At 73.1% G+C, this 56,816-nt stretch carries 51 protein-coding genes and 5 tRNA genes (1 of these 56 cut by a window edge); 24 read left to right on the forward strand and 32 right to left on the reverse strand.

Annotated features, from left to right (window positions below):
* Positions 1–338 precede the first annotated feature (338 nt).
* The gene (locus tag AMK25_RS20755) at positions 339–761 is read right to left on the reverse strand and encodes a hypothetical protein (RefSeq protein ID WP_073830078.1); all 423 of its coding nucleotides are present in this window, start codon (positions 759–761) and stop codon (positions 339–341) included.
* Between the two features lie 274 nt (positions 762–1,035).
* Here AMK25_RS20755 and AMK25_RS20765 point away from each other — a divergent pair, with 274 nt between their 5' ends.
* Positions 1,036–1,410: a hypothetical protein gene (locus tag AMK25_RS20765; protein WP_043325541.1), complete on the forward strand. Its 375-nt coding sequence runs from the start codon at positions 1,036–1,038 to the stop codon at positions 1,408–1,410.
* A 61-nt stretch (positions 1,411–1,471) separates the two neighbouring features.
* Here the strand turns inward: AMK25_RS20765 and AMK25_RS20770 are convergent, their stop codons facing one another.
* From AMK25_RS20770 to AMK25_RS20785, 4 genes are all read right to left on the reverse strand, one after another.
* The gene (locus AMK25_RS20770) at positions 1,472–2,461 is read right to left on the reverse strand and encodes a sporulation protein (protein WP_073830079.1); all 990 of its coding nucleotides are present in this window, start codon (positions 2,459–2,461) and stop codon (positions 1,472–1,474) included.
* Between the two features lie 100 nt (positions 2,462–2,561).
* A complete protein-coding gene (locus tag AMK25_RS20775; RefSeq protein WP_073830080.1) occupies positions 2,562–3,281 on the reverse strand; it encodes a hypothetical protein in 720 nt (239 codons plus the stop codon).
* A 57-nt stretch (positions 3,282–3,338) separates the two neighbouring features.
* Positions 3,339–4,115, reverse strand: a complete 777-nt coding sequence (locus AMK25_RS20780) for a DeoR/GlpR family DNA-binding transcription regulator (protein ID WP_073830081.1) — start codon at positions 4,113–4,115, stop codon at positions 3,339–3,341.
* Between the two features lie 34 nt (positions 4,116–4,149).
* The gene (locus AMK25_RS20785) at positions 4,150–6,162 is read right to left on the reverse strand and encodes a beta-galactosidase (protein ID WP_073830082.1); all 2,013 of its coding nucleotides are present in this window, start codon (positions 6,160–6,162) and stop codon (positions 4,150–4,152) included.
* A 243-nt stretch (positions 6,163–6,405) separates the two neighbouring features.
* Here AMK25_RS20785 and AMK25_RS20790 point away from each other — a divergent pair, with 243 nt between their 5' ends.
* From AMK25_RS20790 to AMK25_RS20805, 4 genes are read left to right on the forward strand one after another with little or no spacing between them, the layout of a single operon-like run.
* Positions 6,406–7,773 carry an ABC transporter substrate-binding protein gene (locus AMK25_RS20790; protein ID WP_241826433.1) on the forward strand — a complete coding sequence of 456 codons (1,368 nt, stop codon included), beginning with the start codon at positions 6,406–6,408 and terminating at the stop codon, positions 7,771–7,773.
* A gap of 22 nt (positions 7,774–7,795) precedes the next feature.
* A complete protein-coding gene (locus AMK25_RS20795) occupies positions 7,796–8,752 on the forward strand; it encodes a carbohydrate ABC transporter permease (protein ID WP_073830084.1) in 957 nt (318 codons plus the stop codon).
* A complete protein-coding gene (locus AMK25_RS20800) occupies positions 8,749–9,630 on the forward strand; it encodes a carbohydrate ABC transporter permease (RefSeq protein WP_073830085.1) in 882 nt (293 codons plus the stop codon). The genes AMK25_RS20795 and AMK25_RS20800 overlap by 4 nt, the downstream gene beginning before the upstream one ends.
* Positions 9,627–11,837 (forward strand): alpha-galactosidase, encoded by a 2,211-nt coding sequence (locus tag AMK25_RS20805; protein ID WP_073830086.1) that lies wholly within the window; start codon positions 9,627–9,629, stop codon positions 11,835–11,837. The genes AMK25_RS20800 and AMK25_RS20805 overlap by 4 nt, the downstream gene beginning before the upstream one ends.
* Here AMK25_RS20805 and AMK25_RS20810 read toward each other — a convergent pair.
* Positions 11,834–12,769 carry an SDR family oxidoreductase gene (locus AMK25_RS20810; protein WP_241826434.1) on the reverse strand — a complete coding sequence of 312 codons (936 nt, stop codon included), beginning with the start codon at positions 12,767–12,769 and terminating at the stop codon, positions 11,834–11,836. The genes AMK25_RS20805 and AMK25_RS20810 overlap by 4 nt on opposite strands.
* A 230-nt stretch (positions 12,770–12,999) precedes the next feature.
* Positions 13,000–14,388: a cellulase family glycosylhydrolase gene (locus AMK25_RS20815; protein WP_073830088.1), complete on the reverse strand. Its 1,389-nt coding sequence runs from the start codon at positions 14,386–14,388 to the stop codon at positions 13,000–13,002.
* A gap of 305 nt (positions 14,389–14,693) precedes the next feature.
* Here AMK25_RS20815 and AMK25_RS20820 point away from each other — a divergent pair, with 305 nt between their 5' ends.
* The 3 genes from AMK25_RS20820 (at position 14,694) to AMK25_RS20830 (ending at position 17,311) form a co-directional block, all read left to right on the forward strand.
* Complete coding sequence (locus AMK25_RS20820; protein WP_073830089.1) at positions 14,694–15,656, forward strand: TIGR03557 family F420-dependent LLM class oxidoreductase; 963 nt, start codon at positions 14,694–14,696, stop codon at positions 15,654–15,656.
* On the forward strand, positions 15,653–16,489 hold the full coding sequence (locus AMK25_RS20825; protein WP_083664784.1) for an alpha/beta fold hydrolase: 837 nt from the start codon (positions 15,653–15,655) through the stop codon (positions 16,487–16,489). The genes AMK25_RS20820 and AMK25_RS20825 overlap by 4 nt, the downstream gene beginning before the upstream one ends.
* Before the next feature lie 165 nt (positions 16,490–16,654).
* Positions 16,655–17,311 (forward strand): GAP family protein, encoded by a 657-nt coding sequence (locus AMK25_RS20830; protein WP_073830090.1) that lies wholly within the window; start codon positions 16,655–16,657, stop codon positions 17,309–17,311.
* On the opposite strand, the gene AMK25_RS20835 is transcribed toward AMK25_RS20830, so the two are convergent.
* The 6 genes from AMK25_RS20835 to AMK25_RS20860 form a co-directional block, all read right to left on the reverse strand.
* Complete coding sequence (locus AMK25_RS20835) at positions 17,298–18,095, reverse strand: endonuclease/exonuclease/phosphatase family protein (protein ID WP_073830091.1); 798 nt, start codon at positions 18,093–18,095, stop codon at positions 17,298–17,300. The two genes, AMK25_RS20830 and AMK25_RS20835, sit on opposite strands and share 14 nt — an antisense overlap.
* Positions 18,096–18,099: 4 nt before the next feature.
* Positions 18,100–19,590: a phosphatase PAP2 family protein gene (locus AMK25_RS20840; RefSeq protein ID WP_073830092.1), complete on the reverse strand. Its 1,491-nt coding sequence runs from the start codon at positions 19,588–19,590 to the stop codon at positions 18,100–18,102.
* Between the two features lie 77 nt (positions 19,591–19,667).
* Positions 19,668–20,669, reverse strand: coding sequence for a YihY/virulence factor BrkB family protein (locus AMK25_RS20845; RefSeq protein WP_073830093.1), 1,002 nt, complete (start codon positions 20,667–20,669; stop codon positions 19,668–19,670).
* Positions 20,662–21,669, reverse strand: a complete 1,008-nt coding sequence (locus AMK25_RS20850; protein WP_073830094.1) for a diacylglycerol/lipid kinase family protein — start codon at positions 21,667–21,669, stop codon at positions 20,662–20,664. Before AMK25_RS20850 ends, AMK25_RS20845 begins: the two co-directional genes overlap by 8 nt.
* A gap of 91 nt (positions 21,670–21,760) precedes the next feature.
* The gene (locus AMK25_RS33000; protein ID WP_073830095.1) at positions 21,761–22,336 is read right to left on the reverse strand and encodes a Clp protease N-terminal domain-containing protein; all 576 of its coding nucleotides are present in this window, start codon (positions 22,334–22,336) and stop codon (positions 21,761–21,763) included.
* Positions 22,336–22,572: an HTH domain-containing protein gene (locus AMK25_RS20860; protein WP_043325563.1), complete on the reverse strand. Its 237-nt coding sequence runs from the start codon at positions 22,570–22,572 to the stop codon at positions 22,336–22,338. Before AMK25_RS20860 ends, AMK25_RS33000 begins: the two co-directional genes overlap by 1 nt.
* Before the next feature lie 97 nt (positions 22,573–22,669).
* On the opposite strand from AMK25_RS20860, the gene AMK25_RS20865 reads away from it, so the two are divergent.
* The 4 genes from AMK25_RS20865 to AMK25_RS20880 all read left to right on the forward strand — a co-directional run bounded on the left by AMK25_RS20865 (position 22,670) and on the right by AMK25_RS20880 (position 27,775).
* On the forward strand, positions 22,670–23,470 hold the full coding sequence (locus AMK25_RS20865; protein ID WP_073830096.1) for a PP2C family protein-serine/threonine phosphatase: 801 nt from the start codon (positions 22,670–22,672) through the stop codon (positions 23,468–23,470).
* 83 nt (positions 23,471–23,553) lie between these two features.
* Positions 23,554–24,384 carry a universal stress protein gene (locus AMK25_RS20870; protein ID WP_073830097.1) on the forward strand — a complete coding sequence of 277 codons (831 nt, stop codon included), beginning with the start codon at positions 23,554–23,556 and terminating at the stop codon, positions 24,382–24,384.
* A 128-nt stretch (positions 24,385–24,512) separates the two neighbouring features.
* A complete protein-coding gene (locus tag AMK25_RS20875; RefSeq protein WP_073830098.1) occupies positions 24,513–26,915 on the forward strand; it encodes a phosphoketolase family protein in 2,403 nt (800 codons plus the stop codon).
* Positions 26,912–27,775 (forward strand): universal stress protein, encoded by an 864-nt coding sequence (locus tag AMK25_RS20880; RefSeq protein WP_073830099.1) that lies wholly within the window; start codon positions 26,912–26,914, stop codon positions 27,773–27,775. Before AMK25_RS20875 ends, AMK25_RS20880 begins: the two co-directional genes overlap by 4 nt.
* 6 nt (positions 27,776–27,781) lie before the next feature.
* Here AMK25_RS20880 and AMK25_RS20885 read toward each other — a convergent pair whose 3' ends face one another.
* Positions 27,782–30,130 carry a heavy metal translocating P-type ATPase gene (locus AMK25_RS20885; protein ID WP_073830100.1) on the reverse strand — a complete coding sequence of 783 codons (2,349 nt, stop codon included), beginning with the start codon at positions 30,128–30,130 and terminating at the stop codon, positions 27,782–27,784.
* A gap of 155 nt (positions 30,131–30,285) precedes the next feature.
* Between AMK25_RS20885 and AMK25_RS20890 the strand changes: the two genes are divergently transcribed.
* Both AMK25_RS20890 and AMK25_RS20895 read left to right on the forward strand, forming a co-directional pair.
* Positions 30,286–31,296: an Acg family FMN-binding oxidoreductase gene (locus AMK25_RS20890; protein ID WP_073830473.1), complete on the forward strand. Its 1,011-nt coding sequence runs from the start codon at positions 30,286–30,288 to the stop codon at positions 31,294–31,296.
* A 93-nt stretch (positions 31,297–31,389) separates the two neighbouring features.
* A complete protein-coding gene (locus tag AMK25_RS20895; protein WP_198937636.1) occupies positions 31,390–33,057 on the forward strand; it encodes a sensor histidine kinase in 1,668 nt (555 codons plus the stop codon).
* Between the two features lie 7 nt (positions 33,058–33,064).
* Here the strand turns inward: AMK25_RS20895 and AMK25_RS20900 are convergent, their stop codons facing one another.
* Complete coding sequence (locus AMK25_RS20900; protein ID WP_013284884.1) at positions 33,065–33,703, reverse strand: response regulator; 639 nt, start codon at positions 33,701–33,703, stop codon at positions 33,065–33,067.
* A gap of 186 nt (positions 33,704–33,889) precedes the next feature.
* Between AMK25_RS20900 and AMK25_RS20905 the strand changes: the two genes are divergently transcribed.
* A complete protein-coding gene (locus tag AMK25_RS20905; RefSeq protein ID WP_073830102.1) occupies positions 33,890–34,864 on the forward strand; it encodes an Acg family FMN-binding oxidoreductase in 975 nt (324 codons plus the stop codon).
* A gap of 66 nt (positions 34,865–34,930) precedes the next feature.
* On the opposite strand, the gene AMK25_RS20910 is transcribed toward AMK25_RS20905, so the two are convergent.
* Positions 34,931–35,932 (reverse strand): NAD-dependent epimerase/dehydratase family protein, encoded by a 1,002-nt coding sequence (locus tag AMK25_RS20910; RefSeq protein WP_073830103.1) that lies wholly within the window; start codon positions 35,930–35,932, stop codon positions 34,931–34,933.
* A 1,187-nt stretch (positions 35,933–37,119) separates the two neighbouring features.
* Between AMK25_RS20910 and AMK25_RS20915 the strand changes: the two genes are divergently transcribed.
* Positions 37,120–37,701, forward strand: coding sequence for a hypothetical protein (locus AMK25_RS20915; protein WP_073830104.1), 582 nt, complete (start codon positions 37,120–37,122; stop codon positions 37,699–37,701).
* 62 nt (positions 37,702–37,763) lie between these two features.
* Here AMK25_RS20915 and AMK25_RS20920 read toward each other — a convergent pair whose 3' ends face one another.
* The 3 genes from AMK25_RS20920 to AMK25_RS20930 form a co-directional block, all read right to left on the reverse strand.
* A complete protein-coding gene (locus tag AMK25_RS20920) occupies positions 37,764–39,413 on the reverse strand; it encodes a PKD domain-containing protein (protein ID WP_158070676.1) in 1,650 nt (549 codons plus the stop codon).
* Between the two features lie 153 nt (positions 39,414–39,566).
* Positions 39,567–39,638, reverse strand: a tRNA-Val gene (locus AMK25_RS20925).
* An 11-nt stretch (positions 39,639–39,649) separates the two neighbouring features.
* Positions 39,650–39,722, reverse strand: a tRNA-Gly gene (locus AMK25_RS20930).
* Positions 39,723–39,882: 160 nt separating this feature from the next.
* On the opposite strand from AMK25_RS20930, the gene AMK25_RS20935 reads away from it, so the two are divergent.
* Positions 39,883–40,128, forward strand: coding sequence for a DUF6458 family protein (locus AMK25_RS20935; protein ID WP_043325578.1), 246 nt, complete (start codon positions 39,883–39,885; stop codon positions 40,126–40,128).
* Positions 40,129–40,203: 75 nt separating this feature from the next.
* On the opposite strand, the gene AMK25_RS20940 is transcribed toward AMK25_RS20935, so the two are convergent.
* From AMK25_RS20940 to AMK25_RS20965, 6 genes are all read right to left on the reverse strand, one after another.
* Positions 40,204–40,872 (reverse strand): hypothetical protein, encoded by a 669-nt coding sequence (locus AMK25_RS20940; RefSeq protein ID WP_073830106.1) that lies wholly within the window; start codon positions 40,870–40,872, stop codon positions 40,204–40,206.
* Between the two features lie 96 nt (positions 40,873–40,968).
* Positions 40,969–42,366 (reverse strand): helix-turn-helix transcriptional regulator, encoded by a 1,398-nt coding sequence (locus tag AMK25_RS32780; protein ID WP_073830107.1) that lies wholly within the window; start codon positions 42,364–42,366, stop codon positions 40,969–40,971.
* Positions 42,367–42,492: 126 nt separating this feature from the next.
* A complete protein-coding gene (locus AMK25_RS20950) occupies positions 42,493–43,311 on the reverse strand; it encodes an isocitrate lyase/PEP mutase family protein (RefSeq protein ID WP_073830108.1) in 819 nt (272 codons plus the stop codon).
* Positions 43,312–43,424: 113 nt separating this feature from the next.
* A tRNA-Val gene (locus tag AMK25_RS20955) sits at positions 43,425–43,499 on the reverse strand.
* A 12-nt stretch (positions 43,500–43,511) separates the two neighbouring features.
* A tRNA-Cys gene (locus AMK25_RS20960) sits at positions 43,512–43,582 on the reverse strand.
* Between the two features lie 34 nt (positions 43,583–43,616).
* Positions 43,617–43,689 (reverse strand) — tRNA-Gly (locus AMK25_RS20965).
* Positions 43,690–43,964: 275 nt separating this feature from the next.
* Here AMK25_RS20965 and AMK25_RS20970 point away from each other — a divergent pair.
* Positions 43,965–44,567 (forward strand): TetR/AcrR family transcriptional regulator, encoded by a 603-nt coding sequence (locus AMK25_RS20970; RefSeq protein WP_073830474.1) that lies wholly within the window; start codon positions 43,965–43,967, stop codon positions 44,565–44,567.
* 15 nt (positions 44,568–44,582) lie between these two features.
* On the opposite strand, the gene AMK25_RS20975 is transcribed toward AMK25_RS20970, so the two are convergent.
* Positions 44,583–45,413: a hypothetical protein gene (locus tag AMK25_RS20975; RefSeq protein ID WP_073830109.1), complete on the reverse strand. Its 831-nt coding sequence runs from the start codon at positions 45,411–45,413 to the stop codon at positions 44,583–44,585.
* A 190-nt stretch (positions 45,414–45,603) separates the two neighbouring features.
* On the opposite strand from AMK25_RS20975, the gene AMK25_RS20980 reads away from it, so the two are divergent.
* Positions 45,604–46,272, forward strand: a complete 669-nt coding sequence (locus AMK25_RS20980; RefSeq protein ID WP_073830110.1) for a class I SAM-dependent methyltransferase — start codon at positions 45,604–45,606, stop codon at positions 46,270–46,272.
* A gap of 9 nt (positions 46,273–46,281) precedes the next feature.
* Entirely contained in the window at positions 46,282–47,445 is a 1,164-nt protein-coding gene (locus AMK25_RS20985) for a cytochrome P450 (protein WP_073830111.1), read from the forward strand.
* A 61-nt stretch (positions 47,446–47,506) separates the two neighbouring features.
* On the opposite strand, the gene bioD is transcribed toward AMK25_RS20985, so the two are convergent.
* Together bioD and AMK25_RS20995 are read right to left on the reverse strand one after the other, a co-directional pair.
* Entirely contained in the window at positions 47,507–48,229 is a 723-nt protein-coding gene (bioD, locus tag AMK25_RS20990; protein WP_073830112.1) for a dethiobiotin synthase, read from the reverse strand.
* Positions 48,226–49,371: an 8-amino-7-oxononanoate synthase gene (locus AMK25_RS20995; RefSeq protein WP_073830113.1), complete on the reverse strand. Its 1,146-nt coding sequence runs from the start codon at positions 49,369–49,371 to the stop codon at positions 48,226–48,228. The genes bioD and AMK25_RS20995 overlap by 4 nt, the downstream gene beginning before the upstream one ends.
* Positions 49,372–49,527: 156 nt before the next feature.
* Here AMK25_RS20995 and bioB point away from each other — a divergent pair, with 156 nt between their 5' ends.
* From bioB to AMK25_RS21010, 3 genes are read left to right on the forward strand one after another with little or no spacing between them, the layout of a single operon-like run.
* Positions 49,528–50,523, forward strand: coding sequence for a biotin synthase BioB (gene bioB, locus AMK25_RS21000; protein WP_073830114.1), 996 nt, complete (start codon positions 49,528–49,530; stop codon positions 50,521–50,523).
* Between the two features lie 7 nt (positions 50,524–50,530).
* Positions 50,531–50,746: a biotin synthase auxiliary protein BsaP gene (gene bsaP / locus AMK25_RS21005; protein ID WP_069089407.1), complete on the forward strand. Its 216-nt coding sequence runs from the start codon at positions 50,531–50,533 to the stop codon at positions 50,744–50,746.
* A 3-nt stretch (positions 50,747–50,749) separates the two neighbouring features.
* Positions 50,750–51,256, forward strand: coding sequence for a GNAT family N-acetyltransferase (locus tag AMK25_RS21010; protein WP_073830115.1), 507 nt, complete (start codon positions 50,750–50,752; stop codon positions 51,254–51,256).
* 57 nt (positions 51,257–51,313) lie between these two features.
* On the opposite strand, the gene AMK25_RS21015 is transcribed toward AMK25_RS21010, so the two are convergent.
* Both AMK25_RS21015 and AMK25_RS21020 read right to left on the reverse strand, forming a co-directional pair.
* The gene (locus AMK25_RS21015) at positions 51,314–52,102 is read right to left on the reverse strand and encodes an SDR family NAD(P)-dependent oxidoreductase (RefSeq protein ID WP_073830116.1); all 789 of its coding nucleotides are present in this window, start codon (positions 52,100–52,102) and stop codon (positions 51,314–51,316) included.
* Between the two features lie 202 nt (positions 52,103–52,304).
* Positions 52,305–53,744: an MFS transporter gene (locus AMK25_RS21020; protein WP_073830117.1), complete on the reverse strand. Its 1,440-nt coding sequence runs from the start codon at positions 53,742–53,744 to the stop codon at positions 52,305–52,307.
* A 197-nt stretch (positions 53,745–53,941) separates the two neighbouring features.
* On the opposite strand from AMK25_RS21020, the gene AMK25_RS21025 reads away from it, so the two are divergent.
* Complete coding sequence (locus tag AMK25_RS21025; protein ID WP_073830475.1) at positions 53,942–54,568, forward strand: TetR/AcrR family transcriptional regulator; 627 nt, start codon at positions 53,942–53,944, stop codon at positions 54,566–54,568.
* A 16-nt stretch (positions 54,569–54,584) separates the two neighbouring features.
* On the opposite strand, the gene AMK25_RS21030 is transcribed toward AMK25_RS21025, so the two are convergent.
* Both AMK25_RS21030 and AMK25_RS21035 read right to left on the reverse strand, forming a co-directional pair.
* A complete protein-coding gene (locus AMK25_RS21030; RefSeq protein WP_241826435.1) occupies positions 54,585–55,115 on the reverse strand; it encodes a DUF488 domain-containing protein in 531 nt (176 codons plus the stop codon).
* A 117-nt stretch (positions 55,116–55,232) separates the two neighbouring features.
* Positions 55,233–56,816 carry the 3' portion of a non-reducing end alpha-L-arabinofuranosidase family hydrolase gene (locus tag AMK25_RS21035; protein WP_073830118.1) on the reverse strand. Its footprint extends 870 nt past the window's final position, so 1,584 of the gene's 2,454 nt are visible here — the last part of the coding sequence; its start codon lies beyond the right edge, outside the window; it ends in the stop codon at positions 55,233–55,235.

Genomic DNA, 56,816 nt, shown 5'->3' on the forward strand with positions numbered 1-56,816 from the left:
GTAGGGCCGGATCGGGTTGGGCGAACATGCCAGTTCGCCGAAGTGGCGGGCACGTGCACCAGATCGGGAAAGTTGCTCCATCACACCCGCCCCGACCACACCACCTCCCCGAAGTGGCGGGACGCCGCCAGCGCCAGATGGGGGAAGCACACGGCCAGGTAGGGCCGGCTCGGGTGGGGCGAACATGCCAGTTCGCCGGAGTGGCGGCACGGGCGCCAGATCGGGGAGACGGCTACATCGGGACCGCCCCGACCGCGCCACCTCCCCGAAGTGGCGGTGGCAGAGGGCGCACGGCGGGGGCGGCCGGAGGCCGCCCCCGCCGTGCCGTGCCGCCTCGGTCAGCCTGGGTTGGGGCGGTTGTTGGTGAAGTTGCCCACCTGGGCACCCGTTGCCGAGTTGTCACTTGTGGAACCTCCGGCCGGGGTGCTCAAGCCACCCGTACCGGCGTCCCCCGTGGTCGTCGGCGCCACCTTGCCCGGGTGCTTCTCCGGCTGCCGGGCCACCCGGCGCACACTGGCCGGGCCGGCCGTGCCGCCGGTCGTGGTCACCGCGCCCTGACCCCGGGTCGGTCCGCCGTCGCGCAGCACCGTCGGGTCGACGGGCACGTCCGCCGGGTCGTCCGGGTCGAGTTCCTGGCGCATCCGCTCCACGTCGGTCTGCGGCACCGTGACCTCGTCCAGCGCGCCCTCGCCGTACACGCCGCCGGCGACCCGCTGCTCGGCCCGCCGGGCGGCGTCCTGCCGCATGTCGTCCTCACGCACGTCAACCACCTCGCAGCTCTCTCGGGGTATCGGTGTTGCGTGCCCGACGGCGGGTGGCTGAAACCGGAGCCGGCGGCGGGGGCCGGGTGCGTGCCGGATGTCCGGTTCGGGAGCGGGGCGGCCATCAGATGACGACCTGCGGTTAGCTTGTCTCCGGGCTCGGGTAGACCCAGGGTGCCCCCGCCACAGAGCGCGAACCGTGCCGTGGCCGACCTGCGGTAGCGGGGCGAGGGTGTGCAGGTTAACGACTCATCAAATCCTTGAGGAGGACCAGATGAGCACGCAGGCTGCATCCACCAGGCCGATGAACCGGCCGATGTCCGACGTCCAGAACCGGTCGAGCATGCAGGACACGTCGACCCGGCACATGCCGTCGATGCACGACGGTCACCGGGAGAACATGCCGTCCCCGGGTACGGAGACGAAGCAGGCGTTCCTGACCACCGAGTTCTGGGTGTACGCCGCAGCGGTCGCGCTCGTCGTGATCGCCGCGTTCTGGAAGGGCACCACCGCCAACGGCCTGAACATCAACAACCCGAACCAGGCCTGGTGGTACCTGACCGCGCTGACCGGCGCGTACCTGGTCAGCCGTGGCCTGTCGAAGGCGGGCAGCGCGCGCCGTTCCGGCAAGGAGCGCCGCGGACGTTGATCGCACGCCGCGTGAACGGCGACGCCCCCGGGATCCGTCCCGGGGGCGTCGTCGCGTGTGCTCACTCCCCGCCGAAGTCCCCGAAGTCGTCGCCGCCGCCGTCGAACGCGTCCTCGAGCATCTCCCCGGCGATCATGCCGCCGGCGACGCCGAGCGCGGCGCCCGCGATCACGCCGCCCATGCCCGGGCCGCGCCGCCCGTGGCCGGCGTAGCCATGACCCGGGTAGCCGTGGCCGCCACCGTGCGGCATGCCGAAGCCCTGGGCACGCATGCTGCCGTACCGGCCGGTGGTCTCCCGCAGCCAGCCGTCGACGACCTGCACCCAGTCGGTACGGGCGGCGTCGGTGTGCGGGATCGAGTACCGCCCGAAGACGTCGTGCCCGGGGCTGAGGAAGCCGCCGCGCTTGTCGCACTCCAGGATCACCTCGACGCCCTGCTGGCTGGTCACGAACGTCAGCTCGACCTCGGTGACCGTCTGCGCGTACTGCGGCGCGGCGAAGAACTCGATCTCCTGGTAGAACGGCAGCGTCTGCGGCACGCCGTAGATGTGGCCCCGCTCCAGGTCGGCGTGCTTGAACCGGAAACCGAGCGCCTGGAACGCCTCCAGGATGCGCTCGTGGACCGGCAGCGGGTGCACCGACACCTGGTCCAGGTCGGACTTGTCGACCGCGCGGGCCACCGCCAGTTCGGTACGCAGGCCCATGGTCATGCCGTGCAGCCGCTGGCCGTAGACGTCGGTGATCGGGGTCTCCCACGGCACCGGCATCTGGAACGGGATCGACAGCTGCTGCTTCGGCGCCAGCTCGAACGCGCCGCTGACGGGCAGCCGGTGGAACTCCATGGCGCCCGCGTACTCGTGGTCGCCGCTCTCGATCTCGACGCGGGTGACCAGGCCGAGGTTGATCTGCTCGATCCGTGCCGGGCTGTCGCCGCCGACCAGGTTGACGTGACCGTCCAGGGTCAGTCCGGGCCGGGTGTTCGGGTTGGTGAGCACCGTGTCGACGCTCGGGCCACCCACGCCGAACGCGCTCAACATCTTCTTGAAGACCATCGGTCACTCCCGCTGAACGGCACTCCGACATGGACCGTCGGACGCTTCGTCAGGGCACCCTAAATGCCGCGACTGAGAAGTGGCTGTGAGGCACGCCGGATCACAGGCCCTCCTCCTGGTGCTCGGTCTCCAGAGTCGGCGGGCTGTCGGCGTCGGGGGTGATACGGATCCGGCTGGTCTTGATCCGGTCGTCGAGTTTCGCGTAGCAGAACTGCGGCAAGGGTTTGCCGACCGGCACCAGCGCGGTCTCCGGGAACTCGTCGCACCGCAGGTCGCTCCAGCGGTTGTCGCTCGTGTACTGGCGGTGGAACAGCGCGAGCAGCCCGTCCCGGGTGACCACCGTCCGCTCGGCGGTCGCCGTCCACTGGAAGAGCTGGGAGCCCGACGGCCTGGCGACGACCGTGTAGACCACGTCGAGTTCGGCGTACGTGACTGTGCAGTCGAACGTCGCCGCCTGTTCGCCGGTGAATCCCTTGTTGTCGCAGCGGCTCGTCATCGGCTTCAGCACTCCGGCGGAGGCGAGCACGTTCTGCTCCAGCGTGTGCCGGATGCCCGGATCGGGCCGGCCGTAGAGGAGGTTGGGCTTGGGCCATGTCGGTTTCGGCGACTCGGGCACCGCCGGTGACGGCACCGGGCGGCCGAGGCCCTCCCAGTCGTCCTGGTTGACCACCTCGGTGATGAGCTGACCGACGCCGCAGAGACCGCCGCAGACGAGCAGCGCGACGACCAGGCCCAGCAGGATCTTCCGCCCGCCGGGTCTCGCCTGCTGCGGGCCTCCCGGCTGGGCCGTGGCCTCGGCGTACTGACGATCACCGTCCATATTGTCTCCCCCGTCGATCGTGACGAGGGCAGAGGGTAGCCGACGGCGGACCGGCTGTCAGTCCGCCCGAACCACCACCAGTTCGCCGACCTGCTCGCCGAGTTGGCGTCGGGCCTCCGGCAGCAGACCGGTGTCGGTGATGAGCACGTCGGCCTCCTCCAGCGGGGCGATGGTGGCGATTCCGATCGTCTCCCACTTGGTGTGGTCGGCGAGCACCACCAGCCGCCGGGCGGCGCCGATCAGCCGCCGGTTCACCGCCGCCTCCAGCAGGTTCGGGGTGGTGAACCCGGTACGCGGACTCATCCCGTGCACGCCGAGGAAGAGCAGGTCGACGTTGAGCGCAGCGATCGCCGCCTCGGCGACCGGGCCGGTCAGCGCGTCCGAGGGGGTACGGATGCCGCCGGTCAGCACGACGGTCTGGTCGGTGCGCGGGTTCTGGTAGAGCGCGTCGGCCACCGGGATCGAGTTGGTGACCACCGTGAGCCCGCGTACCTCGGCCAGCCGGGCGGCCAGCGCGGCGGTGGTGGTGCCGGCGGAGAGCGCGACCGCCATCCCCGGCTCGACCAGGCCGGCGGCACGCTCCACGATGGCTCGTTTCTCGGCCTGCTGCCGGACCGACTTGGCGGCGAAGCCGGGCTCCTCGGTGGAGCCGGGCCCGGCGAGCGTCGCGCCGCCGTGCACCTTGTCGATCAGGCCGCGGTCGGCCAGCACCTCCAGGTCGCGGCGGATCGTCATGTCGGACACCCCGAAGCGGCTGACCAGGTGACTGACCCGGACGCCGCCACGCTGGCGGATCAACTCCAGGATGGCGCTCTGCCGTTGCTGGGCGAGCATGGGGACCTCCTCGGCGCGCACGGCTGGGTACCGGTCAGGCGGTCGCGGGTGGCGGCGCGGGCTCCTCGCGGACCACCGCCACCTCCCCCGCCGGCACCTCCAGCTCGCCGTCGCAGCGGTCGCCGCCGAGCAGCTCGACGCCGGTGACCGGCAGCCGGGCCGGCTCGGTGCTGTGGTTGATCACGAACAGCCAGCTCCGGTCCGCCGCCGAGCGGCGGCGGACCACCTCCACTCCGGCCGGCGCGTCCACCGGCGGCCGGACGCCGGTCTCGGCGAGCAGCCGGGCCACCAGCCGGTCGGTGGCGTCGTCGTCGAGCCGGGTGCCGACGTACCAGGCGGCGCCCGCGCCGACGGCGTTGCGGGTCAGCGCCGGCACGCCGGGCAGGGGCCCGTCGGCGTACGCGGCGAGCACCTCCGCGCCCTCGGCGTGCAGCCACTCGGTCCACACGTCGGCGCGGGCGCCGTCGTCGAGGCGTACCGTCTCGCCGGCCCGCAGCGGGAAGAACTCCTCGACGCGTACGCCGAGCAGGTCGCGGTACGCGCCGGGGTAGCCGCCGAGCCGGATGTGGTCGTGCTCGTCGACGATGCCGCTGAAGTAGGTGACCAGGGCGGTGCCGCCGGCCTCCACGAACCGGCGCAGCGCGTCGGCGTCGGCGTCGCGGGTGAGGTAGAGCGTGGGCACCACGACGAGCCGGTAGCGGGACAGGTCGGCCGAGGGGTGCACCACGTCGGCGGTGACCCCGGCCCGCCAGAGCGCGCCGTGCAGCGCGGACAACCGGTCGGTGTAGGTGACGTCGACGCTGGGGTGGGAGTCGAGTTCGGCGCCCCACCAGGCCTCGTAGTCGAACAGGATCGCCACGTCGGCGTCGACGCGGCTGCCGCGTACCTCGGCCAGCGCGCGCAGGTCGGCGCCGAGCCGGCAGACCTCGCGGAACACCTTGGTGTCCGGCCCGGCGTGCGGGACCAGCGCGGAGTGGAACTTCTCCGCGCCAGCCCGGGAGGCCCGCCACTGGAAGAACAGCACCCCGTCGGCGCCGCGCGCGACGTGGGCGAGGCTGTTGCGGCGCATCTGGCCCGGCGTCTTCGCCACGTTGCGGGGCTGCCAGTTGACGGCGCTGGTGGAGTGCTCCATCAGCAGCCACGGCGCGCCACCGGCGACGCCCCGGGTGTGGTCGGCCGCCAACGCGAGGTTGACCTGCGGCTGCGGGTCGGCGGCGGTGAGGTAGTGGTCGTTGGCGACCACGTCCACGTCGGCGGCCCAGGAGTGGTAGTCCAGGTACTTGATGCCGGTGCCGATCATGAAGTTCGTGGTGACCGGTTGCGGGACGAGCCGGTTCAGCAGTTCCCGCTCGGCGCGCAGCTGGGCGCGCTGCTCGTCGGAGGAGAACCGCAGGAAGTCCAGTTGCTGCGTGGGGTTGGCGAACGTCGGCGCGGTACGTGGCGGGTTGATCTCGGCCCAGTCGTGGTAGCGCTGGCTCCAGAACGCGGTGCCCCAGGCCGCGTTGAGCGAGTCCAGGTCGCCGTAGCGCTCGCGCAGCCAGCCGCGGAACGCCTCGGCGCTGACGTCGCAGTAGCAGTGCACGTTGTGGCAGCCGAGTTCGTTGGAGACGTGCCAGAGCACGACGGCGGGGTGCCGCGCGTACCGCCGGGCGACCGCCTCGACCAGGGCGAGAGAGTGGTCGCGGAACACCGGCGAGCTGGGGCAGTACGCCTGCCGGCCGCCGGGCCAGAGCACCGTGCCGTCGGCGCGGCGGGGCAGCGTCTCCGGGTGCCGGTGCGCCAGCCACGGTGGCGGGCTGGCGGTGGCGGTGGCCAGGTCGACGCTGATGCCACCGTCGTGCAGCAGGTCGATCGCCCGGTCCAGCCAGTCGAAGACGTACCGGCCGGGGGTGGGTTCCAGCAGCGCCCAGGAGAAGATGCCGACCGAGACCAGGTTGACCCCGGCCCGTCGCATGAGTTCGACGTCCTCGGCCCACGTCTGCTCGGGCCACTGCTCCGGGTTGTAGTCGGCGCCGTACCAGATGCCCTCGCCGTGCCAGTTCCGCATGACAGCAGAGGTTGCCCCCGAACAGCATCCAAGTCAACACTTTCCAACATCGACTGATGTTCTAACGTTTACCGGCTCTTTGCCCTGCCTTACCGGCAACAGCGCCGTTCTTTTGCCCTCTTGACAGCGCCGCGCCAAGGGGTAGCTTCAAGCGCCACCGGCTGTTTGTGTTCGGACGTGTGGATTCTCGGTGGATCTGCCGCGGCCGACATGAACACCGCTCACCGCCAACGATCACGGTCCATGAGCGCAGCGCACCTCTTCCACGCAGGAGGCACCATGTCCCGTCCCCGCTCGCAAGCCGAATACCTCGCCCGGCTCGTACCCCCGTCCGTCGCCGGCCTGAACCGGCGCTCGCTGCTCGCCGGCGCGGCCGGCGCGGGAGCGCTGCTCGGCACCGGGCTGCTCGCCGGCTGCGGCGACTCCGACTCCGGATCGGGCGGTGACGCCAAGAGCGTCTCGCTCGGCTCCAACCAGTCCGACCCGAAGCCCAAGGACGTCGTCGCGAAGGTGATGGACGGCTTCAAGACGTCCTCCGGGGTGACCGTCAACATCAACACGGTCGACCACAACACGTTCCAGGAGAACATCAACAACTACCTGCAGGGCAAGCCGGACGACGTGTTCACCTGGTTCGCCGGGTACCGGATGCGCTTCTTCGCCGCCAAGGGCCTGGCCGGCGACCTCAGCGACGTGTGGGGCAAGCTCGACGGCTACTCCGAGGCGTTCAAGAAGGCGTCCACGGGCGACGACGGCAAGCAGTACTTCGTGCCCGCCTCGTACTACCCGTGGGCCGTCTTCTACCGCAAGTCGGTGTGGCAGCAGCGCGGCTACCAGGTGCCCAAGACGCTGGACGACCTGAACACGCTCGGCGCGCAGATGAAGAAGGACGGGCTGAACCCGATCGCCTTCGCCGACAAGGACGGCTGGCCGGCGATGGGCACGTTCGACATCCTCAACCTGCGGATCAACGGCTACCAGTTCCACATCGACCTGATGGCCGGCAAGGAGGCGTGGACCTCCGACAAGGTGAAGAAGGTCTTCGACACCTGGGCCGGGCTGCTCCCCCTGCACCAGCCGGACTCGCTCGGCCGCACCTGGCAGGAGGCCGCCCAGTCGCTGCAGCAGAAGAAGAGCGGCATGTACCTGCTCGGCCTGTTCGTCGGCCAGCAGTTCAGCGGCGCCGACCTGGAGGACCTGGACTTCTTCACGTTCCCCGAGGTCGACTCCACCATCGGCGCGAAGGCCCTGGACGCCCCGATCGACGGCTACATGATGGCCCGCAAGCCGAAGTCCAAGGACGCGGCGGAGAAGCTGCTGACGTACCTGGGCTCCAAGGAGGCGGCGGACATCACTGTCAAGAACGACCCGAGCACGCTCGTCGCCAACAGCGGCGCGGACACCGGCGCCTACACCGCGCTGCAGAAGAAGGCGGCCGAACTGGTCGGCTCCGCCACCGAGATCGCCCAGTTCCTCGATCGCGACACCCGGCCGGACTTCGCCTCCACCGTGATGATCCCGGCGTTGCAGCAGTTCATCAAGGACCCGAAGGACATCAGCGGGCTGCTCACCAGCATCGAGAACCAGAAGAAGTCGATCTTCACAAGCTGACGGCGGAAGGGGGAAGGACATCATGTCCGACCTGCCCCTGATCCAAGCGGATCGCGCCGTGCCGCCGCCGGCCGCGACCACCACGAACGGTGGTCGCGGTCGCCGGCTACGGCTCCTGTCCCGCACCGACCGCGTGGTCATCACGCTCATGGTGCTGGTACCCCTGCTGCTCGTCGCCGGCCTGGTCTGGCTGCCCGCGGTGGCGACGGTGCTGCTCTCCGGCACGAACTGGGACGGCATCGGCCCGATCTCCGAGATCGAGTGGGTCGGCGTCAAGAACTACGACGACGTGGTGAACATCTACCCGCCGTTCGTCCCCGCCGTGCAGAACAACCTGCTCTGGCTGGCCGCGCTGTTCGTGGTGGCCACCCCGTTCGGCATGTTCCTCGCCGTGCTGCTCGACAAGGAGATTCGCGGCAGCCGCTTCTACCAGACCGCGCTCTATCTGCCGGTGGTGCTGTCGCTGGCGCTCATCGGCTTCGTCTGGCAGCTCATCTACAGCCGCGACCAGGGGCTGCTCAACGGCGTGTTCGGCGGCGAGACCGACTGGTACGGGGACCCGAACGTCAACATCTGGGCCGTACTGGTGGCGGCCGGCTGGCGGCACGTTGGCTACATCATGCTGCTCTACCTGGCCGGCCTCAAGGGCGTCGACCCGTCGTTGCGGGAGGCCGCCGCGGTCGACGGCTCCTCGGAGACCAGCACGTTCTTCCGGGTCGTCTTCCCGGTGATGCGGCCGATCAACATCATCGTGCTGGTGGTGACGGTGATCGAGTCGCTGCGCGCGTTCGACCTGGTCTGGGTCATCAACAAGGGCCGCAACGGGCTGGAGCTGATCTCCGCGCTGGTCACCCAGAACGTGGTCGGCGAGGCCAGCCGGATCGGCTTCGGCTCCGCGCTGGCGACGATCATGCTGGCCGTCTCGCTCGTCTTCATCACCATCTACCTCTGGACCGTGATGCGGGAGGGCAAGCGATGACCGCCGCAGTCTCCACCGGCCGCCGCCCCGTGCGGCCCGCCCGGGTCGCCCTGCACCTCTTCCTGGGTACGGTCGCAGTGGGCTGGCTGTTCCCGATCCTGTGGGCGGTGCTCACCTCGTTCCGCTCCTACGAGTACACGGCAGCCAACGGCTACGTGTCCCTCGGCGGCTGGACCGTCGACAACTACGTCACCGCGTGGCGTACCGCCGAGTTCGGCAAGCACTTCCTCAACTCGGCCTACATCACAGTCCCGGCGGTTCTGCTCACGCTCTTCCTCGCCTCGTGCGTGGCGTTCGTGATCGCCCGGTTCAGCTGGAAGTTCAACATCGCGCTGCTCGGCCTGTTCACCGCGGCGAACCTGCTGCCGCAGCAGGCGCTGCTCATCCCGCTGTTCCGGATGTTCACCGAGATCCCGCTGCCGGCCTGGATGAGCGACTCGGAGCTGCTCTACGACAGCTACTGGGGACTGATCCTGGTCAACGTCGCGTTCCAGTGCGGCTTCTGCGTGTTCGTGCTGAGCAACTACATGAAGGCGCTGCCGCACGAGCTGTACGAGGCCGCGATGGTCGACGGGGCGAACGTGTGGCGGCAGTACTGGCAGGTGACGATGCCGCTGTGCCGCCCGGCGCTCGCCGCGCTGGCGACGCTGGAGGTCACCTGGATCTACAACGAGTTCTTCTGGGCCACAGTGCTCATGCGTACCGGCGACAAGTTCCCGGTCACCAGCTCGCTGAACAACCTGCGCGGCGAGTTCTTCACCGACAACAACCTGGTCTCGGCCGGTTCGGTGCTGGTCGCGATCCCCACCCTGGTGATCTTCTTCCTGCTCCAGAAGCAGTTCGTCCGGGGTCTGACGCTGGGAGCCTCCAAGGGATGACGATCGTCCACCTGCGCCGCGCGCGGACCAGCCTGGTGCTCGACGCCCGCGGCCCGGGGCTGCCCCGGGTCGTGCACTGGGGCGCCGACCTCGGCCCGCTGCCCGACGGGGACCTGCCAGCGCTCGTCGACGTCACGGTGCCGCCGGTGGTGCCGAGCAGCTTCGACGCGCCAACTGTGCTGTCGTTGCTGCCCGAGGCCAGTGCCGGGTGGAGCGGGCGGCCCGGCCTCGCCGGTCACCGCGACGGCCGGGACTGGTCCACGGCGTTCCGCCTGACCGACCTCGACGTGCACGACGACCTCGCGGCGCCGCCGCCCGACCTGTTAGGAGGGGACCCTTTACATGCACCAGGCGTTAACAAGGGGCCCTTCCTTACATATGGGCGGGTGGTGGTGCGGGCGGCGGACCCGGACGCCGGGCTGAGCCTGACCGTCGAGCTGACGCTGGACGCGGCGGGCGTCCTCACGCTGCGGCACCGGCTGCGCAACGACGGCGACGGCCGGTACGAGCTGCGCGAGCTGACGCCGGTGCTGCCGGTGCCGGCGGTCGCCACCGAGCTGCTCGACCTGACCGGCCGCTGGTGCCGGGAACGCGCCCCGCAGCGGCACCCGTGGCCGATGGGCGCGTGGGTCCGTGAGGGGCGGCACGGCCGCACCGGACACGACGCGACGCTGCTGCTGGTCGCGGGCACTGCCGGGTTCGGGTTCCGGCACGGCGAGGTGTGGGCGGTGCACACCGCGTGGAGCGGCGACCACGTCACGGCCGCCGAGCGCCGCCCGACCGGCGAGTCCACGCTCGGCGGCGGTGAGCTGCTGGCGCCCGGCGAGGTCGTGCTCGGACCCGGCGAGGAGTACGCCACTCCCCTGCTCTACGCGGTGCACTCGGCCGACGGGCTGGACGGGCTCAGCGACGCCCTGCACACGCACCTGCGGGCCCGCCCGTCGCACCCGCGCACACCGCGGCCGGTGACGCTGAACGTGTGGGAGGCGGTCTACTTCGACCACGACCTGGACCGGCTGCGGGCGCTCGCCGACCGGGCCGCCGAGGTCGGGGTGGAACGCTTCGTGCTCGACGACGGCTGGTTCCGGGGCCGGCGGCACGACCAGGCCGGGCTCGGTGACTGGTGGGTCGACGGCGACGTCTGGCCGGACGGGTTGCAGCCGCTGATCGACCACGTACGCGGGCACGGCATGCAGTTCGGGCTCTGGGTGGAGCCGGAGATGGTCAACCCCGACTCCGACCTGTTCCGTGCCCACCCCGACTGGGTGCTCCAGGCGCCGGACCGGCTGCCACCACCGTGGCGGCACCAGCAGGTGCTCGACCTGGCCAACCCGGACGCGTACGCGTACCTGCTCGGCCGGCTCGACGCGGTGCTGAGCGAGCACGACGGGCTCGCGTACCTGAAGTGGGACCACAACCGCGACCTCACCGAGGCCGGGCACGCCGGACGGCCCGGGGTGCACGCGCAGACCCTGGCGGTCTACCGGCTGCTGGACGAGCTGCGCGCCCGGCACCCGGGCGTCGAGATCGAGAGCTGCTCGTCCGGCGGCGCCCGGGTCGACCTGGAGATCCTGCGCCGCACCGACCGGGTGTGGGCCAGCGACTGCAACGACGCGCTGGAACGGCTGTCCATCCAGCGCTGGACCGGCCTGCTGCTGCCGCCGGAGCTGATCGGCACGCACATCGGGCCGGAACGCTCGCACACCACGCGCCGCGTGCACGACCTGAGCTTCCGCGCGGTCACCGCGCTGTTCGGCCACCACGGCATCGAGTGGGACATCAGCGCGATCGACGCCACCGAGCGGGCCGAACTCACCGCCTGGGTGGCACTGCACAAGAGGCTGCGCCCGCTGCTGCACGGCGGTCGGGTGGTCCGGGTCGACTACCCGGACCCGGCCGTGCAGGCCCACGGCGTGGTCGCCCACGACCGCTCCCATGCGGTGTACGCGGTCAGCCGGGTCGCCACGTCGGCGGCGCAGGTGCCGGGCGCGGTGCGGCTGCCCGGGCTGGACCCGGCCCGGCGCTACCGGGTCCGTCCGCCCGCCGGGGCAGCGGAGCCGGCGATGCTGGAGCTGTCCCCGCCGGGCTGGCTGGCCTGGCCGGGCGACGGCGTCACGGTGAGCGGTTCGGTGCTGGCCTCGGTCGGCCTGCAACTACCGGCCCTGCACCCCGAACAGGCCCTGCTGCTGGAGGTCGTCGCGGCCTAGCGGAACAGGTGGGCGTGCTCGGTCGCCCAGTCGTCGAAGCTGCGCGGCCGGCGGCCGATGAGGTCCGCGACGCTGGGGCGCTGGGCGTCGGTCCACGCGGTCAGCTCGTCGAGCCGTATGTGGTACTCCCGCAGGGCGTACAACGTCACGTCGATGCCGCTGTCGGTCCAGCCGTGCCGTCGCCAGATTGCCCGGCTGTCCTCGGGGGACACCTCGACGCCGGTGATCTCACACCCGATGGCCCGGCCGATGCCCGCCAGGCGGGACCGGGTGCTGATCGGCGGCCCGACCGCCTCCAGCACGGCGCCCACGTGGTCGTCGGTCCGCATCGCGACAGCGGCGACGGCGGCGAGGTCGTCCTCGTGGATGAAGGGGTAGTAACCGCTCTGGAGGAACGCCTCCCGTACGGTGCGCTCGCCACGGATCGTCTCCGGCCAGTCCGACCCGGTGGCCGGATAGGTGCCCTCGATCGCCGCGCCCATCACCGCGGACGGGCGGATGTGCGTCCAGCGCAGGCCCGATCGCTCGACCGCGTGCTCGATGGCCAGCCAGAACCAGGTCTCGGGTGGGTAGTCCGGCTCGTACTCGGTGCCGTGCGAGGACAGCACCACCACCTTGGCGGCCCCGGCGTCGCGGGCCAGCCGCACGACATCCGGCGTCGTGTCGGCCACGGCTCCGGCGAGAAAGACCGTCCCGACACCGGCGAAGGCCGCGGCATGGTCCAGCGGCCGGGTGACGGAGCCCTCGACGAGATCGGTGCCGTCGGGCCAGCCGTCGGTCTGACCGGGCTCGGCCAACACCCGTACCCGGTCACCGGCATCCAGAAGGCGCCGGGCCAGGCACCGCCCGACGATGCCGGTGGGGCTGCTGCCGGCGTCCTTGCGGGGAGCGACGGCGGTGAGCAGATGCAGCGTCGCGCGATCGACGTGCACGACGGGGATGATTCGGCGCAAGCCAAGACCCTCCTGGGCTACAGGTGGGGATCTTGCGCCGCCCTCGACGTGAAGGATGGTTGCGGATCCGGTGGACTCAACCTAACCCTCGGTGGAGGGTCGGTCAATCATCGATCCGCCACCGCCCCGCCCGCGCCCCGTGATCAAGGAGTTTGTGTCCCGTTCGGACACTGGCGGTGACACAAACTCCTTGATCACCGACTAGGGGGTCAGGCGGGAGTGCAGGTGACTGCGGGGGTGGGGTTGGTGCCGGTCCAGGTGCCGATGAAGCCGAAGCTGGTGCTGGCTCCGGCGCCGAGGCGGCCGTTGTAGTCGACGTTGCGGGCGGTGTACGCCGACCCGCTGTTGCTGACGCTCGCGTTCCACGCCTGGGTTACGGACTGGCCGTTGGCGTACGTCCAGCGCACCGTCCATCCGGTGATCGCCGCGGCTCCGGCGGTCACCTTGACCTCGCCCTGGAAGCCGCCCTGCCACGAGTTGCCGACGGTGTAGGTGGCGGTGCAGCCACCGGACGGCGGGGGCGTGGTGGGCGGCGGCGGGGTCGGGCTGACGGTCGGGCTGGTCGTCGGGCTGACGGTGGGGCTGACCGTCGGGCTGGCGGTCGGGGTGGTGCTGGCGTACACCGACGCCTCACGGGAGGTGGCGGCGATGCCGTTGGCGCCGTTGAAGATCCGCTGCCCCCAACTGGTGAGCTGGGCCGGGTTGAACGAGGTGGTCATGTCCAGGTACTCCACGCCGCCGCCGTTGCCGCTCCACGACCAGCCGAGGTAGCCGATGCCGTTGGCCTGGCTGTACGCCATGATGGCGTCCTCGTCCGGGTTGCCGTCGGAGTGGTTGAACCCGAACTCGCCGACCACGATGGGCAGCCCTGCGGTACGGAACCGGCCCAGATACTCGCTGATCTCGGCGGCGGTGTCGAACACGCCGTACATGTGGATGGAGAAGACGGTGTTGCGCTGCGGGTCGGCGGCGAACACGGTGCCGGCGTTGTCGCGCATGGTGAACGACCAGTCCTGGCCCCAGTTCGGCGCGTCCACCATGATCGTGTGGGTCAGGCCGGCGGCGCGCAGCCGCTTGATCGCGTTCGAGGTGTCGGTGGTCCAGGCGCTGTAGCCCTGGTTGCCGAACGGCTCGTTGCCGATGTTGACGATGACGTACCTCTCCTGGCCCTTGAGCACGTCGGCGATGCTCAGCCAGTAGTCGGTGGCCTTGGCCAGCGTGGCGGCGGCCCCCTCCTCGCCGTACCCGGTGGTGTCGTGCACCTCCAGCACGCAGATCATCCGGTTGGCCTTGCACAGGGAGATCACGTTGGCCACGTCGGCGGCGCTGTTCTTCGTCCAGCGGTCGCCGCTGGCCAGCACCACCCGGACGGTGTTCGCGCCGAGCGCCTTGATGTTGGCGAACGAGCTGGTCTGCTGCGGGTACCAGGTGTGCGCGTGGTTGACCCCGCGCATGACGAACTCGGAGCCGTTGGCGTCGTAGAGCCGCCCGTTGGAGACGGAGAACCCGGTGGCGGCTTGGGCCGGCTGCGCGAGGGCGAAGACGGCGGCGAGGGCCGTCAGCAGGGCGGCGCCCGCGACGGAGAGCAGTTTCTTCATGGCTGTCCTCAGGGGAAGATCTCCCCCCGTGCCCGAGCGGGGGTGCGGTGACGGTGACGACGATGGTGGCGGCTGAGCCCGGCAGCCGCCGCCGGTTCCCGGCGGACGCCGCATCAGCGTATGGCGATGGATCCCGGAAGGCAACCGGTTAAGCGAAACAACCCGGGAGGCTGTGGCACTCGACGGGCGACACTAACTGAACCGGTTAAGGGATCGAGGCGCGGCGAGCCGGAGAAGCGGACAGCAGGGTTGACCCGCGCCGGGCGGGGTATCCGGGGACGATCCGCCCGGGAAGGAGATGTGCCATGGTCAACGTCGGTTACACCCTGATGTGCGAGCAGGCCGGCCCGAAGGAACTGGTCGACCACGCCGTACGCGCCGAGGCCGCCGGCTTCGACCACCTGGTCATGTCCGACCACTACTACCCCTGGCTGGACTCCCAGGGCCACTCCCCGTACGCCTGGTCGGTGCTCGGCGCGGTCGCCCACGCCACCAGCCGGGCCGAGCTGATGTCGTTCGTGACCTGCCCGATCCGGCGCTACCACCCGGCGGTGGTGGCGCAGAAGGCCAGCACCATCGGCGTGCTCTCGGACGGACGTTTCACGCTGGGCCTCGGCGCCGGGGAGAACCTCAACGAGCACGTGGTGGGCGGATGGCCGCACGTGCAGCAGCGGCACGAGATGTTCGAGGAGGCGCTGCAGATCATCCGGCCGCTGCTCAACGGCGAGACGCTGACGTTCTCCGGCAACCACTTCGACGTGCCGGACGCGTACGTCTGGGACCGCCCGGACCGGCCGGTGCCGATGGCGGTGGCCGCCTCCGGACGGCAGTCGGCCACGCTGGCCGCCGAGTACGCCGACGCGATGATCGCCACCGACCCGCTGCCGCACCTGATCGACATGTACGAGGAGGCCGGTGGCGCGGGCCGCCCCCGCTACGGGCAGGTGGCCATCTGCTACGGCCCGGACGAGGACGAGTGCCGCAAGATCGTGCACGACCAGTTCCGCTGGTTCGGCCTGGGCTGGAAGGTCAACGCCGACCTGCCCGGCCCGGAGTCGTTCGCCGCGGCGACCCAGTTCGTGCGCGAGGAGGACGTGGCCGAGGGCGTCCCCTGCGGCCCGGACACCGACCGGCACGTCGAGGCGTTCAAGAAGTTCGTCGACGCGGGCTTCACCCACGTCGCGCTGATCCAGGTGGGCGGCGACAACCAGCCGATGTTCCTCGACTGGGCCCAGGAGGAGCTGTTGCCCCGGCTGCGGGAGCTGTGACAGTCCCGTCGTCCCCGCCGGGGCGCTTCAGCCGGGCCGAGCTGCGGCTCGCGCTTGCCGCGCCCCGGCCGGCCGCCGGGCTGACCAGCGACTTCCGGCCGGTCGGCGGGCTGCGCGCGCACACCCGCCGGGCCGCCGGCCCGGACCCCGACGCGCCACCTGTGGTGCTGGTGCACGGCCTGGCCGTGTCGCACCGCTACCTCACGCCGCTGGCCGTCGCGCTGGCGCCGCACGGGCCGGTGTACGTGCCGGACCTGCCCGGCTTCGGGCTGACCGAACGCCCCGGCACCGCGTACGACGTGGACCGGCACGTGGCGTTCCTGGTCGACTGGCTGGCCGCGTACCGGTTGGGTCCGGTCTGCCTGCTCGGCCACTCCTTCGGCGCGGAGGTGGCCGCGGCGCTCGCCGCCCGCCACCCCGGCCTGGTTCGGGCCCTGGTGCTGGCCGGGCCGACCTGCGACCCGGCCGCCCGGTCCCGGCGCGGCCTGATCGGCCGCTGGCTGGTGGACACGCTGCGCGAGGCGGCGTGGCAGGCGCCGATCCTGCTGCGCGACGTGACCAACGCACGGCCGTGGCGGGTGTTCGCGACGCTGTCCCACTCGGTCCGCAACGCGGTCGAGGAGGACCTGGTCCGGGTCACCGCGCCGACGCTGGTGCTGACCGGCGCCCGCGACCCGGTCGCCCCGGCCGCCTGGCGCGACCAGGTCGCCCGGCTGGTGCCGGGCGCCCGCTCGGCCGCGGTGCCCGGCGCGGCGCACAACGTGGTCACCACCGCGCCCGCCCAGGTCGCCGCCGCCGTCCACGGCCTGCTCACCATCACCACGAGGAGTTGACGCCATGCGTATCGGAAACACCGAGATCCGCCCCGCCGGGGGCGGGCTCGGCTGCCTGCTGATGATCCTCTTCTCGATCGTCGCCTCGGTGGTGCTCACCGTGCTGCTCAACCTGGTCCTGTAGAACCCGGCCCGGCGTCCGCGAGGGCGGCACCAGAATGGGGCATGCCCCTGCTGACCGCGCTGCCGCTGGCGCTGGAGATGGTCGCCGGGTCGAAGCTCGTCAGCGCCGTCGTCCTCGCCGGCGGCCACCACCCGCGCCGCAGCTCGGCGGCCTTCCTCGGCGGCGTGGCGGTCGGCGTCCTCGGGCCGCTGACGCTCTGGTACGCGGCGTTCCGGGTGGTACGGCACACCGCCGTGCACGGCATCGGGGTGGGCGGCAGCCGCCGGCTCATCGACTGGATCGTGCTGGGCCTGCTGGCCGTCCTCATGGTCGTCACGTTCCGCAGGCGGCGGCGCGACCGGCCGCCCGGGTGGCTGCGCCGGTTGCAGGACCCCCGGCCCACGTACGCCTTCGGTCTGGGGCTGGTGCTCGCCGTCGCCGTGCCGAGCGACGAGCTGGTCATGGCGTCGGTCGCGGGCAGCATGGCCGGACACGGCCGCCCGTGGTGGCATCTGCTGCCGTTCGTGGCGCTCACCGTGCTGCTGCTGGCGTTGCCGCTGCTCACGCTGCTGGTCTTCGGCGACCGCGCCGAACGGCTGCTGCCGGCCTTCCGCGCCTGGACCGACAGGCACTCCTGGCTGGTCAGCGAGGCGGTCATCCTGATCTTCGCGGCGTTCGTGGTGGCCGACCTGGCGTCGACGTCGTTCAGCCGGCCGTGAGGTCCACCTCGGCCAGCACCGGATAGTGGTCGGACGCCGAGTCGGCGTCACCGTCGCGGACCACCCGCACCGCGCGTACCCGATCGGCCAGCGCCGGGGTGGCGAGCAGGTAGTCCAGCCGCATCCCGGCGAACTCGGCGCCGCCGTGCCGGGTCGGCACGGTCCGGCCGCCGGGTTCGTCGCCGCCGGAGCGCGGCCACAGGTCGACCAGCCCGGCGTCGAGCAGCCGGGCCACCGCGCGGGTGTCCACGGTACGGCCGTCGCGGCGCAGGTGCCGCCGCCGGTACGGGGTGGCCAGCCCGGCGAGCCGGGCCGTGTGGTCGACGGCGGGCTCCAGCGTGTTCAGGTCCCCGGCGAGCAGGGCCAGCTCTCCCCCGGTACGCCGCAGCGCGGCGGCCAGCCAGTCCGCCTCCATCCGCCGCCGCCCGCCCGAGTAGGGGTACAGGTGCGTGCTGAGCACGGTCAGCGGTCCCGCGCCGGTGGCCACCCGGACCAGGGCGGCGGCGTGGTGGAACGGGCGGCGGACCCGGTCGGCGCGCAGCACCCGCAGCGGCGGGCGGACCAGCACCGCCACCGGCTGGCCGAGGCAGGACCGGGCCAGGTACGGCGCCATCCCGAGCCGCTCGGCCAGGCCGCCCAGCGTGGCGTCCATGCCGCGCAGCTCCTGCAGGGCCAGCACGTCGGGGCGCTGCGCGGTGACGACCGAGACGATCCGGTCCCGGCGGTCGGCGCCGCCCGCGTCCCGCCCGCCGGTCCGGATGTTCCAGGTCATCACCCGCAGCATCGGCTCAGTCCGGCCGCGCGGCCTTGGCCAGCTCGTCGTCCAGCTCGTCCACCTGTTCGGACTCGATCGCCGGCTGGTTGCCCTCGGCCACGTCGGCGTTCGGCTTGATCACCCAGTACAGCAGCGACAGCCAGAGCGCGCCGAGCAGGATCGCGCCCATGAAGTCCGTCGGGTGGTGCATGCCCCGGTACATCCGGGAGGTGGCCACTCCGACCGGCATCAGCACGGCCATGCCCACGAACAGCCACCGCCACCACCTGTCGGTACGCGGGAACACGATGATCGCGATGGCCGCCCAGAGGCAGATGGTGGCCGCGATGTGCCCGGACGGGAACGACGAGGTGGGCATCTGCCCGTCCAGGTTGTCCACCGGCGGACGGGGCCGGTCCACCACACGGGCGCTGGCCAGGAACAGGCTCAGCTCGCCGAACATCGCCAGCACCACGAACAGCACCGGCCGCCAGCGCCGCCACAGTGCCAGCACGATCGGGCAGAACACCAGCGACACCAGCAGGATCGCGTGGGTGTCGCCGAACTTGCTCCACCACCAGCTCACGTCGGTGAGAAAATCGGTGTGCCGCTCGGCGAACCAGCGCGGCACCTTCGTGTCGAGCGTGTCGAAGAACGTGCCCTTGGCGTGGTAGCTGACGAACATCCCGAACGCGTAGAGCGCGCCGAAGACGAGCACCCAGCCGACGAGCAGCTCGGCCACCGCGGAGCGGGGGTGCTCCAGCACCTTCTCCTCGTCCGGCGCGAGCGCCAGTTCCTCGCCCGCCTCCGGCTCCAGGCCCTCGCGCAGCGGCGGCACCGGCCGGCCCCGCTCGCGCCGCCACAGCCGGAAGGCGTACGCGGTGACGCCCAGCCAGGCCGCGCCGAGCAGCCAGCCGCCGATCACGTCGGACACGAAGTGCACGCCCAGCGCGATCCGGGTCAGCCCGACCAGGAAGACCAGCACGGCGGCGATGGCGATCGCGGGCTTGCGCCAGCGCGGCGACATGGCCGGCAGGAACACCAGCAGCAGCGCCCCGTACGCGACGAACGAGCCGAGCGCGTGGCCGCTGGGGAAGCTGTTGCCCGGGGCGTCGGCGATCGGCACGTCCACCACCGGGCGCAGCCGTCCGACGAGCGCCTTGAGCGACGGGTCGAGGATCAGCCCGCCCACGCCGGTGACGATCAGGTAGACCGCCAGCCGGGACTGGCGGCGGATCAGCAGGCCCACCACCGCGATGGTGACCAGCCAGATCAGCACCGGCCGGCCGCCCAGGTCGGTGATCGCCTGGAGCACGGTGACCAGCGGGCCGTGCGACGCCACCAGGTCGTTGAACCACTCGGCCGCCGCATGGTCGGCGTCGCGCAGCGGGCTCCAGCGGAACCGGACGAGCATCAGGAGCAGCCCGAACCCAACTCCCGCACCGGCCACGGCGAGCAGACCCACCAGGCTCCGCTCGGCGAAATGGCCCAGCGGCCGGCGCCCGGCTTCCTTGACCGCGGTCACACCGCACCTCCCTCGTTCCTCTGCGAGGCGCGCTGTACCCGATCGGCGTGACTCGTACACGCCGGACCGGCGCGGCGTCAGAGCGAGGTCATCTCACCGGTGTCGAACAGGTCCTCACGGTGCGCCTCCGGCTGCCACAGATCCGGCTGGGCCGGCTCGTCCACGCCGATGCGCATCGCCTCCAGCTGGGCGGCGAAGGCCAGCCCGCCGAAGAGCGCCATTCCGGTGAGGTTGGCCCAGAGCAACAGCGCCATCATGCCGGTCAGCGCGCCGTAGGTCTGGCCGAATCCGCCGCTGTACTTCACGTAGGCGGCCAGCAGCAGGCTGGCCAGCCACCAGATCGCGATGGCGATGGCCGCGCCGAAGACGAGCCAGGACAGGCCGGGCTGCCGGCGTCGCGGCGCGTGCCGGAACAGCACCGCCACGGCGAGCACCGTCAGGCCGAGGCTCAGCGGCCAGCGGATCAGGTCCCATCCGGCCATCGCGGCGTCGCCCCACTCGTAGTGCCGCCGTACCGACTCGCCCATCGCCCGGCCGCCGACCAGGATGAGGAAGCCGGCCAGCGCGGGCACGCCGGCGACCACCGCGAGGACCGTGGCGCGCAGGTACTTGGCCAGCGCCGGGCGGTCCCGCTCGACGCCGTAGATCCGGTTCGCGCCCCGCTCGATCTGCGCCATCGTGGTGGTCAGCGCGACCAGCCCGGTGAGCAGGCCGAGGGTCAGCGCCAGCTCACCGGCGCTCTCGGTGCGCTCGCTGTCGGTCAGCAGTTGCTGCACCATGGCTTCGCTCTGGCCGGGCGTGATGGCCAGTACGGTGTCGGCGACGACCTTGCCGCCCTCGTCCACGCCCAGGTCGGTGATCAGGCCGGTGAGCGCGATCAGGAACGGCACCACCGCCAGGCAGAGCTGGAACCCCAGCGCCCGGGAGTGGCTGAAGCCGTCGCCGTAGCGGAACCGGACGAACGCGTCCCGCAGCAGGCACCAGCCGCCGTGCCGGCGCAGTGTGTGCCAGGCGTCGTCGGCGGACAGCTCGTTCTCGGTCATCAACCGGGTCTCGGGGACCAGCTTGGTGCTACTCACGGCGGGCCTCCTCGACCAGGTGCTCACCGCGCTCGCCGACCGCGTCGGCGTCCTCCGCCAGGTCGGGGTCCTCCTCCGGGCGCGGTACGCAGAGCCAGAGCGACTCGGGGCGGATGGTGGCCTTCAGCGAGCGGCCCGGCTCGATCAGGTCGCCGTCGAGCTGCCGGGGCTGCGACCGGGTGCTGGTGATCTCGACCGAGCGGGCCCGGAACACCTCCATCCCGGGGACCCGGTCGCGGCGGCGCAGCACCGCCCAGCCCATGGCGAGCCAGTGGCCCAGCGTGCGCGGCGTCAGCACCGCCACGTCGAGCCAGCCGTCGTCCGGCTCGGCGTCGGTGAGCAGGCGTACCCCGCCCTGGAGCCGCCCGACGTTCGCGACCAGGACCGAGCGGGCCCGGCGGCGCAGCGGCGGCTTGCCGTCGATGCGCACCGAGACCCGCATCGGCCGGTCCCGCAGGTGCCGGGCGGCGCCCACCACGTACGCCGGCCAGCCGATCCGCTTCTTGGTGGTCTCGGAGGTGGAGTCGAGCATCTGGGCGTCGAAGCCCATCCCGGCCATCACCGCGAAGCACTGGTCGCCGACCACGCCGACGTCGAGGCGGCGCATCCCGCGCTCGACGGCGACCTGGAGCCCGGCGGCCAGGTCGCCGGAGAGGCCGAGGTTGGCGGCGAGCAGGTTTCCGGTGCCCTGGGGCAGCACCGCCAGCGCCACGTCGGTGCCGGCCAGCGCGGTCACGCAGGCCATCACCGTGCCGTCGCCGCCGCAGGCGAAGACGACCTCCGCGCCCGCCTTGACGGCCTGTTCCGCCTGCCCGCGGCCCGGGTCCTCGACTGTCGTCTCGTACCAGGTCGGGGCCGGCCACCCGGCGGCGGCGAGCGCGCCGTCCACGGTGCGGCGGAACTCGTCCAGGTCGGTCACCTTGACCGGGTTGACCACCACTGCCGAGCGCGGGGTGCGGTTCTCCGCGTTCACCGGGCGCTTGTCGTCTGCACCGTCCACGGCGTCAGTGTGCAGGACACGGGGCGTGACGGCGACCCGGCGCAGCGGGACGTTGCGAGGACCGCAAACAGGTTTGAAAACTCCGGTGGCCTCAGGCGGCCTCGCGCAGTGCCGCGTCGATGCGGCGGCGCAGGTCGTCGATGTCCGCGCCGGCCTCGGTCAGCACCACCGCGGCCAGGCCGTTTCCCTCGCGTAGCAGGCCGAGCAGGATGTGTTCGGTGCCGATGTGCCGGTGGCGCAGCCGCAGCGCCTCGCGCAGCGACAGCTCCAGCACCTTCTTCGCCCGGGGCGAGAACGTGCCGTGGTGCGGCCGGCGACGCCACCACCGGCGCGGGCGCGGAGACGCCTCGCGCAGCGCGTCGGGGCCGAAGGACTCCTCGATCCGGGACACGATCGCGGCGAGGTCGATGCCGATCTCGCGCAGCGCCGCGGCGTCCGCCTCGCCGAGCCCGTCGACGCCCCGCGCGGCGTGGCGGGCCACCGCGGCGCGCAGGGCGTCGGCCTCGATGCCGCCGGCCGCCAGCAGCCGGGCGGCCAGGCTGTCGCTGTCGGCCAGTACGCCGAGCAGCAGGTGCTCGGTGCCGACCGGCCGCCGCCCCTCGGCGCGGGCCTCGTCGAGCGCATGGCGCACCACGGTGCGGGCCCGGTCGGTGAATCGTTCGAACATCACGCCTCCCAGCTGTCGCGTACCGCCGGTCGCCCGGCGTGCTTCTTGTGGACCGCCTGCCGGCTGACCTCGAGGGCGTCGGCGATCTCCTGCCAGGACCAGCCCTGTCGCCGGGCGTTGTCCACCTGGATCACCTCGAGCCGTTCGAGCAGTCGGCGCAGGGCGAGCACGGCACGCAGGCCGACCTTGGGGTCGGTGCTGCCGGCCGCCGCCGCGAGTTCCGTAGCCTGACTCATGCTGTCAATGTAGGTTGACAGCATGAGTCGTGTCAACCCTGGTTGACGCCCGTCGTGGCCTACCATCCCCGGCCCGCGGCGGTGCTACGGTCCGCTGGTGTTCCGCCGCCGTCCGCTGGACCGGCCGGTCGAGCCCGCGCGCCGGCTCACCGCCGGCCGCCTCACCCTGGAGATCGCCGGGGGCAGCGTGGTCGGGCACCGCTACCCGGAGAACTACGACGTGCTGCACGTCGACCCGGAGCTGCCGCTGGCGGTGGTCTGCGACGGCATGGGCGACGGCGAGGGCAGCCGGATCGCCGGCACGACCGCGGCCGAGACGTTCGTGGCGCAGGTCCGCGCCGGCTGGCCCGCCGTCGGCCCCGCCGGGCTGCGGGCCGCCGTCGCCGAGACCCAACGGCGGGTACGCCAGGCCGGGGCGGCGCAGTCCGGCCTGACCGGATGCACACTCACCGCGCTCGTGGTCCAGCCCGACGGCGAACAGGGCTGGCTGGTCCAGCTCGGCGACTCGCGGGCGTACCGGCTGCGCGACGGGCTGCTGGAGCTGGTGACCGTCGACCACACCATGGCCTGGCTCGGCCTGCTGCACGGCTGGTGGCCGCCGGACTCGCCGGAGGCGGCCCGGGCCCGCTACCAGCTGCTGCGCTACGTCGGGCACCCGGACCGGCCCGAGCCGGACCTGCTCGCCGTGCCGCTGCGCCGGGGCGACACCTGGCTGCTGTGCACCGACGGGATCAGCGACCAGCTCGGCTACCACCGGCTGCGCGACCTGCTCGCCACCCGGCGCGACCCGGCGCGGACCACCGAGGCCCTGCTCGCCGCCAGCCTCGACGAGGGCGGCGAGGACAACGCCACAGCCGTCGTCCTGCGCGTCCATCCCACCCTGCCCTCCCCGCGCTGAGCGCCAGTTCCGCCGACCCGGTCCGGCGCACCCGGTCCCGCGACTACGGTGAGTGAAAAGCGGGGTCGGGGAGGTGAGCCGGGGTGGCCGCACCGAGCCACGGTTCGGTGGTGGTCGGCGTGGGCCGGTCGGCGGAGGATCTGGCGGTGGTCCGCACCGCTGCCGCCGAGGCCGCCGCCCACCACCTGCCGCTGCACCTGCTGCACGCGTTCAACTGGGCCGCGACGCCCGGGCCCGCCCCGGCGGGCGGCAGCCGCATGGACGCGGAGAACCTGCTGGAGACCGCCGGCCAGGCGGTCGCCGAGTGCGCGCCGGAGGTGCCGGTCAGCGGTGAGATCGTCGAGGGCTCACCGGTCGAGGCACTGCTGCGGGCCGCCGACACCGCGTTCCTGGTCGCGCTCGGTGACGGCGGCATGTCGACCCGGCCCAAAGGCGTACCGACCGACACGCCGGCCGTCGAGGTGGCCGCCCGGGCCGGTTGCCCGGTGCTGATCGGCCGCGTCGAGCCGGCCCCGCCCGGACCGTTGATCGTCGGCTTCGACGGGTCGTCCAGTTCCCGCGCCGCTCTCGGGTACGCCTTCGACTGCGCCGAGAGCCGCGGCGCCCGCCTGCTCGCCGTCCGGGTGATCGAGCCCGAGTGCGGCGACGGCGACGACGGGCTGCTGGAGCAGGCGGTGAACCGGCACGCCGCCCGGCATCCCCGGGTCACCGCCGACTGCCTCACCGTCCACGGTGAGCCGAAGTCCGTCCTGCTCGACCGGTCCCGCGCGGCGCAGCTCGCGGTGGTCGCCGCGCGCGGCGACGGGCCGGTGACGTCCACTCTGGGCGCGGTCAGCCAGTCCCTGCTCTACCATTCGCCGGCCCCGCTGATCGTCGTACGAGGGCTCAGGCCGGGCGACGGGGACGGATCGTGACGCCCGCGCGAGGCGGGACCTACGGCCCTGACCGGCGACCCCGGGCAGGGGCGAAGCTGGACGCGCCGGGGAAGAGAATGTGGTCCCCGAGTGGCGGCCGACCCCGAGCCACGAGAGGCTGAGACAGCATGGACACCGCGGTGAACCTGCACAGCCCCCTGACCGAGGAAGAGTTGCGTCGGCTGGACGCCTACTGGCGCGCGGCGAACTACCTGACCGTCGGCCAGATCTATCTGCTCGACAATCCGCTGCTGCGCGAACCGCTCAGACCCGAGCACGTCAAGCCGCGCCTGCTGGGTCACTGGGGCACCAGCCCCGGGCTCAATCTGCTCTACACACACCTCAACCGGGTCATCGTCGACCGGGACCTGTCCGCCATCTTCGTCACCGGCCCCGGCCACGGCGGCCCGGCGCTGGTCGCCAACACCTGGCTGGAGGGCACCTACAGCGAGCTGTACCACCACATCCCCCGCGACGAGACCGGCATGCAGCGGCTGTTCCGCCAGTTCTCCTTCCCGGGCGGCATCCCGAGCCACGTGGCGCCGGAGGTGCCGGGTTCGATCCACGAGGGCGGCGAGCTGGGGTACGCGCTGAGCCACGCGTACGGCGCCGCGTTCGACAACCCGGACCTGCTGGTGGCCTGCGTGATCGGCGACGGCGAGGCGGAGACCGGCCCGCTGGCCGGGAGCTGGCTGTCGAACGTGTTCCTCAACCCGGCCCGCGACGGCGCGGTGCTGCCGATCCTGCACCTCAACGGCTACAAGATCGCCAACCCGACCGTGCTGGACCGGATCCCGGGCGAGGATCTGCGGGACATGATGCGCGGCTTCGGCTACCAGCCGTACGTGGTGGAGGGCGACGACCCGGCAACGGTGCACCAGTTGCTCGCCGCCACGCTGGACCGGGCGGTCGACGAGATCGGCGAAATCCAGCGCCGCGCCCGCTCCGGCGGACGCGTGGAACGTCCCCGCTGGCCGATGATCGTCCTGCGCACGCCGAAGGGCTGGACCGGCCCGTCCCGGGTCGACGGCAAGCAGGTCGAGGGCACGTTCCGCGCCCACCAGGTGCCGATCTCCGAGGTCCGGGACAACCCGGAGCACCTGGCCGAGCTGGAGCGCTGGCTGCGCAGCTACCGGCCGGAGGAGCTGTTCGACGCCACCGGCGGCCCGGTCGCCGAGGTGGCCGACCTGCCGCCGACCGGTGACCGCCGGATGAGCGCGAACCCGGTGGCCAACGGCGGCCGGCTGCTGCGCAACCTGGAGCTGCCCGACTTCCGCGACTACGCGGTCGACGTGCCGACGCCGGGCGAGCCGATGGCCGGCGCGACGGGTGTGCTCGGCCCCTGGGTCCGCGACGTGATCGCGCGTAACCCGGAGACGTTCCGCCTGTTCGGCCCGGACGAGGTCGCCTCGAACCGGCTCGGCGCGGCGTTCGAGGTGACCGACCGCGCGTTCGTCGGCTCCGAGGTGCCCGGTGACGACCACCTCTCCCCCGACGGCCGGGTGATGGAGGTGCTCTCCGAGCACCTGTGCCAGGGCTGGCTGGAGGGCTACCTGCTGACCGGCCGGCACGGCATCTTCACCAGCTACGAGGCGTTCATCCACATCGTCGACTCGATGGTCAACCAGCACGCCAAGTGGCTCAAGGTGACCCGGCACATCCCGTGGCGGGAGCCGGTGGCCTCGCTGAACTACCTGCTGTCCAGCCACGTGTGGCGGCAGGACCACAACGGCTTCTCGCACCAGGACCCGGGCTTCATCGACCACGTGATGAACAAGAAGGCCGAAGTGGTCCGCGTCTACCTGCCACCGGACGGCAACACGCTGCTGTCCACCATGGATCACTGCCTGCGCAGCCGGCAGTACATCAACGTGGTGGTGGCCGGCAAGCAGCCCGCGCCGAACTGGCTGACCATGGACGAGGCGGTCCAGCACTGCCGCCGCGGCCTGGGCATCTGGGACTGGGCCAGCAGCGACGACGGCGCCGAGCCGGACGTGGTGCTCGCCTGCGCCGGCGACGTGCCGACGCTGGAGACGCTCGCCGCGGCCGACCTGCTGCGCCGGCACCTGCCGAACCTGAAGGTGCGGGTCGTCAACGTGGTCGACCTGATGCGCCTGCAGCCGCCGTCGGAGCACCCGCACGGCCTGCCGGACAGCGAGTTCGACACCATCTTCACCCGCGACAAGCCGGTCATCTTCGCCTACCACGGCTACCCGTGGCTGATCCACCGGCTCACCTACCGACGCACCAACCACGAGAACCTGCACGTCCGCGGCTACAAGGAGGAGGGCACCACCACGACGCCGTTCGACATGGTGATGCTCAACGACCTGGACCGTTTCCACCTGGTCATCGACGTGATCGACCGGGTGCCGGGGCTGCGGTCGCGGGCCGCGCACCTGCGTCAGGACATGGTGGACGCCCGCCAGTCCTGCCGCGACTACACCCGGCGCTACGGCGAGGACGACCCCCGGGTCGCCGAGTGGCGCTGGATCAGGGAGAACGACCCCGCGGTGAGGAGTGGCGAATGAGCGACGAGATCCTGGTCGGCTACGACGGCTCCGCTGACGCGGCTGTCGCCCTGAACTGGGCGCTGGACGAGGCGGGCCGCTCGGGCTGGCCGGTGCGGCTGGCGTACGTGTTCGAGTGGCTGACGGTGACCGGCTGGATCGGTCCCGGGGTGGCCCCGGGGGTGTGGCCGGACGAGACCGCCCGCCGGCAGGTCGAGGAACTGGTCCGCAGGGCGGCGGCGGACGCCGCCGCCGAGCGGCCCGGCCTCACCGTGCACGGCGAGGTGTTCGACGGCCCGCCCGCGCTGGTGCTGCAGGAGCGTTCCGCCGAGGCCGGGATGCTGGTGCTCGGCAGCCGGGGCCACGGCGGCTTCGGCGGGCTGCTCGCCGGCTCCACGGCGGTCTCTGTCACCGCGCACGCCCACTGCCCGGTGGTGGTGGTCCGCGACGGTCAGCCCGCCACGTCCGGGCCGGTGGTGGTCGGCTCGGACGGCTCGGAGACGGCGCTGCGGGCGCTCGGCTTCGCGGTCGAGCGGGCCGCCCAGCGGGACGTGCCGCTGCGGGTGCTGCGGGTCTGGGAGCCGCCCGGCGACAGGTGGGTGCCGCCGGGCTTCGACCCGGAGGAGACCGCCGCCGCCGAGCGGGCCGCCGCCGAGGCGGAGCTGGCCACCTGGCGGGAGAGCTTCCCCGACGTGCCGGTGCAGGTCGAGGCCGTCCCCGGCAGCCCGTCGGCGTTGCTGGTGGAGGCGAGCCGGTCGGCGCAACTCGTGGTGGTCGGCAGCCGGGGCCGGGGCGGGTTGCGCGGCATGCTGCTCGGCTCGGTCAGCCAGCAGCTCATCCAACACTCGCACTGCCCGGTAGCCGTGGTACGCGAGCGCTGACCGCCCTCAGCGGCCGGACGCGGTGGAGCCCTCCTCCGGGTTGAGCGAGAAGTAGTCCTCCTCCTCCTGCGCCAGGTGCAGGCGCAGCACCGCGTCCAGGCCGTAGAGCGCGGCGAGCAGGTCGGGCACCTCGTCGTGGCGCAGCCGCCCGTCCGGCTGCGCCGTGAGGTGCCCGCCGATCCGCTCCACCAGCCGCACGATCTCCACGTGCGCCCGGCTCATCGTGGAGGTCGCCTCGTCGCTGCCGAGCGGCCCGGCCAGCGCCGGGTAGAGCTGCCGGTCCTCGGCCGCCTCGTGCGGCAGCACCTCGTCGACCAGGCGACGGTGCACCTCCCGCAGCGCCGGCAGGCACGCCGGGTCGTCCGGGCGGGTCGCCACCATGTCGGCGGTGTCCCGCAGCCCGGCGAGCACGTCGCGTACGCCGCCGTGCTCGCCGGCGTACCTGTCGATCAGCTCGACGGTGTGCGGGGGCAGGTCCCGCCGCCGCAGGCCGCCGCCGAGCGCGCGCAACGCGTTGAGGATCACCAGGACGTCGATGCCCTCCTGAAGGAACGCGCCGGCCACCGGGGGCAGCCGGCCGGCCGCCGCCACCAGCATCGCCAGCACCGCCAGGCCCATCCCGACGGTGGCGCTCTGCACCGCGATGCGGCGGGCGTACCGGGCGATCTCGACGGCGTCCGCGAGCCGGTCCAGGCGGTCCACGGTGAGCACCGCGTCGGCCACGTCGGCCGACGCGGTCGCCCCGGTCGCGCCCATCGCCACCCCGACGTGCGCCTCGGCCAGCGCGGGGGCGTCGTTCACGCCGTCGCCGACCATCACCGTCACCGCGTGCGCCGACTCCTGGCGTACCCGCTCGGCCTTCTCCTGCGGTGAGCAGCGCGCGATCACGTCGTCCACGCCCACGATCTGCGCCACCTGCCGGGCCGTGCCCGGACGGTCGCCGGTGACCATGACCAGCCGGGAAAGGCCCGCCTCGCGCAGCCGCCGCACGGTCCGCCGGGCGTCCGGGCGCACCGGGTCCTCCAGCAGGATCGCGCCCAGCGGCCCGTGGTCGTCGCTGACCCAGACCGCGGAGCGCCCGGCCCGTTCGGCGCGCTCACCGAGCCGGCCCGCCCACTCCGGCGGCTCGCCCGCGAGCTGCCCGACGTGCAGCGTCCGCCCGTCGACGCGCCCGCTCACCCCGTGCCCCGGCTCCTCGGTGACGTCGGTCGGTTCGGCCAGCGGCAGCCCGCGTTCGCGGGCCTGCCGGACCAGCGCGGCGGCCAGCACGTGCGGGGAGAGCTGCTCGACCGACGCGGCCAGCCGCAGCACCTCGTCCCGGTCGCCGCCCGGTGCCGTCACCACCTCGGCCGCGTGGGGCCGGCCCGCGGTGAGCGTCCCCGTCTTGTCCAGCAGCAGCGTACGGGCGCGGCCGAGCTGCTCCAGCGAGCCGCCGTCACGGACCAGCACGCCGCGGCGGGCCACCCGGGACAGGCCGGAGACCACGGCGATCGGGGTGGCCAGCAGCAGCGGGCACGGGGTGGCCACCACGAGCACCGCCACCGCCCGGGTGAACTCGCCGGACAGCAGCCACGCCAGCCCCGCCAGCACCAGCGTGAACGGCACGAACGCGGCGGCGTACCGGTCGGCGAGCCGTACCATCGGCGCCTTGCGGGCGGTGGCCTCGCCGGCCAGGCGGACGATGCCCGCGTAGGTGCTCTCCGCCGCGTTGCGGCGGGCCCGCAGCCCGAACCCGGCGCCCGCGTTGACCACGCCGCTGGCGACCTGCTCCCCCGCCGCGCGGGTGACCAGTTGCGACTCGCCTGTGACCACCGACTCGTCGAGCGTGGCCGCCTCCTCGACCACGCCGTCGACAGGCACCACGTCGCCCGGCCCGACCAGGAGCCGGTCCCCGACCGCGACGCGGTCCAGCGGCACCACCTCGATCCCGCCGTCCGGGGTGCGCCGGCGGGCCTGCCGGGGCGCGCGTTCCAGCAGCGCCCGCAGGTCGCGGGTGGCGCGGCGCTGGGCGTACTCCTCCAGCGCCCGCCCGGTGGCGACCATCACGGCGATGACGGCGCCGGCCAGGTACTCCCGCACCAGCAGCGCGCCGAGCAGCGCCAGCACCGCGATGACGTCCACCCCGAACTGCCGCAGCCAGAGCTGGCGCAGCGTGGTCCACGCGGCCGGGACCAGCGCGACCAGTGTGACCGCCGCCCAGACCAGCCGGGCGGCGTCGTGCGCGCCGGCGAACCACAGCGCCGCCCCGGCCAGCACGGCCACCGTGAGCAGCACCAACGGCGCCCACTCGGTCCACGCCCACCGCCGGGCGCGGGCCGGCTGCTCGGGTACGCACTCGCGTGGCTCGCTTCCCACGTGTGGATCGTCTCAGTCCCGGCGTGGGGCGGGCAGTGCGACACGGGTAATCCGGCCCTGCGGGGTGGCCGGGCATGCCCGAGGATGGAGCGGCATCCCCCACCCGGGCGTCCCGGGCGTGGGGCACGATGGGGAAAACAGGAAAGGTCGTGACGATGAGCCACGAGACGCCGGCCGGCGATCGCCCGTTGACCACCGCGCTCGCGGAGGCCGCCGGAATGGCCGGCCACGCCCCCTCGGTGCACAACACACAGCCGTGGCACTGGACGGTTCTGCCCGACGCGCTGGAGCTGCGGGTGGTACGCGAGCGGCACCTCAGCGCCATGGACCCGGAGGGTCACCTGCTGGTGGTGAGCTGCGGCGCGGCGCTGCACCACGCCCGGGTGGCGCTGGCCGCCGAGGGCTGGACCCCGGTGGTGGAGCGGCTGCCCGACCCGAAGGAGCCCGACCTGCTGGCCCGGATCACCAGCCTGAAGCACACCGGCGCCGACCCCGACGCCATGCGTGTCGTGCAGTGCATGCAGGTGCGGCACACCGACCGGCGGCCGGTCAGCGACGAGCAGATCCCGACCGCCGCGCTCGGCGACATCGACCGCGCCGCCACGCTCGAGGGCGTGAACCTGCAACTGCTCGACGACACCCAGAAGATCCAGCTCGCCAGCGCCGCCCAGCAGGCCGCCGCCGTCGAGGCGGACAGCCCGGAGCTGCGCGAGGAACTGGCGTACTGGACCAGCCGGGCCGGCACCGGCACCGGGCTGCCCCCGGAGGTGCTGCCCGATCAGGCCCCGCAGACGACCGTTCCGGCCCGCGACTTCGGCCGCGCCGGGTCGCTGCCGATCGGGCCCGGCCACGACAAGACCGCCGTGTACGGGATCCTCTGGGGCGCCGACGACGAGCTGATGAGCTGGCTGCGCGCCGGTGAGGCGCTCTCCGCCGCCTGGCTCACCGCCACCCGGCACGGGGTGTCGCTGGTGCCGCTGTCCGGCGTGGTGGAGGTCGAGAGCACCCGCGAGGTGCTGCGGCAGATGCTCGCCGGCCTCGGGTTCCCGTACATCAGCATGCGGCTCGGCGTGGCCGACCCGACGCACGCCGGACCCCCGCACACCCCCCGGCTGGACGTCACGCAGACCGTCGACACCTCGGCGGTCCGCGACCGGCTCACCTGACCGGTCTCGATCAGGGCGGTCGCCGGGCGATACCATCGCCCGGTGGCCGCCGCACCCCAGCCCCAGCATGAGCACCTCGCGCCGTCGCTCGGGCTGACCCCGCTGTCCCGCGTCCGCCTGGACGAGCTGCTCCAGGAGATGCTCGACCGCGTCGGCGAGGTGGTGACCAGCCGCGAGCGGCTACGGGCGCTGCTGGACGCCGTCGTCGGCATCGGCTCCGACCTCGACCTGCGCAGCACGCTGCAGCGGATCGTGCAGTCGGCGTGCGAGCTGGCCGGCGCCCGCTACGGCGCGCTGGGCGTGATCGGCCCCGACCGGATGCTGCACGACTTCATCGTCCACGGCATCAGCCCGGAGCTGCACGCGAAGATCGGCGAGCTGCCGCACGGCCGCGGCGTGCTGGGTCTGCTCATCGACGAGCCGAAGCCGGTACGCATGCCGGACATCACCAAGCACCCCAACTCGTACGGCTTCCCGCCGCACCACCCGCCGATGCACAGCTTCCTCGGCGTGCCGGTACGCATCCGCGACCACGTCTGGGGCAACCTCTACCTGGCCGAGAAGCAGGGCGCCGCCGAGTTCACCGAGGACGACGAGGAGATCGTGGTGGCGCTGGCCGCCGCGGCCGGCGTGGCGATCGAGAACGCCCGCCTCTACGCGCTGGCGCACCGGCGGGAACGCTGGCTCGCCGCCGCCGCGGAGATCACCTCCGTGCTGCTCGGCGAGGTGCGCCGCACCGACGCGCTGACCCTCGTGGCCCGCCGCGCCCGCGAGGTCGCCGAAGCCGAGCTGGCCCTGGTGCTGCTCTACGACGAGGACGAGGCACAGTTCACGGTCGAGGTGGTCGACGGCGCCGACCCGGTCACCCGGGAACTGGTCGGCGTGGTGCTGCCGGCCGCCGAGACCAGTTTCGCCGCATCAGTCACGTCGGGCCGGCACGACCAGGTGGAGAACCTCGCCGCTGCGGCGCCCTGGCCCCGGCCCGTGGTCGCCGGGCCGGCCGTGGTCTCCCCGCTCGCCGCCGCCGACACGCTGCACGGCGTGCTGGTGATCGGCTACCGGCCCGACCACGGCCCCGCCGCCGACGACGACCTCGCGCTGCTGGCCAGCTTCGCCGGGCAGGCCGCACTGGCCATGGAACGGGCCCGCGGGCAGGAGGAGCGGGAACTGCTCGTCGTCCTGGAGGACCGCGAACGCATCGCCCGCGACCTGCACGACGTGGTGATCCAGCGGCTGTTCGCCACCGGCCTGCAACTGCAGAGCGGCGCGATGAACGCCCGCCCCGAGGCGGCCAAGCGGATCAACCAGGCCGTGGACGACCTGGACGCCACCATCCGCGACATCCGCCGCACCATCTTCGAGCTGCGTACCCCGATGAGCGCGGCGCTGCGCACCGAGATCCGCGAGGCCATCGAGGTGGCCGCCGAGTCGCTCGGCTACCGGCCCGACCTGGAACTGGTCGGCCCGATCGACAGCGCCGTGCCGGACGAGCTACGCGGCGAACTCACCGCCGTGCTGCGCGAGGCGCTGTCCAACGCGGTACGCCACGCGCAGGCCGACCGGGTCTGGGTACGCGTCCGCGTCGACTCCGGCCGGGTCGAGATCACCGTCACCGACGACGGGGTCGGGTGCGACCCGGAGGCGGCCCGCAGCGGGCTGGTCAACCTGCGGGAGCGGGCCGAGCGGCTGGGCGGCGAGTTCTCGCTGCGCCGGGCCGAGCCGCGCGGCACCGAGCTGCGCTGGAGCGTCCCGCTCGACTGAGGAGGCGTCAGGTGTTCTTGCCGAGCAGCCGGGTCGCCAGCACCGCCGCCTGGGTGCGCCGCTCCAGACCGAGCTTGGCCAGCACGCTGGAGACGTAGTTCTTCACCGTCTTCTCGGCCAGGAACATCTTCCCGGCGATCTCCCGGTTGGTGAGCCCCTCCGCCACGTACTCCAGGATCCGCCGCTCCTGCTCGGTGAGCGACTTCAACTCCCGGGGCTGCTCCACGCCGCTGCGGATGCGCTCCAGCACGCGGGTGGTGATCGCCGGGTCGAGCAGCGACTGCCCGGCCGCGACCCGGCGGACCGCGTCCACCAGGTCGGTGCCGCGGATCTGCTTGAGCACGTACCCGGCGGCGCCCGCCATGATCGCCGCGAACAGCGCCTCGTCGTCCTCGTACGAGGTGAGGATCAGCCCCTTGATCGAGGAGTCCACGGCGCGCACGTCCCGGCACACGTCGATGCCGTTGCCGTCGGGCAGCCGGGCGTCGAGGATCGCCACGTCGGGGCGTAGCGCGGGGATGCGGCGCGCCGCCTCCTGGGCCAGGCCGGACTCGCCGACCACCTCGATGTCGCCGCTGCTCTGCAGCAGGTCGGCAAGGCCACGACGGACGACCTCGTGGTCGTCGAGCAGGAACACCCGGATCATCAGTCCTTTCTACCCGCTTTCCCGCCCCGGTAGCACGGGTCGAAGGTCCCGTCCTGCACGCGCCGGCCGGGACCGACGGCCGGGCCCAGGTGGGGACCTCCGGCCCTGCTCACCGCGCTGCCCGCTGACGCACCGTAGTGGTGTACCGGACGGGGGAGCCGGCGCCGCACGAGAGGGAGCACCACCATGACGACCGAATACACCACCGCTGACCTGCGGGCCGCGGTCGCCGACGCGGTCCGGGCGCCGTCGCTGCACAACACCCAGCCGTGGCGGTTCCGGGTGGTCGACGGCGGCATCGAGGTGTCCGTCGACCCGCTGCGCGGCCTGCCCGCCACCGACCCGACCGGCTGGGGCGCGCGCATGGCCGCCGGCGCGGCGCTGTTCAACCTGCGGCTCGCGCTCGCCGTGGCGGGCACCCCGGCCACGGTGCGGCTGCGCCCGTACCCCTCCGACCCGGACGTCGTGGCCCGGCTCGTGCCGGACGTGCCACGCCGCCCCACCCCGACCGAGCAGAGCCTGTACGGGGCGATCAGCCGCCGGTTCAGCAACCGCGCGCCGTTCTGGCCGGACCCGGTGCCCGCCGAGGCCCGCTGGCGGCTCGGCGAGGCGGCCCGGGCCGAGCAGTGCTGGCTGGAGCTGGTGATCGGCACCAGCGCGGTGAACGCGGTCGCCGAGGTCGCCCGCAGCGCCCACCGGGTGCTGGAGCGCGACCCCGCGTACGTGGCCGAACGGATGGAGTGGATCCGCTCCGAGCCGGCCGCCGACGGTGTGCCCGCCGTAGCCGGCGGACCGCAGAGCGAGCCGCAGGACCTGCTGCCCCAGCGCGGCTTCGGCGGCCGCAACCGCGCGCCCGGCCGGGACTTCGAGCCGGAGCCGCTCGTCGCGGTGCTCGGCTCGGCCGGCAACACCTCCGCCGACCAGGTCCTCGCCGGGCAGGCGTTGCAGCGGGTGCTGCTCACCGCCACCGACGCCGGACTCAGCGCGTCGATGCTGTCCCAGCCGATCGAGGTGCCGGCCGCGCGGGAGGCGCTGCGGATGTCGCTGGGCCGGTTCGGCACTCCGCAGATGGTGATGCGGATCGGGTACGGCCAGCCGGGCCGCGCCACCCCGCGTCGCCCGGTCGAGGAGGTGCTCGACCTGCCGGTCGTGCCGGCCTGACCCGTACCCCTCCGCAGGTCAGGCCGGCCGCACGGCCCCGCGTACCGGCGGCGGCCCGGTGCCTGATCAGGCGGGGAGCGAGGCCAGCAACGCGGCCTCCCGCTCCGGCTCCAGGCCGACCGGGGCCCGCGCCGGCCGCCCCGCGCGCTCCGGCACGCGCCCCACCTCGCGCAGCCACCGCCAGGTGTCGGCGACCGTCTCGGTCACCGGCCGGCAGACCAGCCCCGCCGCGTACGCCCGCTCGACGTTCCGCTCCTGCAACCACCGGTACTCGTGCCCACGCGGCACCCAGACCGGCAGGTCGTTCCACGGCACCACCCCGGCGGCCAGGATCGGCTCCGGCGCCGTCCACCGCAGCGTCGCGTCCGACCCGGTCGCCGCCACCGCGGCGTCGAGCAGCTCGCCCATCGTCGCGTGCCCGGTGCGACCGATCACGTTGTACGCCCCGCCGACGCCCTCCGCCCCACGGTCCAGCAGCCAGTTCGCCAGGTCGCGGACGTCCACGTACTGGATCGGCAGGTCACGCGGCCCGGGCGCCAGCACGTCCCCGCCCCGGGCGATCCGCTGCAGCCACCACGGCAGCCGCCCGATGTCCTCCCCCGGCCCCAGGATCAGCCCGGCGCGCACGAGCAGCGCCCGGTCACCGAACACCCGGGTCGCGGCGAGTTCCCCGCCCGCCTTGTTCGCCGGATAGTCGCCGTCGTCGGCGTCCGGGTCCGCCGCCACCGTCGGCGCCTCCTCGCCGGTGCCGAGTTCGACGGGTGGCGCGTACACCGAGCCGCTGGACACGTAGACGTAGTGCGGCACCGCGCCGGCCAGGGCCAGTGCCGCGTCCCGGACCGCCCGGGGCGCGCCGTCCCAGGTGTCCACCACCAGATCCCACTCGCCGCCGGCCAGCGCGGCCAGCCCGTCCGGCATCGTCCGGTCACCCCGCAACCGGTGTACGCCGGGCGGCGCCTGCCCGTGTACGCCCCGGTTGAACACCGTCACCTGCCAGTCGCGGCGTACCGCCTCGGCCACCACGGCACCACCGACGAAGCCCGTACCGCCAAGCATCAGGAGTCGCATGTGTCCCAGAGTGCCGCCCCGTGTCGGGTACGGCGGGCCCTGTTCACGGTCAGCGGATCTGCCAACGGCAGAACCCCACGGTCGGCAGCGGCCCGCGCTGCCCGGACGGTGCGGCGGTTGCGCGCAGCGACCGGAGGAGCTGCCGGCTGTCGGGCTCCACGCGCCTCGCCCCGGACCGCCGATCTTGGAGTTGTGGCGCCCAGGATGCCCGGTTGACACCCTTCGCGAGGTGCCACAACTCCAAGATCGCCGACCAGAGCCGCCTTCGGGGAGTTCCTGGGCGCCCCAACCCGCCCAGGGCTCCCCGGAGCACGCGATCTTGCACTTCGGTACCCCGTAAACCGCGCGAATGGGACGTTCGGAGGGCTCAAACCGCAAGATCGCCTGGCCTCGCTCCGCCCACGGTTCGCCTGTCGCTCCGCGCCTCGGTTCGGCCGCCGCTCCGCCCGCCCCGAGGGCGTCGATCATGAACTTGGCGGTGCCCGCTGTCCGTTTTGTCGCCGCTAACCTCATGATCAACCCTGTGGTGGGCGCCTGGGAGGGCTCCTTCGGGGGGTGATCAAGGAGTTTGTGGTCTCGTGGGTGCTGGAAGGTGCCGCAAACTCCTTGATCACGGGCCGGCGGAGCGGGGTGCCGGGGCTGGGCGCGGTGGGATGCGCTCGGCGGCGGGCCGGGGGCGGCTGCATCTGGTGTGTGTGGGAGGTGTGGGGTGGGTGTCGGGTTCGGGGGTGGTGGGCGGCACTGTGGTGGCGGAATCGTGGGCGGGCCGGTGGCGTTGTAACCAGGTGACCGACCGAGCAAGGCCCCGCCCCTCGCGGTGGCGTCGCCGGGTATGGGAACAGTCCGGGGCTGCCGGTCGTTGAGTCCGGTTCCGGCGGCGTGAGCCGCGGGAATCATCTCGCCCGGCCGGTCGTTGAGCATGGTTCCGACGAGGTGAACCCGCGCCGGCCTCTCCGGTGGCGTGAGGCGCCCGACGACGTGAACCCGCGCCGCTTGCCGGTGGCGTGAGGCGCCCGGGAATGATGCCGGGCTGCGGGTCGTTGGACATGCTTCCGGCGCCGCGTAGAGGCCCCCGCCCCCGCGAGCAGCCGAACTCTCGAAGACTTCTTTTGAGCGCCTGACGGTGCTCGCACCCGCGCCGAATCCCCTGTCGGTGTGGGCGTCGATCCCCCGAATGGAGCCCCCTGATGAACACGATTCTGCGTAAGAGCATCCTGGGTATTGCTGGTCTGGCTTTCACCGGCGGCGTGTTCGCCGGCCCCGTCGCCGCCCACGCGGCCGACACCACCACTAGCGTCAAGCCGGTGAGCGTGAGCGTGAGCGTGCAGGGTGACAAGCTGATCCCGCACGGCGTGCAGGGCACCCAGTCGCGCATCGACCTCAACGACGAGCAGACCAAGAACGTGAAGGCGATCATCGCGGCGACGAAGAAGGCCGGCATGGACGAGCGCGCCGCCGTCGTGTCCATCGCCACCGCGCTGCAGGAGTCGAAGCTGGAGAACCTCGGCCACCTCGGTGACCGCAACGACCACGACTCGCAGGGCCTGTTCCAGCAGCGCCCGTCGAGCGGGTGGGGCACGGTGGAGCAGATCACCGACCCCGAATACTCCACCACCGCGTTCCTGGAGGGTCTGAAGCAGGTCGACGGCTGGCAGGACATGCCGCTGACCAAGGCCGCCCAGACCGTCCAGGTCTCGGCCTACCCGGACCACTACGCCCAGTGGGAACAGCAGGCCGCCGACCTCGTCGCCGAACACTGGAACAAGTAACAGACACACGCGAAAGGCCGGCACCCCGAGACGGGGTGCCGGCCTTTCGCGTACCCGATGGGTCAGGCCGGGGGCAGGACGAACGTCCACGTGGTGGTGGTCGTGCTGGCCGCGGCGCCGGTGGCGGTGAGCCCGCCGTAGCTTCCGGTCGGCACGCTGCTCGCCGAGTCGGCGAGCAGGCCGGTAACCCGTCCGCCGCCGGTCTGCGAGGTGTTGCTGCGCACCGCCACGCCCGCCGGCGGGGTGAGCGCGATGGAGGTGCTGTCGCCGTGCAGCCAGTACGACACGGCCCAGCTCTGCGCGGTGGTCACCGGCGCGTGCGGGGTGATGCGGGTGGCGGTGCTCGCCGGGTCGGTGGCCCGGGTGAAGACCGGCGCGCCGGGCGCCACCCCCCGGTACGCCGCCAGCACCAGGTTGCCCTTCGCCTGACTGTCCAGTGTCACCCGGACGGCCGTGCCCGCGTCACCGGCGCCGGCCGTCTTCCACCAGGCGGTGGTGGTGGCGAAGCCGCCGTCGAGGCGGTCGAGGCGGCTCCAGCCGGTCACGCCGGTCGGCTCGCCGGTGCCGGTGTGCGTGTTCTGGCTGAGCAGGAGCAGCAGCATGTCGCCTGCCTGCACGCCCGCCGGGACGGTCACGGTGTGGCTCGTCCAGTTGGCGTTCGCGGTGGCCTGGCCGACGAACGAGATCCGCTCCGGTACGGGCGCGACAGTCACCTCGACAGTCGCGGTGGCGGTGGCACCCCGGTCGTCGGTGACGGTGAGCGTGACCGGGTAGGTGCCGGCCGCCGCGTACGTGTGGGACGTGGTCGGTACGGAGGCCGTGCCGGTGGTGTCCCCGTCGCCGAAGTTCCAGCTGTGGTTCTGGATCGCGCCGTCGGCGTCGGTCGAGCCCGCGCCGGTGAACGTGCACACCAGCCCGGAGCAGGTGGGCGTCAGCGCGGCCACCGGCGCCTGGTTCGCCGGGCCGCCCGAGCCCTTCAGGATCTTCACGTAGTCGATGTCGCCGGCGAAGTAGTCGCAGGTGACCTTCGTACCGTCGCACTGGCTCTTGCCGCCGACGGACAGCGGCCAGGTGTTGGCGATGGTGCCGGTCGGCCCGTTGAGGCGGCTGGTCCGCACGCCGTCGACGTACATCTCCACGTACGCGGAGGTGCGGTTGCAGGTGATCGTGTGCCACTGGCCGTCGGAGATCGGCACGTCGGTGTAGCCGGTACGGGAGGCGCCGTCCGCGCCCCGGAACAGGCACTTCGGCTTGCCGTTCGGCGCCTCGAACTTCCAGTAGCCGCCGGCGGTGTTGCCCTGTCCCTTCTGGAGGATGTTGCCGAAGGAGTACGTGGTCCGGTAACGGATGGTCACCGAGAAGTCCCCGGCGTCCGGGTTGAAGTCGGTGGTGTGCGGCACCAGGTCGACGTGGCCCGGGACGTACTCCTTGTCGGTGGGCAGGTGGGTGGCGAAGCGGTGGCCGGTCGCCCCGGCGTAGAGCGCGCCGGTGACCACCTCTCCGCCGATCGCGCCGTGGCGGCCGTTGCCGCTGTAGTCCGTCAGCACCGTCGACGACGACGCCTGCTCGTCCATGCTGTAGAACGCCACCGTCCGCGTCGCGGTGGCCTGCGCGGGCGCGGCGAAGACCGTCACCCCGGCCGCCGCGACGACAGTCGCCACCCCTAATCGTGCGGCCGTCCGCCGCCACCGTCCCCGCTCGATCATTGCCATGTGACCGCCTCCCTGCGCATCGGGCATCACAGTGACACGCGCGGTGGCAGCGGCAGAATAATCCGCACGGTGGACCTGGGAGACCGATGTAGCCGGTGCCGGCTGTCCGGTGGGAGACGACCGCCTGTCGACCGGCGGCGTGGTGACTCTCGGTGGGCGATACTGGGTTTGAACCAGTGACCTCTTCCGTGTCAAGGAAGCGCGCTCCCACTGCGCCAATCGCCCGGGCAATCGCGAGCGGACGACGGGATTCGAACCCGCGACCCTCACCTTGGCAAGGTGATGCGCTACCAGCTGCGCTACGTCCGCGTGCCGCCGGTTCGCACCGGCGACGTAGCAGACTCTACCCGATGCCAAGATCGCCGCGCGCCAGGCCCCCGCCGCGGCGGGGGCGGCAGGTGGTTGCGCCGCTCGCCGCCGGGGTATTGAGGCCGGTGACAGCACAACCATCCCCCCGAAGGAGGCTGTCGTGGGTATCGGTACGAGCATTTTCCTGATCGCGGTCGGCGCGATCCTCACGTTCGCGCTCAACGCCAGCGTCGGCGGGGTCGACCTCGACGTCGTCGGCTGGATCCTCATGGCGGCCGGCGTCCTCGGCCTGATCATGACCACGCTGGTCTGGGGCCGGCGCCGTCCGGTGGTCGCCACGACCACCGAGGAGCCGGTGGAGTACCGCCGGGTCGAGGAGCGCCGGGACGTCGCACCGCCGATGTGATCGCGAGCGGGGCCGACGGAGCTGATCGGTCCCGGGACCGGACCGGCCGGATCGAACTCCGGCCGGTCCGGTCTGCTAAGCCCGCTCGCCGTCGGTGGCGGCGCGCAGCCCGTACCAGCCGATCGCGGCCACCAGCGCCACCTGCACCAGGTAACTCGCGACGACCACCGCGCGACCGGCGTCCTGCGGCACCAGCACGAACGCCACCACGTAGACGAGCGCGGCGACGACCAGCGGACGCGGCATGGTCCGGCCGATCAGGATCCCGACGAGCGCCAGGACCATGCCGAGGACGATCGCCACCTGGCTGCCGAGGATGGCCGGGAGCAGCCCGTCCAGTTGGTCGTTGAACACGTCGAACAGCGCCCGTCCCTCCTGCTCCGGCACCACCGCCGGGTCGGCTGCGTAGGCGAACGGCAGCACCTCCGCGGTGATCGCCAGCGCGAACACCACGCCGCCGAGGCCGGCCAGGAAGGCCCCCACCAGGTTCAGCACGCCCGCGCGGCCCCGGGCCAGCCCGACGATGAACACCGCCGCGGCGATCCAGGACACCGCGTACGCCGGCCCGCCCAGGTAGAGGTTCATGGGCCAGTACGCGGACCCCAGCTCGCGTACGTCGTCGTAGTGGATAGCGCCGTCGAACGGCGGCTCCCACAACATGAACACGGTCCGCCCGGCCAGGGACGCCAGGAGCAGGACGAAAAGGGCGACGAGCGCGGCACGGCGCAACTTCGGTACGGGCACGGTGAGAGCCTCCGTCGATTCAGGTGTCGCCCCACCGTGCCGAGGTACCGCCGACGCGGGCATCGGCCTCAGCACCTATCTTCGGAAAATCCCTGCTCAGCGCGGCTGCCGGGCGTGCTCCAGCCAGATCCGCGCCGCCCGCACCCGCCGGTTCGTGGCGCCGCCGGGCGTCAGGTCGAGCTTGACGAAGATCGCGCGCAGATGAGCGTCGACGGTCCGCTCGGAGACCACCAGCTGCGCGGCGATCCCCGCGTTGCTGGCGCCTTCGGCGAGCGCGGCGAGCACCTCGCGTTCACGCGCCGTCAGCCCGCCCACCGACGCCGGGCCCGCGTCATCCATTGCCGGCCCGGCCGGGGCCGCCGGCTCGATGACGTTCGTCGTCCCCGCCGCGCCGCCTCCGTTCGTACCCTCTGCGCCGCCTCGCGGCGTCACCGGCGCTGTGGCCGACGCTGGCGGCGCGGCGGTGAGCAGCGTCGACAGCCGGCCGGTGCCGGCCCACGCCCCGCCGCCGACGGCAACCGTCAGCGCCGACACGACCAGGGCGACCGAGGTCGGGCCGAGGGACGAGCCGGGAGCGGCCACGAGCGTGCCGACGCCGACCACCAGCAGGGCCGCGGCGGCCAGGCCGACGCCGCGCACCACGGTGCCGACCCGGCGCGGCTCGGTGGCGCCACGGGCGGCGGTGACCGCGCACGCGCCGGCGAACACCGCGGCCCCGGCCAGTGCCACCAGGAAGGCGACCGAGCCCAGCGACGGCTCGACGTCACCGGGCGCACGGGCGACGGCGAGCAGCAGGCAGAAGACGACTGTCAGCGGCGCGGCGGTGGTGGCCGCGGCGGCCACGCCGAGGCGCGCCCGGACGGCGTGGTGCGACCCGAGAGCGGCCCGCCAGAGCGTCACCGGCAGCAGGAACAGCGCCGCCGCTGCCAGCAGCGTGACGGCGGCGCCGGCCGGCGCGAGCGCGGTACGCCAGGACTCCGCGGCGATCGTCGGAACCCCCGCGAACGGCTCGGTCGCCGTGGTCAGCAGCGCGTTGACGAGGGTGGCCACGCCCAGGGTGAGGCCCACGAGCCGATGCGCCCACGGGACGGCGGCGCCGGTGCGGACGGCAGCCGAGGCGGTCAGCTGCAGGAGCGCCAGCGGCGGGATCCACGCCGAGTTCCACGCCGCGACGGCCGGCCCGGCCCACGGATTTCCGGCCGCGACGGCGGCCACCGCGACGACGGCGAGCGCCAGATACGCCAGCAGGGACGCGGCGAGCCCGGCCGCCAGCCGGCCGGCGGCACGGTGACCCGACCGGCTGAGCCGGAGCGCGGCGAGCGCGGTGACCACGGCGGCCGTCGCCAGGGCCATGGCGCCGACCGGGTCGCTCGCGAAACCGCCGTGCCCGGCCGCACCCAGGACGGCGAGCGCCACGACGCCGAGGGTCGCCGTGGCAGCGGTGAGCACGGGCAGGCTCCGCAGCGCGGGCACCGGGCGGGCGACTGCCGTCATTCGTGGTGATCCCGTCGGGACGGGCGCCGAGGACAGCCGGTCGCCGCCCGCCGGCTCGGACGCGGGAGAACGGCCACCGGGACATTCAACCCGGTCCCCCGTCCCGAGGTCGATCCCGTGGCCTGGTCAGTCCCGCATCAGCTCGTTCAGCTCGCCGAAGTCGAGCCCGCCCGCGAGCGCCTCGTACGTCCCGGCGCCGAACACCTCCGCCGCCGCCCGCCGGACCACCGCGTACGCCGACTCGGCCAGCGCCGGGCCGAGGCTCACCCGGGCCACCCCGAGCCGGGCCAGCTCGGCCACCGCCGGCGCGCCCGGCCCGGCCAGCACGTTCAGCGGGGCCGGGATCGCCGCCGCCAGCGCGGCCACCGTCTCCGGCTCCACCGTCCCGGGTACGAAGATCCCGTCCGCGCCGGCCGCCAGGTACGCCTCGGCGCGCGCGACCGTCTCCGGTACGCCTCCGGCGCCGCGCAGGTACGTGTCGACGCGGGCGTTGACGTACAGCGGGATGCCGGCGCGGTCGGCGGCGGCCCGGACCGCGGCGAGCCGGGCGACCTGCTCGTCGACCGGGCGCAGCGGACCGCCGCCGTCGTGCCGGGCGTCCTCCACGTTGACGCCGACGGCTCCGGCGGCGAGGACGGCGGTGACGGTCTCGGCGACCTGCTCAGGGTTGTCGCCGTACCCGGATTCGATGTCGGCGGTGACCGGAAGGCGGACCGCGTCGGCGACGCGGCGGATGACGTCGACGGCGGTCTCCCGGGCCAGCAGGTCGCCGTCGGGGGCGCCGCGGCTCCAGGCGACGCCGGCGCTTGTGGTCGCGATCGCGCGGGCGCCCGCCGCGGCGACGAGCCGGGCGCTCACCGCGTCCCAGGCGTTGGCCAGGATCAGCGGCTCACCGGGCCGGTGCAGGGCGCGGAACCGCTGGGCTCGGGTCTGTTGATCGTCCACCGGGCCAGTCTGGGTGCGGCGGCGCGGGCGCGGCAATGGCCAGCGGCGTGGCACTGGACTGATCGATGACGACGAGAAAGGCCGTGTCGAATTGATCGACACGGCCTTTCCGCTGGTGGGCGATACTGGGTTTGAACCAGTGACCTCTTCCGTGTCAAGGAAGCGCGCTCCCACTGCGCCAATCGCCCTCGTCTACTGCGAGGTGGAGACGGGATTTGAACCCGTGTACACGGCTTTGCAGGCCGTTGCCTCGCCTCTCGGCCACTCCACCGAGGTTGCCCCCGAACTGCGTGGCGGCATCTCCGAGCGGACGACGGGATTCGAACCCGCGACCCTCACCTTGGCAAGGTGATGCGCTACCAGCTGCGCTACGTCCGCACGTCCCCGGTGTTATCCGGTGACGGATGAGAACTTTAGCCGAGCCCGGGAACGGTTGCCAAATCGGGTCCCGTTTCCGGCGCGTCCGATGGTGGCGGGCGACCTTCACCCTGAGCTTCCTAGGAGCCTGGGTGGTTGGCTCCCGAGAGCATTGGCAAGCGCTCCCACCTGCGGAAGCAGACCGGCGAGTCGAGTGTCCGGCATCCGACTGCCCGGCCGCCGACCAGCCGCCTCGGTAACTCCCCGTGGTCATCCGGATGGGTTACCGTAACGCCGTGACGAGACGAGCCGCCGAGATCCGCCTGGACGCGCTGCTGCGTACGGCCTGCGAGGTGATCGCGGAACGAGGGCTCGCCAACACCCGCACCGCCGACGTGGCGGAGGCCGCCGGAGTCAGCCAGGCGCTCGTGTTCTACCACTTCGCCACCAAGGACCGGCTGCTCGCCCAGGCGTTCGCGTACGCCGTCGACCAGGACCTGACCCGGCTCGACGCGGTGCTCCGCTCCTCCGCGCCGCCGCTGGCGAAACTGCGCCGCATGCTGCGCCTGTACGCGCCGACCGGGCGCGCCACCTCCTGGTCCATGTGGATCGACGGCTGGGCGGAGTCGCTGCGCACCCCGGAACTGGAGAAGCTCTCCCGGCGGCTGGACCTGCGATGGCGGCAGGACCTGGCCGCGGTGATCACGGACGGGGTCACCGAGGGCACGTTCGACTGCCCCGACCCGGCCGGCGCGGCCTGGCGGATCAGCGCGGTGATGGACGGCCTCGCGGTCCAGCTCGCGGTGCACGAGCGGGTGATCACGCGCCGCCAGATCGCGGAGTGGATCCGCCTCGTCGCCGCCCGCGAGCTGGGCCTGGAACCCAGCCAGCTCGACTGACCGCGCGCCGGCCGGTCAGGGCCAGGTCGGGCGTGGGCGTTCGAAGGGCGGCGGCAGGGTCTCCGGCTCGGTGGCGGCGGCGGGGCGCAGCAGGCGGCGCATCCGCAGCAGCAACCCGGCGCCGAGGAACAGCAGCAGACCACCCAGCAGGAACGCTGCCTGCACGAGGCCGAAGCCACCGCTGTCCGCGACCGGGCGACCGGCAACACCACCGGGCGGCGGCGGCTCCACCACTGCCGCGTCGGTCGGCTCGTCGGTCACCGGATCGTCGGCGGGCTCCTCCGACGGCACCTCCGTGGGCTCCGCGCTGGTCGGTGACGGCTTCGGCGTCGGCTCGGCCGCCTCACCCACCACCTGCCGGGTGGCGGTCCGCCGGGCGAGCAGGCGCAACTGCGGGTCGTACGCCTCGGCGGCGAAACTCACCCGCCCGCGCGCCACGTCCTCGGCGAACGCCACCCGGTAGCGGGCCGTCACCGTACGGCCCGGGCAGAGCACACCCGGGTCGAGTTGCCTGTCGGTCAGCCGGGCGGTGTCCCCCTCGGTGCGGATCTCCAGCGGGAACGACCCGCTGTCCTCCACCCGGTCGACCTTCAGCTGGTCCAGGCGCAGGCCCTGCACCCGCACCAGCATCGACCAGCGCACCTTGACACAGCCGCCCCCGTCGGAGCGGGAGACCACGGCGGACAACGTCTCCACCCGGTTCCCGGCGGTGAACTCGTCCGGCAGACCGCTCAACTCGGTGGAGAAGGCCGCCGCCGCCCGCGCGGGCAGGGCTCCCCCGTACCCGGTCCCGGCCACGAAGGTCAGCACCAGTCCGATCCGTAGCGCGTGCCGCCACCCGCTCACCACGCCTCCTCACCCTCGGTCGTGTCCACAGGCAACGCTAGGAGCGCGCCGGGCACGCCGGTAGACGGGCGTGTTCGCATCCAACGCCACAACACGGGGGCCATTTCACCGAGCGTGGTGAACCGGTCACGGCCTCTCCGCGACACGCCCGGGATGCGGGCCGGGACCCCGGGTGGGACACAATTCTCCGGTGTCCGAGCTGTCCGCCGCGTTCGTCCGGCTGCACGCCCGCCTCGCCCCTGTCGCGTTCGTCCCCGAGGTGCTGCTGCACCAGGCCGACGAGCCGATCGGCCTGTGGGAGCTGACCGAGGGCGAGTTCCGCAGCGCCCAGCCGCCGCCGTTCTGGGCGTTCGCCTGGGCCGGCGGGCAGGGCCTGGCCCGCTACGTCACCGACCACCCCGAGGTGGTCGCCGGCCGCCGGGTGCTCGACCTCGCCTCCGGCTCCGGCCTGGTCGCCATCGCCGCCGCCCGCGCCGGCGCGGCCGGCGTCCGGGCCGTCGAGGTGGACGAGCGGGCCGTCGCGGCCGTCGCGCTCAATGCCGGGGCCAACGGGGTACGCGTCGACGCCGAACTCGGCGACATCCTCGACTCCGACGCGGGCGACGCCGAGGTGGTGCTGGCCGGGGACGTCTTCTACAGCGAGGCGATGGCCCGCCGGATGCTGCGCTTCCTGCTCCGGGCCGCCCGGTCCGGCGCCCGGGTGCTGGTGGGCGACCCGGGCCGGGCGTTCCTGCCCCGCGAGCGTTTCCACGAGCTGGCCGCGTACGACGTGCCGGTGTCCGAGGCGCTGGAGAGCGTACGGGTGAAGCACACCACCGTGTGGGAGCTGGACCCGAACCCGCCCGGCGCCCGCCGCTAGCGTTACCGCGTGCTGTTCCGGGGCTGGGGGGAGTCCGTCGACGGGCAGTGGCCGGACGCGGCCACGGTTGTCGACCACGTCGGCGTGCCGCACCTGGTGGTGACCCGGCACGCGCTCGTCCGCCAGGTGCTCACCGATCCGATGACGTTCCGGCCGGACAACGCGCTCGACGCGGTCACCCCGGTCCCGGTGGCGGCGCTGCGGGTGCTCGCCGGGCACCGGTTCCGGTTGCCGCCGACGCTGGCGAACAACGGCGGCGCCAGCCATCCGGAGATCCGGGGCATCGTCGCCGACGCGCTGCACCCGCACCGGGTGGCCGCGCAGCGCCAGTGGCTCACCGGGCTGGTCCGGGAGCGGGTGGCCGCTCTGGCGGCGGCGCTGGACGCGGGCCGTCCGGTCGACCTGTACGCCGGCCTCGCCGCAGACCTGCCGCTGCTGGTGCTGGCCCGGCTGGTCGAGCTGCCGGACGCCCCGGTCGGCGCGGTGAAGGACTTCGCCCGGGCCGCGCTGGAGCTGTTCTGGGCGCCGCTGGACTCCGCCCGGCAGCTCGCGCTCGCCGCCGAGGTGGGCCGGTTCCACACCGTGCTGCGCGAGTTCGCCGCGACCGGGGGCGGGCTCGCCGCACGGCTGCGCGACGCCGGGCACTCCCCCGACGTGGTCGTCGGCGCGCTGTTCTTCCTGCTGGTCGCCGGCCAGGAGACCACCTCGCAGTTCCTCACCCTGCTGCTGCACCGGCTGGCCGGGGAGCCGGCGGTACGGGGCGGGCTGCGCGCCGGCACGGTGGCGGTGGACGACGTGGTCGAGGAGGGGCTGCGGCTGGAGCCGCCGATCGTCACCTGGCGGCGGGTGGCGGCGATCGACACAACGCTCGGCGAGCTGCCGGTGGCGGCGGGCACCAGCGTGGTGGCGTGGCTGGCCCGCGCCGGGCGCGACCCGGCCGTGGTCGGCGCGCCGGGCGAGTTCCGCCCGGGGCAGCCCGGCTCGCGGCGGCACCTGGCGTTCGGCGCCGGGCCGCACCGCTGCGTCGGCGCGCAGCTGGCCCGGATGGAGGCCGCAGTGGTGGTCGCCGAGGCCACCGCGCTGCTGGACGGCGTGACTGTGGTCCGTCCACCCTGGTGCCCGGACAACCTGACGTTCCGGATGCCGGACGCGTTCGTGGTCCGCCGCGCCTGAGCCCTGCGGGTGTTAACAGGGGGCCCTTCCTCTACCGGAGGCGTTAAGAAGGGGCCCTTCCTTACTCCTCGGCCCAGGCGCGCCAGTCGTCGAGCACGCCGTACAGGGCCGGCGTGAGCCAGCCCGGCGCGGACCGGCGGAACACACCCGGGTCCATCCCGCCCGCCCCGGCCGGCACCGCGCCGAGCAGGTTCGGCACCAGCTCGGACAGGTTGAGCCAGTGCACCAGCTCCGGCTCGGCCGGCCAGGCGCCGATCACCACGCCGGCCGGTACGGCCCGCCGTTCCAGCGCCTCCAGCGTCAACGCGGTGTGGTTGAGCGTGCCGAGCCCGGCCCGTGCCACCACCACCGCGGGCGCGCCGAGCGACACCGCGAGGTCGGCCACCGTCCACGGCTCGCCGGACGGGCGCAACCCCATCGGTACGAGCAGACCGCCCGCGCCCTCGATCAGCACCAGGTCGTGCTTGTCGGCCTCCTCGCGGATCGCGTCGACGGCGTTGTACAGCTCCAGCGGCGGCAGGTCGGCCACCCGGGCCGCGGCGAGCGGCGCGAGCGGATCGGGATAGCTGGCGAGCGTCCGGCCGGTCAGCGGGGCGGCCAGCCGGGTCACCGAGTCGACGTCGCCGGGCTCGCCGGTGGCCGTACCGGTCTGGCCGGGCTTGACCACCGCGACCCGCAGTCCGGCGGCCTGCGCGGCGGCGGCGACGGCGGCGGTCACCACGGTCTTGCCGATCTCGGTGTCCGTGCCGGTCACCAGCACCGGCCCGGTCCAGCCGTCACTCATGAGACCTCCCGCGCGCACTCCACGATCACGTCCAGGGCCCGTTCGAAGTCGGCCCGGTCCACCCCGGCGCTGACCGTGAGCCGCAGCCGGGAGCGGCTGTCCGGCGTTGACGGCGGACGGAAGCAGCCGACCGCCACGCCCCGTTCCCGGCAGGCGGCGGCCCAGGCGGTCGCCGCCTCCGGGCCGGGCGCGGTCACCGAGATCACCGCGCCGTCCGGGGCGGAGACGGGCAGTCCGGCGCCGCCCAGCCGGCGCACCGCCGTCGCGACCCGGTCGGCCAGCTCGGCGCGCAGCGCGTCGCCGTCGCGGGCCAGGCGCACCGCGGCGCGTACCCCGGCCACCACGGCGGGCGGCGGCGCGGTGTCGAAGATGAACGTGCGGCCGGTCTCCACCAGGTGGCGGACGAACTCCGCCGGCCCGGCCACCACGCCACCGGCACCGCCGAGCGCCTTGGACAGCGTCGCGGTGACCACCACGTCCGGCGCGCCTGCGAGCCCGGCGGCGGCCACCCCGCCGGCCCCGGCCGGGCCGGTGACGCCGAGCGCGTGCGCGTCGTCGACGAGCAGCAGCGCGCCGTGGCGGCGGGCCACCTCGTGCAGCTCCGCGAGCGGGGCCAGGTCGCCGTCGACGGAGAAGACCGACTCGGTCACCACCACGGCCGGGCGGCCCGGCGCGGCGGCCAGCGCCGCCGCCACCGCTGCGACGTCGGCGTGCGGCGTCACCAGCGTCTCGGCGCCGGAGATCCGGCAGCCGTCGATCAGCGAGGCGTGGTTGTGGGCGTCGGAGACGAGCAGCGTACGCGGCTGCGTCAGTCCCCGGACGGCGGCGAGGTTGGCCAGGTAGCCGGAGGAGAAGACGAGCGCCCGGTCGACGCCGAGCCAGTCGGCCAGGTCGTCCTCCAGCGCGTGGTGCGCCTCGGTGGAGCCGCGCACCAGGCGTGACCCGGTGGCGCCCAGCCCGTACGCGGACAGGGCCGTCGCCGCGGCGGCGGTGACCTCCGGGTGGGTGGCCAGGCCGAGGTAGTCGTTGCCGGCCAGGTCGACCACCGGGTCGTCGGCGGCCCGGGGACGCAGCGTGCGGGTCAGCCCCGCCCGGGCCCGCAGCTCGGCGCGGCGGTCCAGGGCCGCCAGCCAGTCCGCCACTGTGCCGTCCCCTCCCGCCGACCCCCGCCCCGCCGGGCGCTTCCGCGGGGCGAAGTTACCACCCGTCCCGAGGGCCCCGGCGTGGCGCGGTCCCGGCTCGCCGGGGCTGCTGGCGGCGGTTTCCCGGGCCCTCGGTGGCCTGTTAGGTTACGAGCCATGCCAGAGATCCTCGACCAGGCCCGGGACCGGGTGCTGGGCAACGGTGTCGGCCTCGACGAGGCCGGTGTCCTCGCGGTGCTGAACCTGCCCGACGAACACCTGCCCGCCGCGCTCCAGCTCGCTCACGAGGTCCGGATGCGCTGGTGCGGTCCGGAGGTCGAGGTCGAGGGCATCGTCTCGCTGAAGACCGGCGGATGCCCGGAGGACTGCCACTTCTGCTCGCAGTCCGGCCTGTTCACCTCGCCCGTCCGGTCGGTCTGGCTGGACATCCCGGCGCTGGTCGAGGCCGCGAAGCAGACCGCAGCGACCGGGGCGACCGAGTTCTGCATCGTGGCTGCCGTGCGCGGCCCGGACGCCCGGCTGATGAAGCAGATGCGTGAGGGTGTGGCCGCCATCCGGGCCGCTGTCGACATCCAGGTCGCCGCGTCGCTCGGCATGCTCACCAAGGAGCAGGTCGACGAGCTGGTCGAGATGGGCGTGCACCGCTACAACCACAACCTGGAGACCTGCCGCTCCTACTTCCCGAACGTGGTCACCACCCACTCGTGGGAGGAGCGGTGGGAGACGCTGCGGATGGTCCGCGAGTCCGGCATGGAGGTCTGCTGCGGCGGCATCCTCGGGCTCGGCGAGACGGTGGAGCAGCGCGCCGAGTTCGCCGCGCAGCTCGCCGAGCTGGATCCGCACGAGGTGCCGCTGAACTTCCTCAACCCGCGGCCGGGCACCCCGCTCGGTGACCGCCCGGTGGTGGAGGGCAAGGACGCGCTGCGCGCGATCGCCGCGTTCCGGCTGGCCATGCCGCGCACCATCCTGCGGTACGCGGGCGGCCGCGAGCTCACCCTCGGTGACCTAGGCACCCGCGACGGTCTGCTGGGCGGCATCAACGCGGTGATCGTCGGCAACTACCTGACCACGCTGGGTCGCCCGGCGACGGCCGACCTGAAGCTGCTGGAAGACCTGAAGATGCCGGTGAAGGCGCTCTCGGCAACCCTGTGAGGCAGCGGTGACCGATCTTTCCCCCGCCCCGGCCGCCCCCGCCGCGCTCTGGTGCGACAGGTGCGGCGAGTCGGTGGCGGCCGGGCCGCATCCGGCGTGCGAGGCGGCCCGGGCGTGGGAGCCGCCGCGCTGGTGCGCATCCTGCCGGCGGCGGATGAAGGTGCAGGTCGTACCGGCCGGCTGGTCGGCGGTCTGCGTCGAGCACGGCGAGCGGCGGGGCTGAGGCGTGCTGCGAGGGCGGGCGGTGACGCTGCGGCCGGTGACCGATGCCGACGTGCCCGCGCTGGCCGCGATCCGGGCCAACCCCGAGGTGCGCCGCTGGTGGCGCGGCGGGGACGACCTGGCCGAGTCGGTGCGGGCCGACCTGGCCGACGACGAGCTGACCGTCTACGCGGTGGAGCACGACGGCCGGCTGGTCGGCGCGATCCAGTGGTACGCCGAGACCGACCCGGACTACCGGCACGCCAGCCTGGACGTCTTCCTCGACCCGGCGGTACGCGGCACCGGGCTGGGCGGCGACGCGGTCCGCACGCTGGTCCGGCACCTGATCGACGAGTACGGCCACCACCGGTTCACCATCGACCCGGCGGCGGCGAACACGGCGGCGATCCGCGCGTACGCGAAGGTGGGTTTCCGTCCGGTGGGCATCATGCGCCGCTACGAGCGCGGGGCGGACGGGCGCTGGCACGACGCGCTGCTGATGGACCTGCTCGCCGACGAACTCGCCGACTGACCGGCCGGAAGGGGGAATGGCAGGTCGACGGCAGCCGGCCGGCCGGGCAGTGCCGCGCTACAGCTGGCGCAGGGCGCCGCCGTCGATGCTCCACTCGGCGCCCGTGACCTGGCCGGCGCGTGGGGACAGGAGATGCGCGATGACGCCGGCCACCTCCTCCGGGGTGCCGAGGCGGCCCGTGGGCAGGCGACGTTCGTTGCGGACGAAGTGCTCCACGGCCTCGTCGGCCGGCATGTCGAGGCGCCTGGCGAGCTGATCGGCGAAGCCTCCGGGGGCGTCGAACAGGGCCGTACGGGTGGGACCAGGCGAGACGACGTTGGAGCGGATACCGCTCGCCCCCGGGGAGGTGGCCAGGGACTTGGACACCGACAGCAGCGCTGCCTTGGCCGCGGCGTAGTCGGCGATCGAGGCGTCGGGCAGCCGCGCGGCCTCGCTGGCGACGTGGACGATGCTGCCGCCGTCGGGGTTCGCCGCCAACAGGGGCAGGGCGGCACGGGTGAGACGTACGGCGGCGTGCAGGTTGAGTTCGAAGGTGGCGTGCCACTGAGCGTCGTCGATGTCGGCGAAGCTGTCGCGGGAGACGAGGACGGCGGCGTTGTTGACCAGTCCGTCCAGCTTGCCGTGTCTGTCCAGCACGTGGGCGACGGCCCGGGCGGCGGCCCCAGCGTCCGTGAGGTCGGCGCGGTGCAGGTCGACGGTCTCCGGAAGGGCGTGGGGGTCGGCCCTGCCGCGGGCGACGGCGACCACGCGGGCCCCTTCGTCCGCCAACAGGCGGGCGGTGGCCAGGCCGATGCCGCTGGTGGCGCCGGTGACGAGGACGACCTTGTCGGTGAGCCGCAGATCCATTGTCTTTCCTTCCGGTTGGTTGGGAGGGGGGACCCGAGGGGGCGAACGGCGGGGTTGGTCCGCCCCTCGGGTGCCGACCGAGCCGGTCGGCGGTGCCGGGCGAGCCGGCCGGGGCGGGATTCCAGGTCGGGTGGGATTCCAGGTCGAGGTGTCGCGCCGTCGGCGTCGGGCGCCGCGTCGGACGTGGCCGGCCGGGGTCGCGTCAGGCGCGCCTGGCGCGCAGGAAGACGGCAGCGACGAGGACCCCGAGCCCCACCAGGGCGGCGTTGACGGCGATCGCGACGGTGACGCCGTCCAGGATCGCGCTGGCGGTGGCGGCGCCCGCGGTGACCGCGGTGACGATCGCGGACATGATCGGGGTACCCATGGTGATGCCCACCTGCTGCGACATGGTGGCCAGGCCGGTGGCCAGGCCCTGCTCGCGGTCGGGCAGCCCACTGGTGGCGGTGACCATGAAACCGACGATGACCAGCATGTTGCCGACGCCGCCGAGGAACGTGGCGGGCAGGAGCAGCGCCATCGAGGAGGCCGTGCCCGTACCCAGGAAGATCAGCGCGGCGGTGAAGACGGCCTGGATCAGGCCGCCCGCGACCAGCGTGGTCAGGGTGGAGGTCCGGGCGATCAGCTTCGGGGCGAGGAGGCCGCCGGCCACGGTGCCGAGGCCCAAGACGCCGAAGGAGATCCCGGCGACCATGGCGGAGAAACCGAGGGTCTTCTGCATGTACAGGGTGAGCAGGTAGACCAGCGAGGTCTCCGTGACGAAGGCGAGCAGACCCAGCACGTTGCCCCAGGCCACGTTGCGGCGACGCAGCACCCCCAACGGGACGAGCGGCTGGGCCACCTTCCGCTCAACGAGGTAGAACACGACGAGCAGGAGGGCGCCGACGACCAGCCCGGCCAGGGCGTGGGGGTTGGTCCAGCCGTGCTCGCCGGCCTGGGTGAGACCGTAGACGAGCCCCAGCAGGCCGAGGGTCACGGAGAACGCGCCGGGCAGGTCGAGCCTGGGACGGCCGGCCGGCCTCGACTCATGGATGACCGAGGGAGCGACCAGCAGCACGGCGAGGGCGACGGGCACGTTGATGAAGAAGGCCCACCGCCAGGACAGCAGGTCCGTGAGGACGCCCCCGAGGATGGCGCCGGTGGTGAACCCGGCGGACATCAACGCGCCGCTGAGGCCCAGGGCCTTCTGCCGCAGCGGGCCCTCAGGGAAGGAGGTGGTCAGCAGGGACAGGCCAGCGGGGGTGGCGGCCGCGGTCGCCAGGCCCTGGAGGACGCGGGCGACGATCAGCACCTCAGGGCTGCTGGTGAGCCCGCCGACGAGGGAGGCCACCCCGAGCAGGCCGATGCTGCCGAGGAAGATCCGCTTACGGCCCACCATGTCGCCGATGCGGCCGAAGAGGAGGGTGAACCCGGCCGCGCTCAGCGCGAACGAGGTGGCGATCCACTGGAGGTTGGACAGGGAGAAGCCGAGCCCGTCGCCGATCGCCGGCAGCGCGACGTTGAGGATCGAGAAGTCGACGGCAAGCATGAACTGGGTGACCAGCAGGACGGCGAGGACCAGCCGGAGCCGGCCGGTCAGCCGATGCGGGGCGGGAACGGCGAGGGGTGTGGTGCGCTGCGGCGCGACGCTGGTTGCGGACATGGCCTTCGTTTCTTTCGGGTCCACCGGGTCGGAACCGGCGGAGGAGGCGGCGGGGCCCGGCAACGATCGGGCCTCTTAACGGAACCTTGATACCGTTACGAGGCAGACCGTACCACCCTGGGCGGCTGTAACGGAACCAGGATCCCGATAAGATGTTCTGTGGCATCGTGAAGCGCCGCACGAAGGAGACCCGCCCCATGGCTGACACCCCCGCCCCCGGCACCGTCCGGCCCGGTGGCCGCACCGCCCGCGTCCGCGAGACAGTCCTCCAGACGGCCGCCGACGTGCTGGCCGAGGCGGGCTTCGAGGCCCTGGACCTGGCCGAGGTCGCCCGCCGGGCCGGGGTCGGCCGGACGACGGTCTACCGCCGCTGGGGCACCCCCGGCACGCTCGCCGCCGACCTACTCGACGACATGGCGGCCCAGTCCCTGCCCCGCACCGACACCGGCTCCGTCGAGGGCGACCTGCGTGCCAACGCGCGCCTGGTGGTCGAGACCCTCACCGATCCCCGGCAGGGGCGGCTGTTCAAGGCCCTGATCGCCGCCGCACTCTGCAACGGACAGGCCGCCGAGGCGCTCCACCGCTTCTACGGCACCCGCATCGAGGAGTGGGCCGGCTGCGTCATCGACGCCGTCCGCCGCGGCGAGCTCCCCGTCGGCACCGACGGCCGTCGCGTCATCGCCGCCGTCTCCGCCCCGCTCTACTACGCGCTGCTCAACACGGGCGCGCCCCTCACCGAGGCCGACGCCCACGACGCCGCCGACGCCGCCCTTGCCGCGGCGCGCGCCGGGGTCTGGGCGACCGCTGCCGATCAACCCCGGTAGGGGCCGGCGGAGGCCCTCACCCGTCCCAGACGATGTTCCCGTCGGCCACGCGGCGGGCCCCCTCGGCGGGGCGGTGCGGGCTGAGCCGGCCGTCCGGCATGAGGTGCGACACCGGCACGCCGCCGCCGAGCACGGCGACGTCGGCGATCAGCCGCCGGTGGCAGCGCCACCAGACGCTCTCGCTGCACATCACAGCGGTTCTCCGCAGCGCGGCGTCGGCCAGGACCTCGTCCAGTGCGGCGTCGAAGTCGGGCGTGCGGGTGTACGCGGCGTACGCCCGGAAGGCCGCGACCGTCCACCAGGTGTCCGGTTCCGGCTCTCCGGCGCGGACGTGCCGGCGGCCGCCGAGGCGCGGCTCCCAGCGGTAGCCGATGCCCCGTTCGGGCAGCCAGCGTTCCATGGCCTCGCGGCGGACGTCGGGGTTGGTCCGGCTGGCCGGGTAGCGGCGCACGTCCACGACCAGGGTGACCTCCGCGCCAGCCAGCAGGTCTGCGAGCTGGTCGCGGCGGGCGGCCCCGTGTCCGACGGTCAGCAGCTCGCGCTCCACCGCCCCAGCTTGCCCCGGGTCGCCGCCGTCCGCCCGCCGGCCGGGCCGGCCCACCGGAAAGGGCGTGCCCGGCACCGTACGGGTGCCGGGCACGCTTTTCCGGTGACTGTGTGACGGTCAGCGCTGGAGGGTCAGCACACCCGGCCGCCACGGCAGCAGGTTGTAGTCGCCTCCCGCACTGGGGTTCTTGCCCTGGTACAGGAACTGCAGGTTGCAGGCGTCGATGGTCTTGGTCTGGTCGGGGTTGGTGCGGACCAGGTCACCGTGGCTGATGTCGTTGGTCCACGTCGCGCCGCTGTTGGCCTTGCCGGCGAACGGGTTGCTCTCCGTCGCGGCCTGCGGGGTCCACGAGCCGCTGAGGCTGTTGGACGTGAACGACCGGAAGTAGCGTCCCTGGCTTCCGATCGCCTCGACGATCATCAGGTACTGGTTCTGGCCCGCCACCTTGTAGACCTCGACGCCCTCGAACAGGTTGTTCGTCGAGTCGGTCATGATCGTCGTGTAGTTCGAGCCGAAGCTGCCCGGGAAGTTCCCGAGCGGCATGCTCGACCGGTAGATCTTGCCGTTGTCCCCGGCGAAGAAGAGGTACATGTTCTGGTCGTCACCGATCAGGGTCTGGTCGATGACGCCATACGGGGCGTCGGGCAGGGTGGCGGTGGACAGCGTCTGCGCCGAGGACCAGCCGTTGGCGTTCGTCGGGTCGCTCGACGTCTTGTAGCTGAACGAGGTCGGCCCCCACTGGTACGCCAGCACCCAGATGTTCTTCGGCGCGAAGTACAGCAGCGTGGGCGCCACGGTGCCCTGGCTCATCCCGTTCTGGCCGGCCGAGGCCATGTCGGACCAGTTCGTGAACGTGCTGAAGTTCATCGAGCTGTACTGGCCGCTGCTGTTGACGTACGAACCGTAGACCAGGTGCTTGCCGTTGTAGACCACGTTTGTGAAGTCCTTGAGCGAGACCCAGCCGTTCTGCGGGTTGGCCAGCGAGCCGGTGGACGACCACCGGTAGGTCGACGGGAGCGAGCAGCCGCCCGGCGGCGGCGTCGTGCTCGGCGGGGGCGTCGTGCTCGGCGGCGGCGTGGTCGGGGGCGTGGTGCCACCGAAGTCGGTCCGCCACTGCTGGTTGGTCTGTCCGTGGCAGTCGTACAACTGGACCTGCTGGCCGTTGCCGGTGCCCCAGACGTCCAGGCAGCGGCCGGACTGCACGCCGCTGATGGTGCCGTTGGAGTTGATGTTCCACTGCTGGTTGGACTGGCCGTTGCAGTCCCAGATGATGATTCCGGTGCCGTTGGCGGTGGCTGCGCCGTTCGCGTCGAGGCACTTGCTGCCGTAGACCATCAGCTGCTTGCTGGAGGTGTACGTCCACTGCTGGTTCGACTGACCGTTGCAGTCGTAGAGCTGCACCCGGGTGCCGTTCGTCTGGGTGGCGTTCGGCACGTCGATGCACCGGCCCGACTGCACGCCGACGATCCGGCCGGCGCCGCCGCTCGGCGGCGGTCCCGTGGTCGGGGTCGTGGTCGGCCCCGAGGTCGGGGCGGCCGCGTTGAGGACGTTGAGGACCGAGTTGTACGCGGCCTTCTTGTTGCCTCCGCCGTCGAACAGCAGCGGGCTCTCGCCTGAGCGCCACGAGTCGCTGTCGCGCACGCCCCAGACCGTGATGCCGATGCAGCGCGGCACGTTGATGCACGCCTGGGTCAGCCCGGC

It is taken from the genome of Micromonospora sp. TSRI0369 (assembly GCF_001905625.1).
Classification (GTDB): domain Bacteria; phylum Actinomycetota; class Actinomycetes; order Mycobacteriales; family Micromonosporaceae; genus Micromonospora; species Micromonospora echinospora_A.

Coding starts and splice junctions, on each gene's coding strand:
- AMK25_RS20765 (WP_043325541.1), top strand. CDS start 1,036: ATGAGCACGCAGGCTGCATCCACCAGGCCGATGAACCGGCCGATGTCC.
- AMK25_RS20770 (WP_073830079.1), bottom strand. CDS start 2,461: ATGGTCTTCAAGAAGATGTTGAGCGCGTTCGGCGTGGGTGGCCCGAGC.
- AMK25_RS20775 (WP_073830080.1), bottom strand. CDS start 3,281: ATGGACGGTGATCGTCAGTACGCCGAGGCCACGGCCCAGCCGGGAGGC.
- AMK25_RS20780 (WP_073830081.1), bottom strand. CDS start 4,115: ATGCTCGCCCAGCAACGGCAGAGCGCCATCCTGGAGTTGATCCGCCAG.
- AMK25_RS20785 (WP_073830082.1), bottom strand. CDS start 6,162: ATGCGGAACTGGCACGGCGAGGGCATCTGGTACGGCGCCGACTACAAC.
- AMK25_RS20790 (WP_241826433.1), top strand. CDS start 6,406: ATGAGCGCAGCGCACCTCTTCCACGCAGGAGGCACCATGTCCCGTCCC.
- AMK25_RS20795 (WP_073830084.1), top strand. CDS start 7,796: ATGTCCGACCTGCCCCTGATCCAAGCGGATCGCGCCGTGCCGCCGCCG.
- AMK25_RS20800 (WP_073830085.1), top strand. CDS start 8,749: ATGACCGCCGCAGTCTCCACCGGCCGCCGCCCCGTGCGGCCCGCCCGG.
- AMK25_RS20805 (WP_073830086.1), top strand. CDS start 9,627: ATGACGATCGTCCACCTGCGCCGCGCGCGGACCAGCCTGGTGCTCGAC.
- AMK25_RS20815 (WP_073830088.1), bottom strand. CDS start 14,388: ATGAAGAAACTGCTCTCCGTCGCGGGCGCCGCCCTGCTGACGGCCCTC.
- AMK25_RS20820 (WP_073830089.1), top strand. CDS start 14,694: ATGGTCAACGTCGGTTACACCCTGATGTGCGAGCAGGCCGGCCCGAAG.
- AMK25_RS20830 (WP_073830090.1), top strand. CDS start 16,655: ATGCCCCTGCTGACCGCGCTGCCGCTGGCGCTGGAGATGGTCGCCGGG.
- AMK25_RS20835 (WP_073830091.1), bottom strand. CDS start 18,095: ATGCTGCGGGTGATGACCTGGAACATCCGGACCGGCGGGCGGGACGCG.
- AMK25_RS33000 (WP_073830095.1), bottom strand. CDS start 22,336: ATGTTCGAACGATTCACCGACCGGGCCCGCACCGTGGTGCGCCATGCG.
- AMK25_RS20860 (WP_043325563.1), bottom strand. CDS start 22,572: ATGAGTCAGGCTACGGAACTCGCGGCGGCGGCCGGCAGCACCGACCCC.
- AMK25_RS20875 (WP_073830098.1), top strand. CDS start 24,513: ATGGACACCGCGGTGAACCTGCACAGCCCCCTGACCGAGGAAGAGTTG.
- AMK25_RS20880 (WP_073830099.1), top strand. CDS start 26,912: ATGAGCGACGAGATCCTGGTCGGCTACGACGGCTCCGCTGACGCGGCT.
- AMK25_RS20890 (WP_073830473.1), top strand. CDS start 30,286: ATGAGCCACGAGACGCCGGCCGGCGATCGCCCGTTGACCACCGCGCTC.
- AMK25_RS20900 (WP_013284884.1), bottom strand. CDS start 33,703: ATGATCCGGGTGTTCCTGCTCGACGACCACGAGGTCGTCCGTCGTGGC.
- AMK25_RS20905 (WP_073830102.1), top strand. CDS start 33,890: ATGACGACCGAATACACCACCGCTGACCTGCGGGCCGCGGTCGCCGAC.
- AMK25_RS20910 (WP_073830103.1), bottom strand. CDS start 35,932: ATGCGACTCCTGATGCTTGGCGGTACGGGCTTCGTCGGTGGTGCCGTG.
- AMK25_RS20915 (WP_073830104.1), top strand. CDS start 37,120: ATGAACACGATTCTGCGTAAGAGCATCCTGGGTATTGCTGGTCTGGCT.
- AMK25_RS20920 (WP_158070676.1), bottom strand. CDS start 39,413: ATGGCAATGATCGAGCGGGGACGGTGGCGGCGGACGGCCGCACGATTA.
- AMK25_RS32780 (WP_073830107.1), bottom strand. CDS start 42,366: ATGACGGCAGTCGCCCGCCCGGTGCCCGCGCTGCGGAGCCTGCCCGTG.
- bioD (WP_073830112.1), bottom strand. CDS start 48,229: ATGAGTGACGGCTGGACCGGGCCGGTGCTGGTGACCGGCACGGACACC.
- bioB (WP_073830114.1), top strand. CDS start 49,528: ATGCCAGAGATCCTCGACCAGGCCCGGGACCGGGTGCTGGGCAACGGT.
- AMK25_RS21015 (WP_073830116.1), bottom strand. CDS start 52,102: ATGGATCTGCGGCTCACCGACAAGGTCGTCCTCGTCACCGGCGCCACC.
- AMK25_RS21020 (WP_073830117.1), bottom strand. CDS start 53,744: ATGTCCGCAACCAGCGTCGCGCCGCAGCGCACCACACCCCTCGCCGTT.
- AMK25_RS21025 (WP_073830475.1), top strand. CDS start 53,942: ATGGCTGACACCCCCGCCCCCGGCACCGTCCGGCCCGGTGGCCGCACC.